This is a genomic window from Sphingomonas sp. DC1600-2 (assembly GCF_049897605.1).
Classification (GTDB): Bacteria; Pseudomonadota; Alphaproteobacteria; order Sphingomonadales; family Sphingomonadaceae; genus Sphingomonas.
The window spans coordinates 1-54,643 of the sequence record NZ_JAFCWO010000001.1 but is presented as its reverse complement, the minus strand read 5'-3'; the positions used below and the strand labels follow the sequence as shown (position 1 = coordinate 54,643).

57 protein-coding genes, 1 tRNA gene and 2 pseudogenes (1 of these 60 cut by a window edge) are annotated in these 54,643 nt (G+C 65.2%); 17 read left to right on the top strand and 43 right to left on the bottom strand.

What is annotated here, in order from left to right:
• Both ppc and ACP7BL_RS00295 read left to right on the top strand, forming a co-directional pair.
• Positions 1–1,611 carry the 3' portion of a phosphoenolpyruvate carboxylase gene (ppc, locus tag ACP7BL_RS00300; RefSeq protein ID WP_426257316.1) on the top strand. Its footprint begins 1,089 nt before the window's first position, so only the last 1,611 of its 2,700 coding nucleotides appear in the window; the start codon falls outside the window, past its left edge; the stop codon is at positions 1,609–1,611.
• Between the two features lie 58 nt (positions 1,612–1,669).
• Complete coding sequence (locus tag ACP7BL_RS00295) at positions 1,670–2,506, top strand: alpha/beta fold hydrolase (RefSeq protein WP_052192461.1); 837 nt, start codon at positions 1,670–1,672, stop codon at positions 2,504–2,506.
• A 3-nt stretch (positions 2,507–2,509) separates the two neighbouring features.
• Here the strand turns inward: ACP7BL_RS00295 and ACP7BL_RS00290 are convergent, their stop codons facing one another.
• The 4 genes from ACP7BL_RS00290 to ACP7BL_RS00275 form a co-directional block, all read right to left on the bottom strand.
• Positions 2,510–3,121, bottom strand: coding sequence for a YbhB/YbcL family Raf kinase inhibitor-like protein (locus ACP7BL_RS00290; RefSeq protein ID WP_033966189.1), 612 nt, complete (start codon positions 3,119–3,121; stop codon positions 2,510–2,512).
• A 104-nt stretch (positions 3,122–3,225) separates the two neighbouring features.
• Positions 3,226–3,801: a DedA family protein gene (locus tag ACP7BL_RS00285; protein WP_126846678.1), complete on the bottom strand. Its 576-nt coding sequence runs from the start codon at positions 3,799–3,801 to the stop codon at positions 3,226–3,228.
• 127 nt (positions 3,802–3,928) lie between these two features.
• Positions 3,929–6,004 carry a S9 family peptidase gene (locus tag ACP7BL_RS00280; RefSeq protein WP_126846677.1) on the bottom strand — a complete coding sequence of 692 codons (2,076 nt, stop codon included), beginning with the start codon at positions 6,002–6,004 and terminating at the stop codon, positions 3,929–3,931.
• Between the two features lie 45 nt (positions 6,005–6,049).
• Positions 6,050–7,876: a methyl-accepting chemotaxis protein gene (locus tag ACP7BL_RS00275; protein ID WP_426257315.1), complete on the bottom strand. Its 1,827-nt coding sequence runs from the start codon at positions 7,874–7,876 to the stop codon at positions 6,050–6,052.
• Between the two features lie 306 nt (positions 7,877–8,182).
• Here ACP7BL_RS00275 and ACP7BL_RS00270 point away from each other — a divergent pair, with 306 nt between their 5' ends.
• Positions 8,183–9,976 (top strand): aminopeptidase P family protein, encoded by a 1,794-nt coding sequence (locus ACP7BL_RS00270; protein WP_426257314.1) that lies wholly within the window; start codon positions 8,183–8,185, stop codon positions 9,974–9,976.
• Here the strand turns inward: ACP7BL_RS00270 and ACP7BL_RS00265 are convergent.
• Entirely contained in the window at positions 9,966–10,100 is a 135-nt protein-coding gene (locus ACP7BL_RS00265; RefSeq protein ID WP_260591516.1) for a hypothetical protein, read from the bottom strand. The two genes, ACP7BL_RS00270 and ACP7BL_RS00265, sit on opposite strands and share 11 nt — an antisense overlap.
• Positions 10,101–10,180: 80 nt before the next feature.
• Here ACP7BL_RS00265 and ACP7BL_RS00260 point away from each other — a divergent pair.
• Positions 10,181–10,255: transfer RNA gene (locus ACP7BL_RS00260), tRNA-Thr, on the top strand.
• A gap of 317 nt (positions 10,256–10,572) precedes the next feature.
• Here the strand turns inward: ACP7BL_RS00260 and ACP7BL_RS00255 are convergent.
• The 15 genes from ACP7BL_RS00255 to ACP7BL_RS00185 form a co-directional block, all read right to left on the bottom strand.
• Positions 10,573–10,812, bottom strand: coding sequence for a DUF2274 domain-containing protein (locus ACP7BL_RS00255; RefSeq protein ID WP_426257313.1), 240 nt, complete (start codon positions 10,810–10,812; stop codon positions 10,573–10,575).
• 3 nt (positions 10,813–10,815) lie between these two features.
• Positions 10,816–12,075 (bottom strand): TrbI/VirB10 family protein, encoded by a 1,260-nt coding sequence (locus ACP7BL_RS00250; RefSeq protein ID WP_426257312.1) that lies wholly within the window; start codon positions 12,073–12,075, stop codon positions 10,816–10,818.
• Positions 12,072–13,118, bottom strand: coding sequence for a P-type conjugative transfer protein TrbG (gene trbG / locus ACP7BL_RS00245; RefSeq protein ID WP_426257311.1), 1,047 nt, complete (start codon positions 13,116–13,118; stop codon positions 12,072–12,074). Before trbG ends, ACP7BL_RS00250 begins: the two co-directional genes overlap by 4 nt.
• Positions 13,118–13,801, bottom strand: coding sequence for a conjugal transfer protein TrbF (trbF, locus tag ACP7BL_RS00240; protein ID WP_426257310.1), 684 nt, complete (start codon positions 13,799–13,801; stop codon positions 13,118–13,120). The genes trbG and trbF overlap by 1 nt, the downstream gene beginning before the upstream one ends.
• A 2-nt stretch (positions 13,802–13,803) precedes the next feature.
• On the bottom strand, positions 13,804–15,102 hold the full coding sequence (gene trbL / locus ACP7BL_RS00235; protein WP_426257309.1) for a P-type conjugative transfer protein TrbL: 1,299 nt from the start codon (positions 15,100–15,102) through the stop codon (positions 13,804–13,806).
• Positions 15,103–15,104: 2 nt separating this feature from the next.
• On the bottom strand, positions 15,105–15,440 hold the full coding sequence (trbK-alt, locus tag ACP7BL_RS00230; protein WP_426257308.1) for a putative entry exclusion protein TrbK-alt: 336 nt from the start codon (positions 15,438–15,440) through the stop codon (positions 15,105–15,107).
• Positions 15,441–15,452: 12 nt separating this feature from the next.
• Positions 15,453–16,190, bottom strand: coding sequence for a P-type conjugative transfer protein TrbJ (gene trbJ, locus ACP7BL_RS00225; RefSeq protein ID WP_426257307.1), 738 nt, complete (start codon positions 16,188–16,190; stop codon positions 15,453–15,455).
• On the bottom strand, positions 16,187–18,622 hold the full coding sequence (trbE, locus tag ACP7BL_RS00220) for a conjugal transfer protein TrbE (protein ID WP_426257306.1): 2,436 nt from the start codon (positions 18,620–18,622) through the stop codon (positions 16,187–16,189). The genes trbJ and trbE overlap by 4 nt, the downstream gene beginning before the upstream one ends.
• Before the next feature lie 7 nt (positions 18,623–18,629).
• Complete coding sequence (locus ACP7BL_RS00215) at positions 18,630–18,896, bottom strand: VirB3 family type IV secretion system protein (RefSeq protein ID WP_426257305.1); 267 nt, start codon at positions 18,894–18,896, stop codon at positions 18,630–18,632.
• Complete coding sequence (locus ACP7BL_RS00210) at positions 18,896–19,213, bottom strand: TrbC/VirB2 family protein (RefSeq protein ID WP_426257304.1); 318 nt, start codon at positions 19,211–19,213, stop codon at positions 18,896–18,898. Before ACP7BL_RS00210 ends, ACP7BL_RS00215 begins: the two co-directional genes overlap by 1 nt.
• Positions 19,210–20,145, bottom strand: a complete 936-nt coding sequence (trbB, locus tag ACP7BL_RS00205; protein WP_426257624.1) for a P-type conjugative transfer ATPase TrbB — start codon at positions 20,143–20,145, stop codon at positions 19,210–19,212. The genes ACP7BL_RS00210 and trbB overlap by 4 nt, the downstream gene beginning before the upstream one ends.
• Before the next feature lie 434 nt (positions 20,146–20,579).
• Positions 20,580–21,044: a response regulator gene (locus ACP7BL_RS00200; RefSeq protein ID WP_426257303.1), complete on the bottom strand. Its 465-nt coding sequence runs from the start codon at positions 21,042–21,044 to the stop codon at positions 20,580–20,582.
• A gap of 140 nt (positions 21,045–21,184) precedes the next feature.
• Entirely contained in the window at positions 21,185–22,399 is a 1,215-nt protein-coding gene (locus tag ACP7BL_RS00195) for a hypothetical protein (RefSeq protein WP_426257302.1), read from the bottom strand.
• A gap of 42 nt (positions 22,400–22,441) precedes the next feature.
• Entirely contained in the window at positions 22,442–23,731 is a 1,290-nt protein-coding gene (locus tag ACP7BL_RS00190; RefSeq protein WP_426257301.1) for a cation:proton antiporter, read from the bottom strand.
• Positions 23,728–25,275 (bottom strand): DUF389 domain-containing protein, encoded by a 1,548-nt coding sequence (locus ACP7BL_RS00185; RefSeq protein ID WP_426257300.1) that lies wholly within the window; start codon positions 25,273–25,275, stop codon positions 23,728–23,730. Before ACP7BL_RS00185 ends, ACP7BL_RS00190 begins: the two co-directional genes overlap by 4 nt.
• A gap of 214 nt (positions 25,276–25,489) precedes the next feature.
• Between ACP7BL_RS00185 and ACP7BL_RS00180 the strand changes: the two genes are divergently transcribed.
• Positions 25,490–26,710 (top strand): chloride channel protein, encoded by a 1,221-nt coding sequence (locus ACP7BL_RS00180; protein WP_426257299.1) that lies wholly within the window; start codon positions 25,490–25,492, stop codon positions 26,708–26,710.
• 61 nt (positions 26,711–26,771) lie between these two features.
• Here ACP7BL_RS00180 and ACP7BL_RS00175 read toward each other — a convergent pair whose 3' ends face one another.
• The 13 genes from ACP7BL_RS00175 to ACP7BL_RS00115 form a co-directional block, all read right to left on the bottom strand.
• Entirely contained in the window at positions 26,772–27,215 is a 444-nt protein-coding gene (locus ACP7BL_RS00175; protein ID WP_426257298.1) for a CopG family transcriptional regulator, read from the bottom strand.
• Positions 27,212–29,200: a conjugal transfer protein TraG gene (locus ACP7BL_RS00170; protein ID WP_426257297.1), complete on the bottom strand. Its 1,989-nt coding sequence runs from the start codon at positions 29,198–29,200 to the stop codon at positions 27,212–27,214. Before ACP7BL_RS00170 ends, ACP7BL_RS00175 begins: the two co-directional genes overlap by 4 nt.
• 118 nt (positions 29,201–29,318) lie before the next feature.
• Positions 29,319–31,061: a relaxase/mobilization nuclease domain-containing protein gene (locus ACP7BL_RS00165; protein ID WP_426257296.1), complete on the bottom strand. Its 1,743-nt coding sequence runs from the start codon at positions 31,059–31,061 to the stop codon at positions 29,319–29,321.
• Between the two features lie 259 nt (positions 31,062–31,320).
• Entirely contained in the window at positions 31,321–32,139 is an 819-nt protein-coding gene (locus ACP7BL_RS00160; protein WP_426257295.1) for a lytic transglycosylase domain-containing protein, read from the bottom strand.
• Positions 32,136–32,651 carry a S26 family signal peptidase gene (locus ACP7BL_RS00155; RefSeq protein WP_426257294.1) on the bottom strand — a complete coding sequence of 172 codons (516 nt, stop codon included), beginning with the start codon at positions 32,649–32,651 and terminating at the stop codon, positions 32,136–32,138. The genes ACP7BL_RS00160 and ACP7BL_RS00155 overlap by 4 nt, the downstream gene beginning before the upstream one ends.
• On the bottom strand, positions 32,648–33,121 hold the full coding sequence (locus tag ACP7BL_RS00150; RefSeq protein WP_426257293.1) for a DUF2840 domain-containing protein: 474 nt from the start codon (positions 33,119–33,121) through the stop codon (positions 32,648–32,650). The genes ACP7BL_RS00155 and ACP7BL_RS00150 overlap by 4 nt, the downstream gene beginning before the upstream one ends.
• On the bottom strand, positions 33,118–33,357 hold the full coding sequence (locus ACP7BL_RS00145; RefSeq protein WP_426257292.1) for a ribbon-helix-helix protein: 240 nt from the start codon (positions 33,355–33,357) through the stop codon (positions 33,118–33,120). Before ACP7BL_RS00145 ends, ACP7BL_RS00150 begins: the two co-directional genes overlap by 4 nt.
• A complete protein-coding gene (gene parA, locus ACP7BL_RS00140) occupies positions 33,354–34,004 on the bottom strand; it encodes a ParA family partition ATPase (protein WP_426257291.1) in 651 nt (216 codons plus the stop codon). The genes ACP7BL_RS00145 and parA overlap by 4 nt, the downstream gene beginning before the upstream one ends.
• 211 nt (positions 34,005–34,215) lie before the next feature.
• A complete protein-coding gene (locus tag ACP7BL_RS00135) occupies positions 34,216–35,100 on the bottom strand; it encodes a replication initiator protein A (protein ID WP_426257290.1) in 885 nt (294 codons plus the stop codon).
• A gap of 8 nt (positions 35,101–35,108) precedes the next feature.
• The gene (locus ACP7BL_RS00130) at positions 35,109–35,387 is read right to left on the bottom strand and encodes a helix-turn-helix transcriptional regulator (RefSeq protein ID WP_426257289.1); all 279 of its coding nucleotides are present in this window, start codon (positions 35,385–35,387) and stop codon (positions 35,109–35,111) included.
• A gap of 107 nt (positions 35,388–35,494) precedes the next feature.
• Positions 35,495–35,914, bottom strand: a complete 420-nt coding sequence (locus ACP7BL_RS00125; RefSeq protein WP_426257288.1) for a DUF2285 domain-containing protein — start codon at positions 35,912–35,914, stop codon at positions 35,495–35,497.
• Between the two features lie 136 nt (positions 35,915–36,050).
• Entirely contained in the window at positions 36,051–36,263 is a 213-nt protein-coding gene (locus ACP7BL_RS00120; protein WP_426257287.1) for a transcriptional regulator domain-containing protein, read from the bottom strand.
• A gap of 153 nt (positions 36,264–36,416) precedes the next feature.
• The gene (locus ACP7BL_RS00115) at positions 36,417–36,698 is read right to left on the bottom strand and encodes a DNA -binding domain-containing protein (RefSeq protein ID WP_426257286.1); all 282 of its coding nucleotides are present in this window, start codon (positions 36,696–36,698) and stop codon (positions 36,417–36,419) included.
• 181 nt (positions 36,699–36,879) lie between these two features.
• Here ACP7BL_RS00115 and ACP7BL_RS00110 point away from each other — a divergent pair, with 181 nt between their 5' ends.
• Positions 36,880–37,131 carry a helix-turn-helix domain-containing protein gene (locus tag ACP7BL_RS00110; protein WP_426257623.1) on the top strand — a complete coding sequence of 84 codons (252 nt, stop codon included), beginning with the start codon at positions 36,880–36,882 and terminating at the stop codon, positions 37,129–37,131.
• A gap of 55 nt (positions 37,132–37,186) precedes the next feature.
• Here the strand turns inward: ACP7BL_RS00110 and ACP7BL_RS00105 are convergent.
• Both ACP7BL_RS00105 and ACP7BL_RS00100 read right to left on the bottom strand, forming a co-directional pair.
• Positions 37,187–37,507, bottom strand: a pseudogene (locus tag ACP7BL_RS00105) (DUF736 domain-containing protein); the annotation flags it as partial.
• Between the two features lie 426 nt (positions 37,508–37,933).
• The gene (locus ACP7BL_RS00100; protein WP_426257285.1) at positions 37,934–38,224 is read right to left on the bottom strand and encodes a hypothetical protein; all 291 of its coding nucleotides are present in this window, start codon (positions 38,222–38,224) and stop codon (positions 37,934–37,936) included.
• 71 nt (positions 38,225–38,295) lie between these two features.
• On the opposite strand from ACP7BL_RS00100, the gene ACP7BL_RS00095 reads away from it, so the two are divergent.
• Positions 38,296–41,592: a type ISP restriction/modification enzyme gene (locus ACP7BL_RS00095; RefSeq protein ID WP_426257284.1), complete on the top strand. Its 3,297-nt coding sequence runs from the start codon at positions 38,296–38,298 to the stop codon at positions 41,590–41,592.
• On the opposite strand, the gene ACP7BL_RS00090 is transcribed toward ACP7BL_RS00095, so the two are convergent.
• On the bottom strand, positions 41,582–42,004 hold the full coding sequence (locus ACP7BL_RS00090) for a hypothetical protein (RefSeq protein WP_426257283.1): 423 nt from the start codon (positions 42,002–42,004) through the stop codon (positions 41,582–41,584). The two genes, ACP7BL_RS00095 and ACP7BL_RS00090, sit on opposite strands and share 11 nt — an antisense overlap.
• A gap of 249 nt (positions 42,005–42,253) precedes the next feature.
• Between ACP7BL_RS00090 and ACP7BL_RS00085 the strand changes: the two genes are divergently transcribed.
• Positions 42,254–42,814, top strand: coding sequence for a hypothetical protein (locus tag ACP7BL_RS00085; protein WP_426257282.1), 561 nt, complete (start codon positions 42,254–42,256; stop codon positions 42,812–42,814).
• Positions 42,815–42,909: 95 nt separating this feature from the next.
• On the opposite strand, the gene ACP7BL_RS00080 is transcribed toward ACP7BL_RS00085, so the two are convergent.
• The 4 genes from ACP7BL_RS00080 to ACP7BL_RS00065 all read right to left on the bottom strand — a co-directional run bounded on the left by ACP7BL_RS00080 (position 42,910) and on the right by ACP7BL_RS00065 (position 46,921).
• Positions 42,910–44,775, bottom strand: a complete 1,866-nt coding sequence (locus ACP7BL_RS00080; protein ID WP_426257281.1) for a reverse transcriptase/maturase family protein — start codon at positions 44,773–44,775, stop codon at positions 42,910–42,912.
• A gap of 649 nt (positions 44,776–45,424) precedes the next feature.
• Positions 45,425–46,162 (bottom strand): zeta toxin family protein, encoded by a 738-nt coding sequence (locus ACP7BL_RS00075; protein ID WP_126848926.1) that lies wholly within the window; start codon positions 46,160–46,162, stop codon positions 45,425–45,427.
• On the bottom strand, positions 46,159–46,467 hold the full coding sequence (locus tag ACP7BL_RS00070; RefSeq protein ID WP_426257280.1) for a hypothetical protein: 309 nt from the start codon (positions 46,465–46,467) through the stop codon (positions 46,159–46,161). Before ACP7BL_RS00070 ends, ACP7BL_RS00075 begins: the two co-directional genes overlap by 4 nt.
• A gap of 67 nt (positions 46,468–46,534) precedes the next feature.
• Positions 46,535–46,921 carry a hypothetical protein gene (locus tag ACP7BL_RS00065; protein ID WP_426257279.1) on the bottom strand — a complete coding sequence of 129 codons (387 nt, stop codon included), beginning with the start codon at positions 46,919–46,921 and terminating at the stop codon, positions 46,535–46,537.
• A 241-nt stretch (positions 46,922–47,162) separates the two neighbouring features.
• Here ACP7BL_RS00065 and ACP7BL_RS00060 point away from each other — a divergent pair, with 241 nt between their 5' ends.
• The 9 genes and pseudogenes from ACP7BL_RS00060 to ACP7BL_RS00020 all read left to right on the top strand — a co-directional run bounded on the left by ACP7BL_RS00060 (position 47,163) and on the right by ACP7BL_RS00020 (position 52,328).
• Positions 47,163–47,555, top strand: coding sequence for a DUF3768 domain-containing protein (locus ACP7BL_RS00060; RefSeq protein ID WP_426257278.1), 393 nt, complete (start codon positions 47,163–47,165; stop codon positions 47,553–47,555).
• 176 nt (positions 47,556–47,731) lie between these two features.
• Positions 47,732–47,908, top strand: a pseudogene (locus ACP7BL_RS00055) (DUF7673 family protein); the annotation flags it as partial.
• 154 nt (positions 47,909–48,062) lie between these two features.
• Positions 48,063–48,299 carry a hypothetical protein gene (locus ACP7BL_RS00050; RefSeq protein WP_426257622.1) on the top strand — a complete coding sequence of 79 codons (237 nt, stop codon included), beginning with the start codon at positions 48,063–48,065 and terminating at the stop codon, positions 48,297–48,299.
• Positions 48,292–48,465 (top strand): hypothetical protein, encoded by a 174-nt coding sequence (locus ACP7BL_RS00045; protein ID WP_167535076.1) that lies wholly within the window; start codon positions 48,292–48,294, stop codon positions 48,463–48,465. Before ACP7BL_RS00050 ends, ACP7BL_RS00045 begins: the two co-directional genes overlap by 8 nt.
• A gap of 28 nt (positions 48,466–48,493) precedes the next feature.
• Positions 48,494–49,258 (top strand): ParA family protein, encoded by a 765-nt coding sequence (locus ACP7BL_RS00040; RefSeq protein ID WP_126848931.1) that lies wholly within the window; start codon positions 48,494–48,496, stop codon positions 49,256–49,258.
• Complete coding sequence (locus tag ACP7BL_RS00035; protein ID WP_426257277.1) at positions 49,258–50,151, top strand: ParB/RepB/Spo0J family partition protein; 894 nt, start codon at positions 49,258–49,260, stop codon at positions 50,149–50,151. The genes ACP7BL_RS00040 and ACP7BL_RS00035 overlap by 1 nt, the downstream gene beginning before the upstream one ends.
• A gap of 62 nt (positions 50,152–50,213) precedes the next feature.
• Positions 50,214–50,423, top strand: coding sequence for a hypothetical protein (locus ACP7BL_RS00030; RefSeq protein WP_046194673.1), 210 nt, complete (start codon positions 50,214–50,216; stop codon positions 50,421–50,423).
• A 253-nt stretch (positions 50,424–50,676) separates the two neighbouring features.
• On the top strand, positions 50,677–51,207 hold the full coding sequence (locus ACP7BL_RS00025; RefSeq protein ID WP_426257276.1) for a plasmid mobilization protein: 531 nt from the start codon (positions 50,677–50,679) through the stop codon (positions 51,205–51,207).
• Positions 51,208–51,239: 32 nt separating this feature from the next.
• A complete protein-coding gene (locus tag ACP7BL_RS00020; protein WP_426257621.1) occupies positions 51,240–52,328 on the top strand; it encodes a relaxase/mobilization nuclease domain-containing protein in 1,089 nt (362 codons plus the stop codon).
• A 30-nt stretch (positions 52,329–52,358) separates the two neighbouring features.
• Here ACP7BL_RS00020 and ACP7BL_RS00015 read toward each other — a convergent pair whose 3' ends face one another.
• The 3 genes from ACP7BL_RS00015 to ACP7BL_RS00005 all read right to left on the bottom strand — a co-directional run.
• Positions 52,359–53,009 (bottom strand): SOS response-associated peptidase, encoded by a 651-nt coding sequence (locus ACP7BL_RS00015; protein ID WP_426257275.1) that lies wholly within the window; start codon positions 53,007–53,009, stop codon positions 52,359–52,361.
• A gap of 49 nt (positions 53,010–53,058) precedes the next feature.
• Positions 53,059–53,718 carry an SOS response-associated peptidase family protein gene (locus ACP7BL_RS00010; protein WP_426257274.1) on the bottom strand — a complete coding sequence of 220 codons (660 nt, stop codon included), beginning with the start codon at positions 53,716–53,718 and terminating at the stop codon, positions 53,059–53,061.
• A gap of 591 nt (positions 53,719–54,309) precedes the next feature.
• Positions 54,310–54,643 (bottom strand): hypothetical protein (locus tag ACP7BL_RS00005; protein ID WP_426257273.1); only part of this gene is annotated, 334 nt, incomplete at its 5' end.

Here is a 54,643-nt window from a genome sequence, read left to right as displayed (position 1 = left end):
GGCGGCGGGGCCTTGTCCTCGGGCGGCGCGCTCGGGCGGCTGGTGCGCGCGGTCGAGACCTTCGGCTTCCATCTGGCGACGCTCGATCTGCGCCAGAACAGCGCGGTGCACGAACGCGTCGTCGCCGAACTGCTCAAGGTCGCCGGTGTCGAGGCCGATTATCTCAGCCTTGGCGAATCGCAGCGCGTCTCGCTGCTGCGCCACGAACTGTCCAACGCCCGCCCGCTCGCCAGCCCGTTCGCCGCCTATTCGGACGAGACGCAGTCCGAACTCGCCATCCTGCGTGCCGCCGCGAAAGCGCACGCGACCTATGGCCCGGCCTGCATCGCACAGCATATCGTGTCGATGGCGCAATCGGTATCGGATCTGCTCGAACTCAACATCCTGCTGAAGGAAGTCGGCCTGTATCGCCCCGGCGGTGCCTCGGGCGAGCCGTCGAGCGCCGCGATCATGGCGGTGCCGCTGTTCGAGACGATCGGCGATCTGGAGGCCGCCCCCGCGATCATGACCGAATGGTTCGCGCTGCCCGAAGTGCGCGGCATCACCGCCGCGCGCAGCTTCCAGGAAGTGATGATCGGCTATTCCGACAGCAACAAGGACGGTGGCTATCTCACCTCGACCTGGAGCCTGTCCAAGGCCTCGACCGCGCTGAAAAGCGTGTTCGCGGACGCGGGCGTCGGCATGCAATTGTTCCACGGCCGCGGCGGCGCGGTCGGGCGTGGCGGCGGATCATCCTTCGCCGCGATCCGCGCGCAACCGCCCGGCACGGTGCAGGGCCGCATCCGCATCACCGAACAGGGCGAAGTGATCGCGGGCAAATATGGCACCCGCGACAGCGCGATGACCAACTTGGAAGCGATGGCCTCGGCCACCCTGCTCGCCAGCCTCGAACCCGATGCGCTGTCGGCGGCGGACACCGCGCGCTTCTCGGCGGCGATGGACACGCTCTCCGCCTCCGCCTTCGCGGCGTATCGCGATCTGGTGTACGGCAACAACGGTGACGATCGCGGTTTCCGCACCTTCTTCCGCCAGATGACGCCGCTCGCCGAAATCTCCGGCCTCAAGATCGGCAGCCGCCCGGCCAGCCGCACCAAATCCGACCGGATCGAGGATCTGCGCGCCATCCCCTGGGTGTTCAGTTGGGCGCAGGCGCGCGTGATGCTGCCGGGCTGGTACGGCGTCGGCCATGCGCTGTCGGCATTCGAGGACAAGGGTTTGCTCGCCGAAATGGCGCAGGGCTGGCCGTTCTTCGCCGCCAGCCTCGCCAATATGGAACAGGTGATCGCCAAGTCCGACATGGGCATTGCCGCGCGCTATGCCGGGCTGGTCGAGGATCGCGCGCTTGCCGATGCGATCTTCCCGCGCATCGAAAGCGGCTGGCAGCAAGCGCATGACGGGCTGCTGCAAGTCACCGGCCAATCGCGCCTGCTGGAGGCGCACCCCGCGCTCGACGCCTCGATCCGCCTGCGCCTGCCCTATATCGAGCCGCTCAACCTGCTCCAGATCGAACTGATCAAACGCCGCCGCGCGGGCGACGAGGATCCGCGAATCGGCGAGGGCATCCTGCTGTCGATCAACGCGATCGCGACCGCGCTGCGCAACAGCGGCTAGGGTTGCTCGCTTTCCTCCCTTGTGTATTATATTGATACTACACAAGGGAGGTGCCGCAATGTGGATGGCAACGAGGCTTACGCTGGCTTTGGCCGCGAGCATGACGTTTGCGGCGGCAGCACAGGCAAACTGCTCCGCGACCAAGATCGCGATCGGCCACCAGCGCCTTTTCGTCGATCTCGGCGGCAACGGGCCGGTGACGCTGGTGTTCGAAGCGGGCAATGGCGACGATTCGCGGGTCTGGGCCAATTTGGTGCCGAAAGCGCAGGCGCTTGGGGTGCGGACCTTCGTGTATGATCGCGCCGGGCTGGGCCAGAGCGACCGGCGACAAGGTGCCTATTCGATCGACAAGGACGTGCGCGCGCTACGGGGCGCTCTGGATCGCTGCGCGGTGCAAGGCCCGGTAATCCTGGTCGCGCACTCTTATGGCGGCTTCATCGCCCATCTGCTGGCCGCGCAGGACCGGCGCGTCGCCGGAATGGTGCTGGTGGATGCCAATATCCCCGCCTTTTTCGATCCGGCCGAAACCGAAGCCATCGTCGGGCGCTATCGCCCGCAATATGCTGCCCTTCGCGCCCAAGCTCCGGCGCTGGCTGAACTGCTGATCCCGATCATCGAGGCCTATCCAAAGACGGCGCGACGTGCGCGCGCGGTCGCCCTGCCGCCTGCTTTGCCGGTGATCGACATCGTGGCGGAACGGTCCTGGGCGGAGACGCCGGACGAGGCAGCCCGGATGCGGGCCGCGCACGCGGCCTTCGTCGCAGCGAACCCGCGACGCAGCGCGATGCTCGCCGACGGCAGTTCGCACGCCGTGATGAAAGACCGCCCCGATGTCGTTCTCGCCGCAATCACGCAAATGGTCGCGCAGGTGCGGGGCGAAAAGACAGGACGCTAACGGTCAAGCAGGCGCAACGCCCGGATCGAGCGTCGCGGAGAGCACCTGACCCCGCGCGTACAGCCCGGTCAGCATCCCCGCACCGATCACATGGCCCGCAATCGCGTTGAGCACCGCGCCGCGCCCAGGTGCCTCGCCCAAGTCGGCGGCCGGGCAATCGAGCGCAAACAGTTGGAAGACGTAGCGATGCTCGCCATGCCCCTTGGGCGGATCGGGCGCGAGCCAGCTTTGCGAGAGGAAGGAATTCTTGCCGGTGTCGCCAGTTGCGGCATCGGCAACGATCGCTCCTTCTGCCAGCGCGTGCATTCCCGCCGGCAGGCCCCACACAATTGCGTGGACCAGCGGCGCGGGCGTGGGCGAATCGGCATCCTCGACGATCAGCGCCAGGCTCTGCGTGCCCGGCGGCAGTGCGTCCCATACGAGCGGCGGCGATACGCCCGCGCCGTCGGCGGTGAAGCGCACCGGCATCTCCGTCCAGTCGGCAAAGGCAGGGCTGCTGAGCGCAATCGGTGCGAAACCGCTGCCCAGGGCCGGGTTGACGATGACCAGATGCTCCGCGCCCGCACGCACCCCGCTGAGCGAAGCGCCAAGCCATTCGGGAAGATGTTCGAGCATCGCTGCGACCTTTTTGTGGGTTTACGCCTTGAAGCCCTGGACGAGGCAACAGGTTCCGCGCGACCCTGATAAAAGCCGCGCCGCGCCGAAATACGTATCACTCCTCATGCGTCCGCGCGCGTGCGCGTGCGCCACCAATGCCACCCCCCGACCAGTGCGGCGAGCGCGACCCCGCCCGCCGCTAAGATCAGAATGGCATGCCGATCGGGCAGCAAGCGCTCGATCGCTTTTTCAAAGCCGTGGCCGAACAGATAGCCGACGCCGGTAAACACCACGCCCCACACAATGGCCGAGACCCCGTTCACCAGCACGAACAGCCGCGCCGACACCCTGGTCGTGCCGATCGCCACCGGGCTGATCGTGCGGAAGCCATACAGAAAGCGAAAGGCGAAGATGAAGCCGATCGGATAGCGTTCGAGCAACCCCAGCGCGCGTTCGAACAGCGCGCGCTGGCGCACGCGCCTCACCCACGGCCGATCGCGGAAATAGCGGCCGAGCGCAAAGAAGATCTGGTCGGCCAGGAACGACCCCGCCGCCGCCGCCGCCATCGCGCCCGGCAAGGAAAACAGCCCCTTATGCGCCAGCAACCCGCCGGCGATCACCACCGTCTCGCCCTCGATGCCAGCACCCGCGAACAAGGCAAGCAGGCCGTATTTGGCGATGAGGGCTTCGATGCTCAACCGCGCGCCCTTCCATCGTCACCCCGGGCTCGTCCCGGGGTCCACCGGGATGCGCATCCTGCGGCGAAGGGATATCCGGCACGGTGGACCCCGGGACAAGCCCGGGGTGACGACATGCTATAGCGCCTCACCCCTCAATGCCGAGCTGCCACAGCACGAAGGCATGCTCCTCCGCACCCTCGCGCAAACTTTCGAAGCGGCCCGATTTGCCGCCATGCCCAGCGCCCATATTGGTCTTGAGCAGCAGCACATTGTCGTCGGTCTTGGTGGCGCGCAGCTTGGCCGCCCATTTGGCCGGCTCCCAATAGGTCACGCGCGGATCGTTGAGGCCGCCCGAAATGAACAGCGGCGGATAGGCCTGCGCCTTCACCTGGTCATAGGGCGAATAGCTGCGGATCAGCTCGAACGCGGCCTTGTCCTCGATCGGATTGCCCCATTCGGGCCATTCGCCCGGCGTCAGCGGCAAGTCGGCATCGAGCATGGTGTTGAGCACGTCGACGAACGGCACATCGGCAATCACCGCGCCCCACAATTCGGGGTCGGAATTGACCACCGCGCCCATCAATTCGCCCCCGGCCGAACGCCCGGCAATTGCGATCCGCCCCGCCGACGTCCAGCCATCCGCGATCAGCCCCTTCGCGACATCGACGAAATCGTTGAAGGTGTTGGTGCGCTTCTCCAGCTTGCCGTCGAGATACCATTGCTGGCCCAGATCATCGCCGCCGCGAATATGCGCAATGGCATAGGCAAAGCCGCGATCGAGCAGCGACAGCCGCCCGGTCGAAAAGCCCGGCGGAATGGCATAGCCATAAGCGCCATACGCATAGAGGAACAAAGGACGCGACCCGTCGCGCGGGAAGTCCGCCGGATAGACGATCGACACCGGCACCTGCGTGCCGTCGCGCGCGGTGATCTTAAGCCGCTCGGTGCGGTATTTCGCCGCCTGATAGCCGCTCGGGATTTCCTGCACCTTGAGCGTGGTCAGCTCGCCCGTCGCCACGTCATAATCATATTCGGTGCCCGGCGTGACCATCGACTCATAACCGACGCGCAGCACCTGCATCGCATATTCGGGATTGTTGCCGAGCCCCGCATCATAGCTCGCCTCGGGGAAGCGGATGCGCTGCGGCGCGATGCCCTCCTCATAGCGGTGAATCTCGATCTGATCCAAGCCATCCTCGCGCCCGTCGACGATGAAGAAGTCGCGGAAGCAATCCACCCCGGTCATGTAGAAATGCGGCGACGGCGCGATCTTCTCGACCCATTCGCCCGGCGCCGAGATATGCGCGGTGCACAGCCGAAAATTGGGGTCGGTGTCGTTGGTGTGGATGAACAGCGTGTCGCCATGCATGTCGACATCATATTCACGCCCGACCTGGCGCGGCGATACGCAGAGCGGCGTCGCCAGCGGGTCGGTCGCGGGCAGCAGATAGATTTCGCTGGTCACATGGTCGCCGCTCGACAGCACGATCCACTTGCGGTCGCTCGTCTCGCTGACGCCAACGCGGAAACCCTCATCGGCTTCCTTGAACAGTTCGATATCGTCAGCGATCGGCGTGCCCAGCCAGTGCAGCCGCGCATTGTCGGTGCGCCATTGGTCGTTGGCGAGGCCATAGAGAAAGCCCGTGTCGTCGGCGGTCCACACGATTTCGGACAGCATCCCCGGAATGACATCGGGCAAATGCTCGCCCGTGATCAGATCCTTGACGCGCACCTCGAAGCGTTCCGAGCCATTGTCGTCGATCGCATAAGCCAACAGCCGCCCATCATTGCTGACCGAAAACGCGCCCAGCCGGAAATATTCCTTGCCCTCGGCCAAAGCCGGTTCGTCGAGGATCAAAACGTCCTGGCTCTTATCCTCGCCCGCGGCGACCGGCCTGCGCCACCATTTGCGATACTGCCCGCCGGTTTCGAACGCGGTCCAATAGACCCAGTCGCCATCCTTTTGCGGCACCGAGCTATCGTCTTCCTTGATGCGGCCCTTCATCTCTTCATACAGCCGGTCGATCAACGGCCGGTGCGGTTCCATCACGCTCTCGAAATAGGCGTTTTCGGCCGCGAGATAGGCGAGCACATCCGCGTCATCGACCTCGGGATAGTTCGGGTCCCTCAGCCAGGCATAGGGATCCTCGATCGTGTGCCCATGCAGGGTGAAGCTGTGCGGGCGCGTGGCGGCGACGGGGGGCGAGAGCGGTTCGGTCATCCCCTCTCCTACCCGCTTGCCGCAGGTCAAGTCGAGGTGTCGCGGTCAGGTGCGCTGGAGCGTCCGCGACGGTGCCAGCCGGACCGTGCGTCCGGTCGGTGCCCGACGCGGAGCCGGTTCCGTCACACGCCCCGGCTCGATCGCAACCGGGGCATCGCCATCACGGCTGTCATACCGAAACGCCGCCGCGCGCGCCGCCAGCGTGGCGATATCCTGCGCCAGCGTCGCCGCCGTGGCGGAGGTTTCGGTCACCATCCCGGCATTCTGTTGCGCGATCCGGTCGAGTTGCGTCACGGCACTGGTGATTTCGCCGATTGCTTCGGCCTGTGCGGCATTGTCGCTGGCGATCGCCTGGGTCAGCGCCACCGCTTCGGTGCAGCGCGCCACGATCGTTTCCAGCGCGCCATGCACCAGCCCGACCGCGTCGACGGCAACCGCAACCTCCTGCTGTGTGGCGCTGAGCTGGGTGCGGGCGCGCTTGGCCTCCTCCTCGGCGCGCATCGCCAGCGTCGAGACAAGGTCGGCGACGACCGCAAAACCGCGCCCGGCGTCCCCGGCCCGCCCCGCCTCTACCGCCGCGTTCATCGCCAGAACGCGCGTCTGAAAGGCAATCTTGTCGAGACCTCCGATCACGTCGTCGATCCCGGCGGCACTGCTGGACACGCGGTTCATCGCTTCCATCGCACCATCGGCACGCACGCGCACCTCCCCCGCCGCCGCCAGCGTCGCTTGCGATCCGTCGGAGGATTTGTGCGCCGCCTGTACCGTGCTGCGCAAGCGCGCGTCCATCCGCCCGACAGCAGCCGAAGTCTGCTCGATCACCGCCGCGCTGCTCTCGGTGCGCTGCGCCAAATCTCCGGTCGCGCGCGCGATCGAATCGGAAGCCCCGCCAATCTCGGCGGTGGTCTCCACCACCGCCTGCACCATCGCGCGGAGGGTATCGACGGCATCGTTGAGATCGCGATTGACCGCAGCATAACTTTCCGGGAAGCGCAGCGCCGCACCACCGCGCAAATCGCCCGCCGCCATCGTCCGCAACACCTGGCCCAGCGCGTCGGCCACCTCCTTCTGCTCGGCACTGGTCCGCGCCTCCTGCGCCGCACGCTCAGCGGCGGCGCGACGGAAGGTATCAACCGCGCGCGCCATATGGCCAAGTTCATCCACGCGATCGAGGTGCGGCACGCTGCGCTCCGCGCCTCCGGCAAGCGCATCGGTCGCCTCGACCAACTGCCCGAGCGGGCCCATGACGCGGTGCGTAAGATACAAACGCGACCCGATCGCCAGCGCGAGGATCGTGACGGCCAGCGCCAGCAAGGCGATCGCGGTGATCGTCAGCGTGGTCTCCGCATGCGCCTTGAGCTCGGCCTGTTGCTTGCCCGCGAGCGTTACGGCGGTATCGATCCGCGTGCGATGCGCGGCATAAGCCTGCGACACGCTGGCATAGCTGCGCGCGAGCTGCGCCGCGTCGTGCGCGCGTGCGGCGGCGATCATCTGGTCGACCTCTGCCCAGAAGCGCTGGGCAGGCGCATCGGCATCGCGCGTCAAGGCGGTCACCAACGCCGGATCGAGCGTCGAACTGTTCCAATAGGCGTGGCGCTCATCATAGGCCTTGCGCAGCGCCGCCAGCCGCGTCGCGCGCATGTCGACCTCGTCGGGATGGCTGGCGAGCAAGGTCGCCTCCAGAAACGGCTCGAGCACATATTCGGGCGGCGGCAGAATGTCGGCGACATAATCGGATTGCGCCTGGATCTGTTCACCGATCGGGCCACCAATCCGGACCAGATTGATGCCGTATGCGGCGATCACGATGGCCAGCAACATGGTGACCGTGATCAAGGCAGAGCCGATGCGAAGGCGCTTGGCAATGGACATGCGGGGACGACTTTCCAGCGAAGAGGCGGTGCGGGATCATTATAGACGACCCGCAGGCTGACCGTGGGGTCGGTGCCTGTCCTACATCCCCATATTCTGCCACACTCCCTGCATGCCGCCCGCCGTCCACCGCCCGTGCCGCCGCGCCGTCCGGACCCGCGCCACCCGTGCGGGAGGGCAAAACCGGGGGGACGTAGTGTGGACTTTGTGGACTTCCGCGCGCGACTCGCCAACGCTGCCGGGCCATGACAAACGCAGCGCCTTTCGCCTAACATCAGCCTGACCGTCCCTTCCCGAAAGCCACCCATGTCCGCTTACACCGCCCGCCTCGCCGCCCTCCGCGCTCAGCTCGCGCACGACCAGCTCGATGGCTTTGTCGTCCCGCTGACCGATGAATATATGTCCGAATATGTGGGCGCTTATGCCCAGCGCCTGGCCTGGCTGACCGGCTTCCAGGGCTCGGCCGGCAGCGCGGTGGTGCTGGCCGAGAGCGCCGCGATCTTCACCGATGGCCGCTATACGCTGCAATTGCGCGAGCAAGTGTCGGCGGACGACTGGCAGTATGTCGCGGTGCCCGCGAGCAATGTCGCACGCTGGCTGGGCGAGCATGCCCCGGCGGGCGGGCGGATCGGCTATGATCCGTGGCTGCACACCAGCGCCTGGGTCGCCGATGCCCGCGCCGCACTCGCCGCGCGCGGGGCCGAATTGGTCGCGGTCGCGCGCAACCCGCTCGATGCGGTGTGGAGCGACCGCCCTGCCCCCTCGACTGCCGTGCTGACGGTGCAGGATGATGTGCATGCCGGGCTCGGCTCGGCTGCCAAGCGCGCGCAGATCGCCGATTGGCTCTCCGAGACCAAGGCCGATGCGGTGGTGCTGACCGCGCTCGATTCGATCGCTTGGACGCTCAACCTGCGCGGCAGCGACGTGGCCCACACCCCCGTCGCTCTGGCCTATGCGATCGTCGATGCCGATGGCACCGCCGACCTGTTCGTCGCGCCCGAAAAGGTGACCGATGCGGTGCGCCAGCATCTCGGCAATGCGATTCGCCTGCATCCGCGCGACGCCTTTGCCGATGCTTTGCACGCCTTTGCCGGCAAGCGCATCGCCGCCGACCCCGAGCGCGCCGTGTCCGCCATTTTCGATTCGCTGAGCGCAGGCGGCGCCACTGTGCTGCCGCTGCGCGACCCGGTGGTGCTGGCCAAGGCGATCAAGAACCCGGTCGAGATTGGCGGCCACCGCTCGGCCTCCGCGCGCGACGGGGCGGCGGTTGCGCGCTTCCTGCGCTGGGTCGAGGCGGAAGCGCCCAAAGGCGGCCTCACCGAACTCTCCTGCGTCGACCGCTTGCAGGCCTTTCGCGAAGAAACCGGCGTGTTGCTCGATACCTCGTTCGACACGATCTCGGCGACCGGCGCGCATGGCGCGAGCCCGCATTACCATTCGACCCCCGAATCGAACGCACCGCTCGAACTGGGCCAGCTCTATCTGGTCGATTCGGGCGGCCAATATGCCGATGGCACGACCGACCTGACGCGCGTGCTGCCGATCGGCACGCCGACCGACGAGATGCGCGACCGCTTCACGCGCGTGCTGCAGGGCCATATCGCGCTCGCCACTGCGGTCTTCCCGGTCGGCACCACCGGCGGGCAACTCGATTCGTTCGCGCGCGCGCCTTTGTGGCAGATCGGGCTCGATTATGCGCATGGCACCGGTCACGGCGTCGGTGCCTATCTGTCGGTGCATGAAGGCCCGCAGCGCATCGCGCCGCCGACCTATCCCGGCGGTGGCGCGGCCGAGCCGCTGCGCGCCGGCATGATCCTGTCGAACGAGCCGGGCTATTACAAAGCCGGGGAATACGGCATCCGCATCGAAAATCTGCTGCTGGTCGAGGAACGCCCCTTTGCGCACGGCGTGACGATGCTCGGCTTCGAGACGCTGACTTTCTGCCCGATCGAACGCTCGCTGATCGTCGCCGAGATGCTGAGCCCGCGCGAACGCGCCTGGCTCGACGCATATCACGCGCGAGTCGTTGACGTGATCGGGTCGTATCTGGATGCGGACGAGCGCGCCTGGCTGGCGGCGAAATGCGCGCCTATTGCTTAGGCGCGTCGGGGGCGGTGACGGTGTCAACCGCGTCCAACGCGCGGGCGCGGCCCTTGCGGCGCTTCAGGTTCTCGCGCAGCGCCGCCGCCAGCCGCTCGGCTTTTTCCGCATCTTTCGTCGCCACTTCGCCACACGCTCCTTGACAATGTCCGCTCCAGCGGCTCTTAGGCCGCTTCCGCTCGCGCCGTAAGGCGCTTCGGACATGCTGCCGTAGCTCAGTGGTAGAGCGCATCCTTGGTAAGGCTGAGGTCGTGAGTTCAATCCTCACCGGCAGCACCATTATATCCTTGATAAATAACGATATTATTTTCCCCGTTGGGGGCGGATGTCATCGTTTTTGGCATTCGGAAACGCATAGGAAACAAGTGGTGCGGTTCGGCTCGCCGCATTTTTCTTACGCTGCTGGCGCGGTTCGATCGTTCAGGATAGCTTAGGCGACGTTACGACCCGCCCGATTCTATGAATTGCGAGACCGGTCAGGGGCAACGCCCTGCGCCACCTTTTCGCCGGGGGATTGCATGTGTGGGAAGACACAAGCCGGGATGTTGTCACCGCCTCACTGTGACTTGGTCACGGCGTCGTATGACCGAGCGCGGCTATTTCGAAACTTGGTGGCGCTCGGGCAACGCGCGTCGTGCCTTAGCGAAGGCGCGGTCCGAAGCGATGAACCTCGCGATCATCGGTGCGATCAACTTCACTGGATCGGTCCGATGGCCGGTTTCGTGCGCGAGCACCTCGGCATAGGCCGCTAGCTCGCGGTGGAGTGCGGCGGGCATATCGATGGTCAATCGTACCGGTCGTTCGTCGGCGATAGCGCCAAGCTTCAATTTCGTCATGGCTTAGCCTCGATAGGGTTCGAGGATCAGGTCGCGGGTTACAACTACCCGCACCGGAAAGCCCGGTCGCACCGTGATCGTCGGCTGGATGTTGAGTGACCGACCGACTACCTGACGGCCGGTCTGGCTGATGCTGTCGGAGGCGCCGCGGCGTAGCGCCTGGACGAGATCGTTCTCGTCTGACGACGTGCCGGCCTCGGTTCCTACGCTGAGTAGCGTCGAAAGCACCGCGGCCCTAAAGAGCTGACCCCAATGATTGTCGACGCGGTCCTCGAGGCCGGCGTAGCCCTCAGTGTCAGCGCCCGGCTGGCGTTCGAGGACGATCGATCGGCCGTTGGGAAGTATGAGGCGCGTCCAGACGAGCAGGGCGCGGCTCTGCCCGAACACAACCTGCGCATCGTACTGGCCGACGAGCCGCGAACCCTGGGGAATGAGAAGAGTTCGGCCAGTCGGCCCATCATACACATTCTCGGTCACCTGGGCGGTGATCAGGCCGGGCAGATCGGAGCGCAGGCCGGTGACCATTGCCGCGGCGATTACGGCGCCGGCCTGCAGCACGAAGGGGCTGGCGGGTCCGGCCAAGCGCTCGCTGCTGATCGTCCGTCGATCGGCTGGACCGTTCAGGAAAGCGAGCTTGCGGTCGCCTTCGGTCGGCTGCGGCGTTGGTTGGCTTAACGTCGTTGCGGGTGTTTGGCTGCCTAGGCCGGCGAGATCGACCCCAGGGTTCGGCTGGCTTGCGCCTTGCGTGACCGAGTGGGCTTCGCTCGCAAACAGCCGACTGGTGCGTGCCGCGTCGAGTTCCTGCGCCCGGCGTTGCCGTTGCTGCTCGGCGCGCTGCTGGGCTGGATCGGACGCTGACCCGGGTCCGGTCGCGATCGGTGGCGGCGCTACTCCCGTCTTGAGCATCGGGCGGCCGAGGTCGCCGGGCAGCGGCGGGCCAAGCTGCGGGACCGTGCGCGCTACGCCCGTATAATCACCCGGCAACCGCGCTAAACCATCAGCGGTCGTTCGGTGGTCTGTGTTGTACAGTTCATTGCTCTGGGGCTTGGGATGCGAGGATTGCAGGGCGAACACGAGGGCCCCGCCCAGCGCCAGCGCCGACGCGCCGGCCAGCGCGCCCAGCGCGCGGCGCGACAAGCGCAGAACGCCGGGCCGTTCCGGCCGCAGCCGAAACGCTGCCGACTTGTCGCGCGTCGGCTCGGGGAGGTCCTTCCGGGCTGATGGCGCGCTCGGCTCCCGGTCTTCGTCGCGATCGTCGGTCACGACGCTGGCCCTTCGGTTTCGGTCCCGGCGCTCATCCGCTGCAGCTGACCGCTTCTCACCCCGTCAGTTCGAACGATCCGCACGCGCTGCTGACGCGAGCTGCCGAGGCGAAGCTCGGCGGCCGCGAACAGCCGATCGACGATCATGTGGTGGCCGCGGACGCGGTAGTTGACGAGTTCGGCATTACCCTCGGCGCCGATGATCCAGAGCGGCGGCATCTCGCCCTGTCCGATCCCGGCCGGGAACTCGATAAACACCTGGCGGCCGTCGTCGAAGGCGCGGACCGGGCGCCATGACGCGGCATCACCTTCGATGCGGTAGCGGAACTGGAGGTTTTCGATGGCCGCCGCGCTGCTCTCGCCGACCGGCTGCGCGGCTTCGGCCGCCGCGTTCTGGCGACGCAGCGCGATCAGCTGATCGGCGGCGTAGGACCAGGACACCGACGCCATGTAGGTCCGCTCAGCGGACCGCATCTCGAGGTGATAGGTTCGGCGATCGGTGTTGATTACGAGGTTCGTGACGAGATCGGCGCGCGACGGCTTCACGAGGATGTGGACGCGCCGCCTGGGGCCGGCGCCGCTTTCGGTGTCGCCGATGATCCAGCGCACCGTGTCGCCGGCTGCGACCGGGCCGGTGCCGACGAGTTGCTCGCCGGGTTCCAGCGCGATGTCGGTGACCTGGCCGGGTGCGGCATAGAGCTGATAGAGCGCGCCGTCGGCGAAGGGATAGACCTGCACGGCGTTGACGTAGCCGCTGCGCGAGGGCTGGACCCGGGCGGCGCCGTTGGCCGCCTCGACCCGGGCCCGTGGATCGGCGGGTTCGCTTGGGGGCGAAGGGATAGCGCCGGGCATCGGCATCAGCTGACCCGGCAGGGGCAGCGGCTGCGGGACCGTCACGATCTGTACCGGCCGGGGCGGCTCGGGCGCCAAGACGGCCGGTGTCGGTGGCGCATCGTAGCTGATGGTTGGCGGCGTGTATTTGTGGGCGCAGGCGGCGAGCGCGGTCGTGGCAGCGAGCGCGCTCCCGAGTTGAACGAGGCGCATCAGCCGAGCTCCTTGGACCAGTTGAGGGCGTGGACGTAGATGCCGAGCGGGTTCTTCTTCAGCCGTTCGGCGTCGAGGGGCGTCTGGATCACCAGGGTGAGGATCGCCGACCAGCGCTCCGTCGCGGCGAGCGCACCGTCGACGTAGCGCCGCTCGACCCAGGCGATGCGGAAGCTGTCGGCAGAGGCGCGGATCACCGAGGACACCTCGACCGCGACCTGCTCCTTGCCCGCCCGGGCGAACGGGTCGTTGACGCGCGCATAGTCGTTGAGCGCGGCGGCGCCCTTGTCGGTCGTGAAGTCGTAGGCCTTCAGCCAGTTCTGACGCAGCACGATCGGGTCGGCCGGGATCGAGCGGACCTCTTCGACGAAGCGGGCAAGGTGCCAAGCGATCTGCGGATCGTTCGGGCGGTAGGCGGCGTCCGCCGGCGCGATCGCCTGGGCTTGTCCCAGCTTGTCGACCTGAACGACCCAGGGCACGATGGTGCCGGATGCTGACTGCCAGATTAGCCCAGCGCCGAGGCCGGCCGACAGAATGAGGTTGCCGAAAGCGATGAGCCGCCAATTGCGCGCCTGCACGCGGGCCGAGCCGATGCGGTCATCCCACGCCTGGGCGGCGCGCTGGTACGGCGTTTCGGGTTCAGGAGTTCGTCCATAGCGGACGGAAGGTCGTTTGAAGTTCATGATCAGTCCTCGGAGACGCTGACGGAAGAACCCGAGCCGCCACCGTCTCCGGACTTCACGGCGTGCGCGGTCGTCTGCACGGCATGGGCGGCCGCCTGGCGGCGACGCATGTTGGCGGCCCATGCGGGCTCGCCCGAACTGCCGCCGCCTGCCGCGCCGGCGTCGTTGGCGGCAGGTGCTCCACCGCCCGATGCGAACTCCGCGCCGCGTGCGAAGCTTTCCTTGAGGCCGTCAGCCGCGCGACGCAGCGGGCTGGCGGCGGCTTCCGCGCCCGTCTTGACGACGTTGCCGAGACCGCCGGCGACCGAGGCCGCGCCGGTCTGTCCCGCGGCGCCCATGCTGTAGGCGGTTGAGGCTGCGCCCGCGACCGAGGCCCCGCCGCTGGCGAGGCCGGCGACCGCGCCGCCGGCGAGTGATGCACCGCCCGTCGCCAGGGCAGCGCCGCCGGCCAGTACGCCGCCTGCGGCCAGGCCAGTGCCGATCGCGGCGCCCGAACCGAGTTGCGGACCGCCCGAGACGATGCCGTTGGCGATGCCGGGTCCGAAGATGCCGAGGCCGAGCAGGGTCAGCGAAGCGAGCATGATGCCCATCGCGTCCTCGATCGTCGGTGTGACCGGAAAGCCGGTCTTGAACTCGTCGAACAGGGTCGAGCCGATGCCGATGATGACGGCGAGCACGAGCACCTTGATGCCGGACGACATAACGTTGCCGAGCACGCGCTCGGCGGCAAACGCGGTCTTGTTGAACAGGCCGAACGGGATGAGCACGAAGCCGGCGAGCGTAGTCAGCTTGAATTCGATGAGCGTGACGAAGAGCTGGATGGCGAGGATGAAGAACGACAGCAGCACGATCACCCAAGCGAACAGCAGCACCGCGATCTGGATGAAGTTCTCGAAGAACGAGACGTAGCCCATCAGGCCGGAGATCGAATCGAGGATGGGCTTGCCGGCGTCGAGCCCGACCTGGGCGACGCGGCCGGGCCGCAGGAAGTCGGCGGTCGCGAGCGATGTGCCCGAAGCTTTCAGGCCAAGGCCGGCGAAGCTCTCGAAGACGATGCGGGCGAGGTTGCCCCAATTGTTGATGATGAAAGCGAAGGCGCCGACGAACAGCACCTTCTTGACGAGGCGCGCCGGTACGTTCTCGTCGGGCGCCCACGCCCAGAACAAGGCGGCGAGCACGAGATCGATGACGATCAAGGTCGCTGCCAGCCACTTCACCTCGCCTTGCAGGAGGCCGAACCCGCTATCGATGTAGCGGGTGAAGACCTCGAGAAAGCGATCGACGACGCCGGTTCCGCCCATGATCAGCGCCCTTCGGTCGGCATGGGGACGGCGGCCGGGTTGGGCGCTGCTGGACGGCGATCGGGCGCGAGGAACCGGCGACGGTTCTCCGCCCATGCCGCGAGGCAAGCGGGGTCGTGCGCGCCGGCCTCGCCGAAACCCTGGCACCGCGCGAACTCCGCCTGTAGCGGGTCGGCCGTGCCGATGCTGTCCGCACTCGGTCGGTCGGCCGGCGTCGGTTGATCGGTCGTGGCCATCCACGCGGCGGCGCCAGCGAGGATGACGCCGATCAGGATCAGCGCGATCAGCTTTTTGGCGGCCGGACCTTCCATCGTGCGAAACCCACGCAATCGTCGCATCGCCTGGTCCCGTCAGTTGTGGAACATGGTGACGGTGGTCGGCTGGTAGCCGGTCCCGGGCGTCAGAAAGCGGCGGAGCTGCTCGCGCGCCTGGTCTTGAGCGGTGGCACGCTGGGCCGCTTCGAGGCTTTGCGCGCGGCCCTGGGCGGCGACCGCGGCAGTCAGGTCGGCGAGTTGCTGCGCCTGAAGCGCGAGTAGCTGATTGCCGGCTTGGGCGGCCTGCAGCGCGCCGGTCGCGCCCTGACTGGAAGAGACGAGCGCCGACATCTGGCTGCGGTTGGTGTCGAGGTTGCCGACCACGGTCGCCTGTACCCGCATGGCGTCCTGGAGCGACTGGACCGACTGCTGCCAGCGCGCCTGCGCGCCCGAGACCAGTTGCTGGCTCGACATCGACGCGGTCGCCGCGCCGTAGGTGGTGCGGAACGCCTGATCGATGTTCTGGACGTCGTAGGCGATCCCCTGCGCCTGCTGGAGGAGCGCCTGGGTCCGCGCGATCGACTGTTGGAGCTGTTGCAGCGAGGAGAACGGCAGGCTCGTGAGGTTGCGCGTTTGGTTGATCAGCGACTGCGCCTGGTTTTGCAGCGCGGTGATCTGGTTGTTGATCTGCTGCAGCGAGCGCGCGGCGGTGAGGACGTTCTGCGCATAGTTGGACGGGTCGAACACCGTGAACTGCGCGTGCGCCGGTGCGGTCGCGGTCATCAGCGTCAGCGCCGCGATGCCGGCGGCGAGCATTGAACGCAAGGTCTTCATGGGAAGGTCTCCAGATCGAGGGTGGGGATGAGGTCGATTGCCCAGCCGGCCCCGCGCGCCGCGAGCCAGGCGCGGGCGAAGCCGGTGCGGCCATGCTCGGCCAGCAGTTTGGCGATCAGGGTCTGGTCGGTCTTGGCCGAGGCGGCGGTGAAGGCGAGCGCGACTTCGCCGAGACCGAGCTCGAACAGGCGGTTGCCGCGCCGCGACTGGCAGTAATAGTCGCGTTTGGGGGTCGCCCGGCTGAGGATCTCGATCTGCCGGTCGTTGAGGCCGAACCGGCGATAGATCGCGGCGATCTGCGGCTCGAGCGCGCGCTCGTTGGCGAGCAGGATGCGGGTCGGGCAGCTCTCGATGATCGCCGGGGCGATGGTCGAGCCGTCGATGTCTGCGAGGCTCTGCGTCGCGAAGATCACGCTCGCGTTCTTCTTGCGGAGCGTCTTGAGCCATTCGCGCAGCTGTGCCGCGAACCCGGGATCGTCGAGCGCGAGCCAACCCTCGTCGACGATGAGTAGGGTCGGCCGGCCATCGAGACGGCCCTCGATGCGGTGGAACAGGTAGGCGAGCACGGCCGCCGCGGCCGAGGTCCCGATCAGCCCCTCGGTCTCGAACGCCTGTACGGACGCCTCGCCGAGGCGCTCGGCCTCGGCGTCGAGCAGCCGACCCCAGGGCCCTTCGACGCAATAGGGCTGCAGCGCGCGCTTCAGCGGCTGCGCCTGGAGCAGCACCGAGAGCCCGGTGAGCGTCCGTTCCGACGGCGGCGCCGACGCCAGCGACGACAGCGCCGACCAGAGATGATCCTTCACCTCGGGCGTCACCTCGACCTTTTCCCGGCCAAGAATGGCGGCGACCCACTCGGCCGCCCAGGCGCGCTCCGCGGCATCGTCGATCCGCGCGAGCGGTTGCAGCGCGACGGGTTCGGCGACGTCGTCGCCGAGCGAGCCGCCGAGATCGTGCCAGTCCCCGCCCATGGCGAGCGCCGCCGCGCGGATCGACCCGCCGAAGTCGAACGCGAACACCTGACTGCGCGCGTAGCGGCGGAACTGCAGCGCCATGAGCGCGAGCAGCACGGATTTGCCCGAACCGGTCGGACCGACGACCAGCGTATGGCCGACGTCGCCGACGTGCAGCGACAGCCGAAACGGCGTCGAGCCTTCGGTGCGGCCGAAGAACAGAGGCGGCGCGTCCAGATGCGCGTCGGTCTGGGGACCCGCCCAGACCGCCGAGAAGGGCATCATGTGCGCGAGGTTGAGCGTCGAGATCGGCGGTTGGCGGACGTTAGCGTAGACGTGGCCGGGAAGGCTCCCCATCCATGCCTCCACTGCGTTGATGGTCTCGCGCATGACAGTGAAGTCGCGGCCCTGAACCGTCTTCTCGACCAGGCGCAGCCGTTCGTCGGCGACGCGCGGATCGGCGTCCCACACCGTGACGGTCGCGGTGACATAGGCCGCGCCGACCAGGTCGGTGCCGAGTTCCTGCAGCGCCAGGTCGGCGTCGAGCGCCTTGTTGGCGGCATCCGAATCCATCAAGGCCGAAGCCTCGTTGGTCATCACCTCCTTGAGGATCGCCGCGATCGACTTGCGCTTGGAGAACCACTGCCGCCGGATGCGGCCGAGCACCTTGGTGGCGTCGGTCTTGTCGAGGCAGATCGCACGCGTGACCCAGCGATACGGGAAAGCGAGCCGGTTCAGATCGTCGAGCAGGCCTGGCCAGGTCTGGCTGGGGAACCCCATGACGGTGAGCGTGCGAAGGTGCGCGTCGCCGAGGCGCGGCTCCAGCCCGCCGCTCAGCACTTCGTCTGCGACGATCGCGTCGAGGTGCATCGGCGTCTCGGGGACACGGACCCCGTGGCGCCGCGTCGAGACGGTCGAATGGAGGTAGGTCAGCGTCTCGGCGTCGTCGAGCCAGGCGGTCTCGGGCATGAAGCCTTCGGCCATCGCCAGCACGCGTTCGGCGCGGTCGACGAACCCGGCGAGCGCCTCCTGGCCGGAGGCGGTGCGGTCGCTGCGGCCCTCGTAGAGCCAGGATTCGGCGCGCGCCGCGTCTTCGGCGGGCGGAAGCCAGACCAGCGTCAGGTAATAGCTGGACTCGTAATGCGCGCCCGCCTCGTCGAACTGCGCACGGCGCTCCGCATCGACCAGCGCCGAGGCCATGTCGGGAAACCGGCTGGCGGGATAGCCGCCGGCGGGATGGCGCTGCGCCTCGACGAAGATCGCCCATCCCGAGCCGAGACGCCGCAGCGCGTTGTTCAGCCGCGCCGTCGTCGCCACCAGCTCGGCGGGGGTGGCCGAGTCGAGATCGGGCCCACGGAACTGGGCGGTGCGCTGGAAACTGCCGTCCTTGTTGAGAACGACGCCGGGCGCGACCAGGGCCGCCCACGGCAGGAAGTCCGAGAGCAGTTGCGGCTTGGCGCGATATTCGGTGAGGTTCAGCATTTCGAGCTCACCCCAAGTGCGCGGGGTAGCGCAGGTGGCGACGGCCGGTTTCGACGAAGGCGGGATCGCGCCGGGCGGCCCAGACCGCCGCCATGTGGCCGATCAGCCAGAGCGCTGCGCCGACGAGCCACAGCCGCAATCCGAGGCCGAGCGCGGCGGCGAGCGTCCCGTTGAGGATCGCGACCGATCGCGGTGCGCCGCCGAGCAGGATCGGCTCGGTGAGCGACCGGCGGACCGGTGCGTAGAAGCCGGCGATCGGTTCTTCCGGGCTCATCAGACGAGCGCCCCGCCCGAGAAGGAGAAGAAGCTCAGGAAGAAGGAGCTGGCGGCGAACGCGATCGACAGGCCGAACACGATCTGTACGAGGCGACGGAAGCCGCCCGAGGTGTCGCCGAACGCGAGCGTCAGGCCGGTCATGATGATGACCATGACGGCGATGATCTTGGCGACCGGGCCTTGGATCGAGTCGAGGATCGATTGCAGCGGGGCTTCCCATGGCATCGACGATCCGGCGGCATAGGCCGGTGCGGTCAGCACCATCAGGGCGGTGAACGTGACGGCGCCGGTCAACCGGCTGCGGAGCGAGGTCATGCGGGGTCTCCTTCTGGGGGCAGGATTGCGGGAGTGAGGCGGTAGTCGCCGTCGGGACCGAGCCCTTCGACGGCCGCGAGTTCGGACAGGCGGCGCGCGGCGCCCCGGCCCGACAGCACGGCGACGACGTCGATCGTCTCGGCGATGAGCGCGCGTGGGACGGTGATCACCGCTTCCTGGACGAGTTGCTCGAGGCGGCGGAGCGCGCCGAGCGCCGAGCCGGCATGGAGCGTGCCGACGCCGCCGGGGTGGCCGGTCCCCCACGCCTTGATCAGATCGAGCGCTTCTCCACCCCGCACCTCGCCGATCGGGATGCGGTCGGGCCGCAGGCGAAGGGCGGAGCGGACGAGATCGGTCAGGCTGGCGGCGCTGTCCTTGGTGCGCAGCGCCACCAGATTGGGTGCGGCGCACTGCAGTTCGCGCGTGTCCTCGATCAGCACCACGCGGTCGCCGGTGAGCGCGACCTCGGCCAGCAGGGCGTTGACCAGGGTCGTCTTGCCGGTCGAGGTGCCGCCGGCGACCAGGACGTTGCGACGCTCGTGAACGGCGGCGCGCAGGATCACGGCCTGCGGCTCGGTCATGATCCCGGCCGCGACATAGTCAGCGAGCGAGAACACGGCGACGGCCGGTTTGCGGATCGCGAAGCTCGGCGCGGTCACGACGGGCGGCAACAGCCCCTCGAACCGCTCGCCCGTCTCGGGCAACTCCGCCGAGACGCGGGGGGCATCGGCATGGACTTCCGCGCCGACATGGTGGGCGACGAGGCGAACGATCCGCTCCCCGTCCGCCGCGCTCAACCTCGCACCGGTATCCTCCAGGCCGCCGGTCAGCCGATCGATCCAGAGCCGCCCGTCGGGGTTGAGCATCACCTCGACCACGCTGGCGTCGTCGAGGAACCCGGCGATCGCCGGCCCCAGGGCGGTGCGCAGCATCCGCGCGCCGCGGGCGTAGCTCTCAGACCTAAAAGTTTGGGTGGTCACCGATATCGATCCCGTGCGCGTCGCCAGCTCGCGCGGGCGATAGTTCGGGGTCGATCAAGAAGCGGCGGGATCGATCGAGTTCAACAAGAGACTGGCGGGCGTAGGGCTCTGGCGTGCAAAGACGTGCGAGCGACGGCACGGCTGCAATTGCGGCGGTTTCGGACTGGCAGGTTTGGCCGGCAATTCGATATAGCCGTCGTTCGTTCAGCCAGCCTGGGAGCTCAAAAAGACCCAGAGTCGGCCCTGCAGGACCCAAACTGCAGCGCCCAACTCCGGACATTCGCTCATCTACAATTTTGGCCTGACGATCTAGTCGGCGCGAATCCGCATAGCTTTGATGTGTGCGCCGCCTGGCAGTTCGAACTTCTTGAAAAAGGTAGACCGATTTATCGCCCTTGCTGCATGCGTTGCTGTCCCATGGAACCCGGCGCGGATTTGTTGGAAGCAGCGAGTAACGACGCCATGCGTTGCGCCAGCGATTTCGCGTCATACGGCTTCGCTTCTAGCGGACCGATCTCACATAGATCTTCGCCCAGTTCTGCGGTGCGCACATTGCCCGATGTCAGGATCACGGGGAGCCCCGGTCGATTGCATCTCACCCAACGGGCGAGGCCGAACCCATCCATCTCGCCAGGCATCTGGACGTCGGAGAAAACCAGATCGACCAGGCCGGGCTGGGATTCGAGAAGTTCGAGCGCTTCTGCCGCATCAGCCGCCTCGATCACATGATAGCCGCATTCCCGCAGGTAATCGGCGATGGCAAAACGGATGAGCACTTCGTCATCCACGACCAAAATGCAGCGCGGCACCTCTTCAAGCTTGGATACAGGGCTGACATTTATCGAATCCATAGGACGCGAAATTCCGCTTTGATCAGTTCGTTCCGGGCAGAGGCGCTTTGTGCAATTGTGTGCCCAATACGCAACAGAGCATCTGTCAGCCCACTACAGCTATTCCGACGCTTCAAACATTCTACGATGGTAGCGGCATTTCACCCCTCAGCGGGCGCACCCGCCGCCGCAGCTACTAAGCAGACCAGCCCGATCGCAGCGAACGCGGAGCGCATCGCCCAACCCCCACTTCCAGTCCGCCAGGACACCAGAACAGCCAGCCCGCACTGCATCGCATAGAACAAGGCGAATGCGCGCGAAGCAACGGCGACAACCTGAAACGGGTCGGTCAGCCAGGCGACCGCGATGGCCAGCGCGCTGGCGACGGCATAGGCGGCGGGCACGCTCAGTTTGCGCCGTGACACCTCATTCATCAGCCCGCCCGACCCGACCGAATCCGCGACAGCGGCACTCAACTGACTGGCCAGCGCGCCGACCAGGACGAATATACCGAGCGGAGCCGCGACCATCCGCATGATGTCGAGAATGCCGGCTACGCCTTCAGCTTTTGCGGCAGCACCCAACAGCGGGGTCAGCAGTGCGATAAATGCCAGATAGATGGCTGCGGCAATCCACTGTGCGTGGCGCATCGTGCGCACGCGCACTGCCTGACTGTAGGCATGTCCAAGATACCGCGATGTCTCGAACCCCTGCACAGTGATCAGCAGCCCGAGCAGCATCGGCACGCTCTGCCAGGAGACCTTGGCCGCCGGGATGTCCGCAGTGGTGCCCAGGTTCACCACCCACCAACTCGCCAGGCCGACCAGCAAGCCCGCAATGATCCCGATCTTGATCGAGACCGTGCCATGCGCGACATGCTCGACCCGCCTTAGGCCCCCGCCGAACGCAAGCAGCATCAAGACGATAATGATTGCCGTAACGCCGATGTTCGAGACGATCCCATGCCACGCTTCCGGCACCGCCAACGACTTCATGGCAAACTCGGCGAGCAGCTTCAGATAATAGGCCACCGAGACGGCATAGGCGCCTGCCAGCACGAACTGAGTGATCCGTGCCGACCATAAGACCGGGTCATTGAACGGCTTGTCGGCAAGGTAATTTTCGACATGAACGATGTTCCAGCGGATCACCGCGCCGACCGCGTAGGCGAGGAGCAATAGCACCGCCATCGCCCAAAACGCCGCTCCCCCGAACTCGCGCGCGAGCAATGGGCCGGAGATCAGAAAGCCGCTGCCGATGATCGATGCCAGCGGCGTGACCGTCGCCGCCCAACCCTCCGATCGCGCGAACCGGCCGAAGCTCAAACCGGTCGTCACGACGATAGTGGCAATGATGGCAGCAATCGTAATCAGCAAAACGGCTTCCTTTTTGGGACGCCGTTGCGCCAACCTTCATCTTCAACTCACGGAAGCTGATCCGGTTTCGCCGCTCCGCGAGGTGAGCCATTCCAGCAGGCGCGCAATCGTGCCACCCTGGATGATGACCGAAAACAGCACCACGACGTAGGTCGCCGCAAGCGCGATCGATTTTGCCGGACCGTCGGGAAGGCCGAGCGCAAGCGCGACAGAAATGCCGCCGCGCAAGCCGCCCCAGATCAAAGTCGGCAGGGCCAGCGGTCCCAGCGACAGGATCGGTCGCATCAACACAAGAGGGCCGGTGACGGAGATGATCCGCGCTGCCAGAACCAGTGGAATCGCCATCACGCCGAGCAGGACCAGCCTTAGGTCCCACGGCACCGCCACGACCTCAAGACCGATCAAGACGAACAGCACGGCGTTCAAGATATCGTCGATTAGTGACCAGAAGCCGAGCAGATAGGTGCGCGTCGTCTCGCTCATGGCTGAGCGAACGCCTTCGTTGCCGATCAGCAATCCCGCCACCGCCATTGCTACCGGGCCACTTACATGAATGCGACTGGCGAGCGTATAACCGCCCATCACCATGGCGATGCTGATCAGAACTTCCAGTTTATAGTCATCGATCGAGCGTATCGCACGGTAGCCGATCCAGCCCACCAGCAGACCCAGCAAAACGCCGCCTCCCGCCTCGAACGCGAACAATTGCGCGGCGTGGGCAATCGAAAACGCCTCAGTGCCAAGCGCCGTCGCCAGAATGATGGCAAAGACGACGACGCCGACACCGTCGTTGAACAAACTTTCGCCGGCGACCGTCGCTTCGAGTGTTGGCGAGACTCTCGCCCGTTGGAGCACGCCCATGACAGCGACCGGATCAGTTGGGCTGATCAGGGCACCGAAGACTAGACACCACACGATCGGAACCGTCAGGCCAATCGCCTGGGCGAGCAGGAAAAAGCCCCCGCCGATCAACGCGGTCGACATCAGGACGCCGACGGTACTCAGGATCAGGATCGGCCAGCGCCCTTTCTTCATGTCGCTCCAATCGACGTGAAGCGCGCCAGCGAACAACAGGAACGACAGCATGCCGTTCATCAGCGTTTCGTGGAAATCGATTGCTGCGATGAAGCGCACAATCTCGGTGCCCATCTCGCCGCCGGGGAGCACCAGATCGATCCCGACCACGATCAGCGAAGCCACTGCGCCCATTACCGTGAGAGCGACCGATTGAGGCAGCTTGAATACGCGATAGTTGATGTAGCCAAGCGCCGCGGCCAGCACGATCAATACCGCAGCGGCATCGAACGGGGTCAGCACAGGATCATGGTTCATGGCGTGGCCCCCGGTTGCAAGGCGGTCAGGGTGAAGGTCTGCCCTTTTGCCGGGAGCGAGGTTGCCTGAACCTTCTGCGACCGCAACAAGGCGGCGATGGCAAGAGCCCGACGTTCGGCGAGGCTAGGCTTTGCGGGCGGTTCACCCACCGGCAGTCCCGGTACACCGAGCGCCGGGACATTCCATCTCTGTGCATCCCACGCCGACAGCAGCACAGCGTCGCGGGCCGTCTCGTCCAGCACGTCACTATCGTTGGCGAAGCGGATTTCGGGGAAGACGCCGAAGGGTGGCACGATCGCGATCTGCCAGCCCTCGACAGCTGCGTTCAGTCGGCGCTCAAGCGCGCGGTAGGTCGCCGATGTCGCGCCGGGCAAGGGCTTGGCGGTGGCAGACGCACGGTGGTGATCGCGATCGATCGTGACATCATCCGGTGCGACACCGGCGCTTAGGGCTACCAACCGCATGACCGTCGCGATTTCGGCATTCTCTGCGGCCGTCGCTTCCGATGCCTGCTGCAATTCAGCCCGCTGTGCATCGATTGCGCCCGTGCCAGCGCTCATCAGCACCTGATCGACCTGAAGCTTCACCGGGCGCTTCAATTGGGCAGCGAGCGCCTTTTGCAGCGCCGCGTTGTCGGCAGCCGCCGAGCGCGGCGCGATGACGACCGACCGGATCGAGATCGGGTCACGATCGAAATTGATATCGAGCTGGGTGACGCGGGATGAAGCGCCGAACCGGTCGGACAGGAAAGATCGCACCTTGGTCGCCGTCACCGTCTCGCTCGCGATCCTTGTGAGCGAAAATCCAAGTGGGACTGACATGGCTGCAAAGACCAGGATGAGGATGACCGTCTGGAGCCAACTCTGCTGACTGGAGAGATGATGGCCAAAGCCATAGAACCGGGCGACAACAGTGGCCGCGAGCGCAATGGTCATAAGATTGGTGACAAACAGCGCGAACGAGCCGCCGAGCACCGGCATGTTCCAGGTCGCAAGCCCATAGCCGACTACCGCCAGCGGCGGCATCAATGCGGTGGCGATGGCAACACCGACGATGGTTTCGCCACGGCCGCGAATGATCGCGAATGTCCCGGCAAGTGCGGCAAACAGCGCGACCAGAAGGTCGAACAGGTTCGGTCGCGTTCTGGCCAGGATTTCTGCTGTCGGTGCCTTGAGCGGCGACACGAGCACGATGATGGCGGTAAAGGCGATCGCGACAATCGCCCCTGCCGCGAGTGCCGTCAGCGACCGCCGGGTTTCGGAAAAGTCGAACAGCGCCAGACTGAACCCGAGGCCGAGGATCGGATTCATGAGAGGAGAGATGAGCATCGCGCCGATCACGACGGCTGGCGATGACAGCAAGAGACCGAGTACCGCGATGCCGGCCGACATCATTGTCATGAAGACGTACCGCCCGCTCCAGCCACTTTCGTCCTCAATCCGCGCGACGACGCTTTCGTGATCCACGGAGGAGACGATCGCGCTACGCCACCAGCGATAGAACCGATTGTGCTGCCACCGCCTATCGGGTGGCGTGGCCATCATGTTTGTGGCGATGACGCCCTCCCGACGCTTGGACCATGATCTGAACGGCCTTAGCCTCTGACCGTAGCCATTCGCAAATACGCCAATTCACAATCCTTGGGTGGTGCGCGCACGGAGCCGGGGCTAGTCAGCCCTCATGAATCTTCCTGTGAACAGGCGCTGGCGAGTCCTGCTTCGGCGGCACGGTCCGGCATCGGTGGTTTGGCGTCGCCGGATGGCAATGGGTCTTGGCGCGATTACCATCGGCCTTGCTGCCTTGTTGTTTGCCAGGTTCGCCGACAGTGCCAGCGGCATTTTCGACGGCATTGTTCATCGGCTGTGGTGGGCGCCGCTCGTCGTGACGCCATCGGCGTTCGCCGCCATCGCGTGGATGACGAGACGGTTTGCGCCGGAGGCTGCTGGCTCGGGGATTCCCCAGGTCATCGCCGCAGCCGATGATCCCAAGCGTGCGCTGGATCGCCTCATCTCCCCCAAAACCGCGATTTTCAAAGGTATATTCACGGTCATAGCGCTACTAAGCGGCGCGTCCGTCGGGCGCGAGGGACCAACGGTACAAATCTCCGCGGCTATTCTTGGCTGGTTTACGCGGGTGTTCCGGGCGCCGATGCGCGCTTCCATGATCATCGCCGGCGGCGCGGCTGGCGTGGCGGCGGCGTTTAATACGCCGCTGGCTGGGGTGACCTTTGCGATCGAGGAACTAGCTGACGCCTATGAGCAGCGGGTCGCGCTGCTTGTCATGACGACAATCCTGATCGCTGGCATCGTCAGCCTCGGGCTGGCGGGCGATTACGTCTATTTTGGTGCCGTCGGACAGACGTTGAAGGCGGGCGCTGTACTGCGGATCGCGCCGGTGGCAGGCGTGCTCGGCGGCCTGACCGGCGGGCTGTTCGCGCGCGCAATGCTCAACATCGGCGCAGCACGCGACCGCTGGTTTCCATTTTTGAGGGATCGGCCCGTACTCTGGGCGCTGATGTGCGGCGCTGCCGTCGCAGTGCTGGGGGTCGCGACCGGCCTGACCTGGGGCACGGGATATTCCGCCGCCCATGCGATCATCGACGGTACTAACGCGCCCTATTGGTTCGGACCAGCCAAATTCGCCACAACGTTGGCGACGGCCTCATCCGGTTTGCCGGGAGGCATTTTCGCGCCATCATTGGCGACGGGGGCCGGGCTTGGTGCCGTTCTGCGGCCTCTATTTCCGAACGATCCGGGCGGCGCCGTAGTCCTGCTCGGCATGGTCGCCTATTTCACCGGCGTCGTTCGCGCGCCGTTGACTGCCGTCATCATCATCGTCGAGGCAACTGCCAGCAGGGGGTTGATCCTGCCGCTGTTTCTCGCTGCCCTAATCGCGCACGCGGTGTCGTCATTGGTCTGCAAGGAACGGCTATATCACGGGCTGGCCCGCCCTTGGAGAGCAGGCCAGCGTCCTGAATGAACGGCAACTTTCGGGACTTTAGATGGCCAGGCCGAATGACAGTTTATGGGGCGCAAATCGGTCATGGCCTTTCATCGGGATTTCCAAGGTCTGGCATCTGTACGTCCTCCAACACCTCCTTGGCGAGGCTGCGCCCTTGCTGCACGCGGCGCCCCAGGGTTTCGATGAAGCTCTCATATCGTTCGCGGCCCTTCGCTTGGGCGGAGGCCTGCGCGCTGTCGGCGAGCGGCGGCGTCGCGGTTAGCCAGGCACGGATGAAGAGGCCAAGGGCCTCCAGCGCAATGGTCTGATCCCGTTCGAGCCGTTCGACCTGCCGGGTCAGCCGGTCGAGCCGACGCGTGTAGGCAGCTTCGCGGCGATCCGCGCCGTCTGGCGACAGGAAGGATGCGACCGCGGCATCGACGATCGCCGATTTGGAGACGCGCCGCCGGATCGCGAGCTCCTCCAACGCCTTGGCGGTCGCCGGCTCGAAATAGACGTTCAGGCGGTCCCGGCGTCCGCTCACAGGGCGATGCCGTCGTCGGGATCCATCGACGCTTGCCGAGCATTGGCGCCCACCCGGCCCTGCAGCGTTCTGGTGCGGACCGCGTCCTGGTCATCGGACTCCGCGTCTTCGAACTCGGGCACGGGTTCGCGAGGTGGCGGATCGACCGCCTCATGCACGGGCAACTCGGGCTCCTGCCGGATGCCGGCGTTAGCGGAGTCGGTCACCTCGTCGTCTGACGGGACCACAGCGCTCGCGATCGGCGTGACGGCGGCCGGCATCGCCAGGCCGCTCCAATCGTCTCGCGGAACCGATCGATCTCCGGAGGTCCGCGCTTTAGGTGGGGGCAGGACGCGGCGTTGCAGCTGCGCATCCTCGTAGTAGCGCGCCTTCTTCGCCCGGATCGGGAAGATGCCCGACACCAGCACCAGCGCGTCGGCGGGCGGGAGCTGCATGATTTCGCCTGGCGTGAGCAGCGGCCGCGCCGTCTCCTGACGTGAGACCATCAGATGTCCGAGCCAGGGAGACAGGCGATGGCCGGCATAGTTCTTGGCATCTCGGATCTCGGTCGCAGTACCGAGCGAGTCGCTCACGCGCTTGGCGGTTCGTTCGTCGTTGGTCGCGAAGCTGACCCGCACATGGCAGTTATCGAGGATCGCGTTGTTCTGGCCGTAGGCCTTTTCGATCTGGTTGAGCGACTGTGCGATGAGGAAGCTTTTCAGGCCGTAGCCGGCCATGAACGCCAGGGCGCTCTCGAAAAAGTCGAGGCGACCAAGTGCGGGGAACTCGTCGAGCATCAGCAACAGCCGGTGGCGCTTGCGCCGCGCATCGAGCTCCTCGGTAAGGCGGCGACCGACCTGGTTCAGGATCAAGCGCACGAGCGGTTTGGTGCGGCTGATGTCGGAAGGCGGGACGACGAGGTAGAGCGAGACGGGGTCCGCACCTTCGACGAGGTCGCCGATCCGCCAGTCGCAACGCGAGGTAACCGCGGCGACGACGGGATCGCGGTACAGACCCAGGAACGACATGGCGGTCGAAAGCACGCCCGAGCGCTCGTTGTCGGACTTGTTGAGCAGCTCTCGCGCGGCGCTGGCGACGACTGGATGGGGCATGTCGCCGAGGTGGCGGGTGACCAGCATTGCCTGCAGCGTGGTCTCGATTGTACGGCGCGGATCGGACAGGAAGGCGGCGACCCCGGCGAGCGTCTTGTCGGTCTCGGCGTAGAGGACGTGAAGGATCGCGCCGACGAGCAATGCGTGGCTGGTCTTCTCCCAGTGGTTGCGCTTTTCGAGCGCGCCTTCGGGGTCGACCAGGATGTCGGCGATGTTCTGGACGTCGCGCACTTCGGATGGTCCGCGCCGCACTTCGAGCAGCGGATTGTAGGCGTCCGAGCGGGCGTCGGTCGGATCGAAGCGCAGCACGCGGCCGTGCCGTGCCCGCCATCCGGCGGTCAGGGTGAAGTTCTCACCCTTGATGTCGTGGACGATCACCGAGCCCGGCCATGTCAGGAGCGTGGGCACCACCAGTCCGACGCCCTTGCCGGAACGCGTCGGTGCAAAACACAGTACGTGCTCGGGTCCGTCGTGGCGCAGATAGTCCCGGGCGAACCGACCGAGGACCACTCCGTCCTCGCCGATCAGCCCAGCGTCGCGGATCTCGCGCGGACGCGCCCACCGTGCCGAGCCGAAGGTCGTGACCTCGCGTGCTTCGCGAGCGCGCCAGACCGACATGGCTATGGCGACGGCGATCGAGACGAACCCGCCCGACGCGGCGATGTAGGCACCTTCGTAGAAGATCTTCGGCGCGTAGGCATCGAACCCGTACCACCACCAGAAGAAGGCGGGCGGCGGATAGACGGGAAAGCCCAGGAACCTGACCCAGGGAGCGCCGAGTTCGGGTTGGAACGCCAGTCGCCACGCGACCCATTCGGTCGCGCCCCAAGTGGTGGCCAGCACGATCGCCAGCACGACGAGCACCTGGCCCCAGAGAATGCGCGTCGCGGGCATCGGCTCGTCCCCTCGTCTGATCGGTCGGGGCGGATCGTTGGGCGGGGCGAACCGCTCTCTTCAAGTCCTCAGCTGTAGTCGTCGCGCTCTAGCGCGGGCTGGCGCGCACAACGGCGGGTCACAGGCCCAGGCCGCGCTTGCGGCCGAAGCTCCAGTCGATCCCGCCGCTTGGCGCCACCACCCCCGAGACGTGCTGCCCGAGCTTCGGCTCGATCGCCGGGGTCCAAGGGACCAGCTGGAACCCGAGGCCGTTGTCGATCATGGCGAAGCGCCCGGATGCGAGCGTCACCCGCTGCCGATACACGCCGGCGACGTTCTCGCCGGCCGCGGCCGGCTGATGCGGCGATCCAGTCTCGGCCGCCAAGCGGGACCCGGCCGCCGTAACGTCGCGGCCGCGCAAGGTCTCGATCAGGTCGCGCGCGAACACGGTGCGCTCACCCTGCCGACGGGCGAGCCCTTCTTTGGCTAAGTGGTTCGTCCTCGCCTCCAGCGCCGCTTCGACTTCCTGGCCAAATCCAGCGCTCGACAGGTCGCTGACGTTCTTGGCGACCAAGCGACGGTCGAGCCAGGTCGCGCCCGGGGCAGTGACCTGCTCGGCAAGCGGCAGATCGGAACGCACGGCGAGGGACGTTCGCGTCACGCCCTGCCGGTCCTCGAACCTACGCAGTTCGACGATCGCGCCGGGGGCGGCGTCGCTCGTGGCCTCGAGATCGCGTAACCGGATATGGTGGGCGCGCCCGTCCACCCCGTCGACGATGGCGTAGGCGGAGCCCGACAGTTCGTCGTGAAGGCCGCGTTCGACCAGGCGTCCGACGATCGCCGGCGCTTCGTCGTCGCGGTGCAACGCGACGTCGGCGCCGCGTTCGATCCCGCCGTGCGCCATGGCGCGGTGCAGGGTCTTGATGATGTCGCCGCGCATGCCGAGGTCGCGCAGGCGGTCTTCGATCCCCGGGCCGAGCGTCCAAGACGCCGGGCCCGTCGGGTCGGCCAGCCCGAGACGCTCCAGGTGCTGCGCCCGGCCGAGCATCAATCGCCGCATATCCGGGTCACGGTCGGCGGGGCCGCCTGGGCGGAGATCGACGACACCGCCGCTCTCGTCGGCCATAGCGCGCAGCGCGCGATCGAGCCCCGTGAACCGATCGGCGGTCACCTCGCGCTTCAGGCCGGCCGCGATCTCCAGCTTCGTGCGGGGACCGAGCTCCTGCTCGATCAGCGCCTCGGCCCGGGCCCGCAGACCCTTGGTCAGATAGTCGCGCGAGATGACGAGATCGGCGCCGTCCTCGGCACGCCCGCGCACCAGGATGTGGACGTGCGGATTGTCGGTGTTCCAGTGATCGACCGCGATCCATTCGAGCCGACTGCCGAGATCGGTTTCCATGCTCGCCATGAGGGTCCGGGTCGTGGCGCGAAGATCGGCGAGGTCGGTCGCGTCCTCGGGCGAAACGATCAGCCGGAAGTGATGGCGGTCGTCCTCACAGGCCTCGGCGAAGGCGCGCTCGTCGGCGGCATCGGACCTGGCGTCGAACATCCGGGCTGGCTCGCCCGCGCGGGTGACGCCGTCGCGTTTGAGATAGGCGGTGTGGGTCGCGAGCGACGCCGAGCGGAAGCGCGCGCCGCGATGACGGACGATCCGCGTCTTGACCAGGACGCGGCGCGAGACGCTGCGCAGGCCGGCGGCGGTCGCCGCGGCGCGACCCCGGCCGAAGGTCGAGCGGCCAGAATGGGCGCCGAGCCGTGGGCCGGTATGCCCGGCCTTCTGGGCGGCGCGGAGCACCTGATTGACGAAGGTCTTGGTATTGCCGCGGCCGCCGTCGCGGGACCGCCCGGGCCGAAGCCGCAACTCGTCGTCGCGCAGGCTCATGACCCACCCGAGAAGGGCCTGGTGCCGCCAAAAACGAGGCAGGCGTTGAACTTACGGCTGGCTACGGCACGCGCCCACGTCCCGTGGCACGCAAAAACTCTTGCTAAACCAACCGCATAGACGCCCGCAGGGCCGTCGCTTTCATCTTGCCCTCTCGTCTGACTTCCAAAGATCGATGCCCGCCACCCTGACCAAACATGCGCGACCCTATCCGACGGCACGCCAGCATGCGCCATGATGCGACGATCGCCGATCGAGGTCATCGCGGCGCTCGCGACGCAGTGCGCGGGACGAACAACGCATCACCGGACGATGGTTGGGTGACGCGGTCGGCCGTGTTGCCAGTGTCGTTCAACTGCGGCGTATCGGCGGCCGTTTCGACCGGAAAGAGAAGGTCGGGAGGACGCACGACGGTCGTGTTCGAAGCGAGCAGCGCGGCGATCCGATCGCGTTCTCCCGGGGGATTCGGCGCTCGTCGTTCGACGTTTCGAGCGACGAACAGCGGGGCCGTGAAGGGGGAAGGAGGAAGCGATGGCGGCGTGTATCTTGGGTCGGCGAAGGTGGTCGGCCCGGTGATCGCCGCGAGCCTTTCGACATAACCGATGGTCTCGGCCGGCAAGGGTCGAACGCCGCTGAGATGCGCCTCCCAGCGACCAGGCCCGGCGTTGTAGGCAGCGAGAAATCCGGGTGACCCATAGCGGTCGTACATACGCCGCAGATACGCCGTACCCGCCAGGACGTTGTCCCGAACCGCGAACGGATCGGGGCCGAGGCCGAGATCCCGGCGAAGCTCGGCATAGGTTGCGGGCATGATCTGCATGAGCCCGATCGCGCCCGCTCGCGACACGGCATGGGCGTCTCCAGCGCTCTCGACACGCATCACTGCGAGGATCCAGTCGGCCGGGATGCCGAAGCGCCTGGACGCTTCCGCCACCGCCGTCGCGAGGTCATCGCGCGTCGATCGGACCGGTCCGGCGACGACCGTCTGGGCGCGGACCGAACCGACGTTCGCCACACCGGAGGCGAGGACGACAGCGGCCAAAAGCGCGCGGCAAGTTGCGATCGGACGCACCGTCACGCGCCCTTCTTGGTCCAGATCGGACGCGCCTGACCGACGATCGTGCTGGTCGGCAGCGGCCCGAAATATCGGCCATCCAGCGAATCCGGGACGTCGCGATTGAGCAGCAGCACTTGGTCAGGCGTCAGCGTGAGGCATCCGCTCCACTGCGGCAGCAGACGGCCACGGCGGTCCCTGTCGAGCGCGGTCGCGATCGTCGCGCCATCGACCGTCACGACGCGCCCGGTGCGGCAGACGCGCTGTCCGCCGACCGCAGCGATCCGCTTCAGGAGCGGGACGCCGCGCGGCAGATACCCTCCCTCGGCCAGGAAGTCGGCGAGCGGCGGCGGCGGCGCCACGACGACGAGGTCGTTCGGTTTTCGCGCGGTCGCGGAACGCACCGCGTAGAGGCCGACAGGCACGCTGGCGCTCGCGTTCCAGATCAGTCGCGGCATGGGATGAACCCAGCTGCCGAACGCCACCAGCATGGCGGCCGCCTGCATGGTAACGAGCGTCTTCAGATGCTTGGTCATGCGCCGATCCTCCTTCGAGAAAGCCAGGCCGCATGGCGCTGGCGCGTATAGGCGCGCGGCGCTTCGGCAACGGCGAGGCGGTTGTGGATGTGTCGCCAATGGTCGGGACAAGCGTCTTCCGGCAGTACGCCGAGGCTCTCGACCTGGTCGATCGCGGCGAGCACGCGCTCGACCTTGGGCCAACCCTGAACCCGCAGCAGCACTTCGCCACCCGGCGTCACGCCGGGGATGGTGGTGACGGGCTCGCGCTCGTCGCAGGCGCGCAGGATGTCGATTCGCGAGACGAGCGTGCCGTGGTCGCCCGCTGCCCAACGGACGAAGGCGAAGACGCTGCCTACTGCGAACCAGAGGGCGCGGCGTCGGCGATCGAGGACCTCCTCGTGCGCGACGCGACCGAACCGGATCCAGCGCTCGATCTTGCGTTCGAGGTGAAGCAGCTCGACGCGGGTGCGAACGTCGGCGGCGATCATGACGCGCTCCCGTCGTCGGGAAATTCGCGGTCGAGCAGTGCGCGAATCATGTCGGCGACGGTCTGGCCGCGCCGGAAGGCGGTGATTTTGAGCCGGCCCCGCATCGCTGGCGTGACGTCGATCGTCAGACGTGCGGTGAAAGCGGCGGGCTCCGGCGCTGGTTTCTCCGCAGCCCGCACCCAGGCTTCCGGGTCGCCGGGCCGGCGCGCGAAGCCGGACTTGCGGGGATCGCTCATCGCGCGAATCCCTCGATCAGCCGTTCGATCTCGGCGGCGAGCGCGACGATCTCCCGTTCGGCGATCTGTCCGCCGTCGACTTCGCCAGCGAGCCGCCCGCTGCGCGCGGCGTCGGCGAACGCGACGCGCTGGCCGATCCGGCTGGCGAGCACCGGCGGATCGTGATCTTCGAGCGCTGCGGCCGTCTCGCGCGCGATGACCGTGCGCGCCGCACAGCGATTGAGCAGCATTACCGCCCGTAATTCGGGGCGGTAGATGCGCGCCTCGTCAAGCATCCGCAGCATCTCGGCCGAAGCCCAGCCGTCGAACGGCGAAGGCTGCGCCGGGATGACCACCAAGTCGGCGGCGAGCAACGCCGATCGCGCGATCCCGGCGACGCGCGGCGGCCCGTCGATGACGACGTGGTCATAGCCTTGGGCGATCGCCGGCAACTCGCGATGGAGCATGTCGCGGGCAAGGCCGACGACCGGGAAGAGGAGGTCGAGGCCCTCCCGGCCGCGTTGTTCCGACCAGTCGAGCGCCGACCCTTGGGGGTCCGCATCGACCACCAGAACCCGCATCCCCTTCACGGCCCAGGCACCCGCAAGGTGCAACGCGAGCGTCGTCTTTCCGACGCCGCCCTTCTGATTAAGGAGGGCCGCGATCATGGCCGCACCTGCCCGTCGGGCGTTGCCGAAGCCGACCCCCCCGTCCGCGCCATCTGCGTTAGAAAGAATCCGAAGGATTCTAAGTTAGAGACGTTAAGGGGCGGGCAAGTCGTTGAATCAACCCGACGAATCGGCGTTTTCAGTCCCCGATAGCACGAGGATCGGGTCCCCGATGGCACGATAGTGCCGGTCCTCGATAGCACGAGGGGATTCACAGCTTATCCCCTGCAAGCGCGGCACGCATGCGGCGCGGAATGCTCAGCTCCAGCGGGTCGGTGACGAGCGGCCGAAAGTCGAGCCGGTCGCGCCCGAAAGCGCGTTCGAGCGTCAGGACGTAGCCGGGTAGCGCCTGCCGTTTGACGATGTCGCGCAGGTCGTAGGCGAAGTGCTTGAGCGGACTGAGCGAGCCGGACTTCAAATGAAGATGGGCGACGTCGAAGCTCCAGCCGCCGACCTGACGGCCGCCGTGCTTGCGCACGAGCCGGTAGAGCCAGCGTTCGAGCCCGCCGGTGAGATCGAAATAGGCGCGGTCGATGGTAAGGACGAGCGCATCGTCGAGGACGCCGGCATAGAACCAGTCGGGGACGATCAGCTCGACGCCGGTCGGTCGCCCGTGCGCGTCGGCGGTTTCCTTCCACTCGTTGATCCAGCTGAAACGGTGACGACGGCGCTCGCTGGGCTGGCGAATGCTGGTGGCGACGCTGGTCGCCTGCAGCCGGTCGAGACCGGCTTTCAGCCGCTCATAGTCGCGTGCGGACGTGCCGCGCCCAACGAAGGTCAGGATTTCATACGGCGTCGCCGCCATTAGGCGCGACGTGCGTAGGCCGTGATCGCGCGCCTCGACGATCTGGCTGGCCGCCCAGATCAGGACGTCGGCGTCCCAGATGGTTGCCATGCCGTGCTCGGGCACGGCCTCGACGCGGATCGCGACCGCGCCCGCCTTGAAGTCGATCGGCGCCAGGCGCTTGGACTTGGCGAGCGAGAAGAACGGATAGGCCATGAGGTCCTGCGCGTCGCGGGGCGCGAGATCGCCGGGCAGCGCCCGGAAGAGGTCGAGCTGCTCGCGTTCCCTCGAAGGGCGGTGGCGGGCGGACATCGGGCGGGTCAGCGTCGCGGTGCGCCGGCATAGGGCGCGAGCCCATGGCGCTTGGCGGGTAGGACGACGTCGCCGGTATCGTCCGAAGTCGACGCCTTTGCGCCGCGATCGACCCAGGCTTGAAGGTCCTCGACGCGGTAGACGACGCGCCCGCCGATCTTCGAATATCTCGGTCCAGTCCCATAGGTACGATGCTTTTCCAAAGTGCGCCCGGACAGGCCGAGAAAGCGGGCTGCTTCGGGCGTGCGCAAATAGCGCTGCGGGATAGTGGCGACGGGCAAGGACATCGGGGACCTCCGGATAGGATCGGCGGTCGGATCGAGCCGCCGTCGTTCGAAGGCAAAGATGGCGAAGGGGTATCGGCGATGGGCGGGTCGGAATCGACCACGGCGATTTACGACCCGTCAGGCCGGGAGCGGTCGCCCAGAAGTCGGCGATAGCCGCCCGCGACGATCGCGGCACCTTCGCGCAAGAGCCGAGCGATCCGGCTGCGGAGATGGTGGTCGTCGAACACCACACCGGGTGGGACGGCCTCGTCCCCAAAAAGCGCTTGCGCGATCTCGCGCCGGTCTGCCCCCTCCGTCCTGGCGTCGAGCGCGCGCAGCATCATTGTCAGCCGTTGGCGACGATTGGGCGTTAGATGGTCGCGCGATTGTCCGGGCAGTTTGCCGGAAAGACAACGCCATAAGCGGAGGGTTGCGTCTATGCGGCGCGGTGCATGTTGATCGAGCGGCAATATCGCCGCGACCGGACCGTTCAGTTCATCCAAGGCTGGTGCAAGGGCTAGCACAGGATCTGCCGAAGAGCCGAACATCAGGTGATGTCCGTCCGGTCCCTCGCGGATGACGGTTGGATTTGGGCGATGGAGGCTGTCTGAGCTTCGAAGGTCGCCACCTTTCAACAGCCGGACGACGCGAGGGTCGATGTCGGGGTGCCAGAAGACATCGACTTCATGGGCAGGGAGTGAAGGATCGATCGCGAAATCGCAGGCCCCAGCGTGCCGCCACCCGATCGGCGAGTGCCCGCGAGCGTCTAATCGTGGCACGATATGTCTGTTGATATTGCTCGTTACGCCGCAAGAACTCCCAAGCAACGTTGGCGGAAACCTGCGACTGAATTTGTCGGTACGGCGCGGGGTCGCGCCAATCTGGCCGGTCCTTCATGGGGCTCGCTCCTTTCAGGCCCGCTGACGAAAATCACGGCGTGACGATTGGGACACAGTGTCTTCATTTCAATGGGTTGCACTGGACTGCGAAAAGCTTTCAACGACGAGTCGAGCCAGTGCCGCGACTATTTGCCAAGCCATTTAAAATGCATCAAATAAGGCGGTTGGTACGACTGGTTGAGTGCCAGACTAGGTTGGCAAAGCCCTGCGCGCTGATCCAGCGGGCGCGAGCCAGATGCGAATCATACATCCGTTTGCACCGCTTCGGATCGTTCTGCGGATCGACCCCGAGGACCACATGTGCGACCTCTTTCCAGTCTGCGCCACATGCCTCGGCATCCAGCAGACGCAGGTAATTTCCCAGCCGTTCGCGGTCATAGGCCGTGAGGTGGCTGTCGGTCGGTGCCTGTTCCAAAAATGAGATGTCATCCATAGGCTGGTTGGCGGTCTGCTTTTGTGACGCTTTTATGGCTAATGACGTTCGTCGCGGCCAATTGACAAGCATTTCTTGACCATGGTCGGCAAGCGTCGGAGCGACCGACGATGTAGGACGCGTGGGCGTTGTAGAGAATACTCCGTGGTTAAATACTCGACAAGACGGTGCTGTCTCGTGGATGGATATTCGCGAGGTCTTGGCGCACAATCTGAAGGCGTATCGGTTGGCGCAGAACCTATCGCAAGAGGAACTGGCGCACCGCGCCGACATCGACCGGACTTATGTCAGCGCGTTGGAGCGCTCTGTTTATGCGGCGAGTGTCGACGTAGTTGACCGGATAGCGAAGGTGCTCGGGATAGAGGCGGCAGAATTGCTCCGTCCCCCGCCAGAGGGAACGGTTCCGTTGGGCACAGGATCGACCCTGCCATAAACAGGGAATCAAGAACCCCGCCCGGATCGCGCCGGGCGGGGCATTGATTGGCTGAGTCGCCGTTGCGCTTGGCGGGCCGCGACCAGATTAGGCTGAAGGTGTCTTCGCCCTCATCGTCGAAAAGGTTGGCGTAGATCGGGGCGGTAAAGCTCGGATCGTCCAGCTTGAGGCCAAGATAATCGCGACCTTCGTTCGAGGTCTTGCTCCAGGCGGCGCCGATCTCGGCGCGGCCGACATAGACGCGGTGGCTGGGTGCGTTGTCGCCGGAGCGGTTGGTGTCGGGGACGATGCGGACGCCTTTTGCCTGCACGCTCAGAGTGACGATGTCGCCGGTATACTCGTTGCCCGACTTCTTGAAGGTGCCGATGGTTGCCATGGTGAGTCTCCTTTAGTGTCTCGAGCACCGCGCCCATCGCGGTCTCGATGGCGATCGAACGGCCGGAGGCGACGCCGCCGCATCCCTTGGGACCGCAGCGCAGCAAAGGATGCCGGTCGGAAGACTTTCTTGATCCGCGAGGAATGCGTGGTTCCACGCAGGGGAAGGAAGTCGCGCCGACCGGCGTTGCGGCTTAGGCAGTCGAGGCACAGCCGACCTTCGGCCAGATCAGGCCATCACAGAGACCGCATTGGGCGCGGGTGCCGTCACCAGCATGAGAAAGCCTTGCATGACCAAGGAGGAGAATTCAATTGCAGGCGCTCAACCGGCGAGGAATCGGTTACCGGTTCGTGCAATCGGCAAGCTCGGGATCGCCCCCCCCGATTCAACCAGGCGGACGTTGCATGCTGGCGCCGCATTGTCGCGCTACGCGGCGAGTAGCTGCTCGAGCCGCGCCACCTCGCGCGCGAAGTCGAAACAGAGTTGGTCGCGCTGGTCATCGGGCAGCCACCGCGCCATCTGCGGAAAGACAACCTTGTGATAGCGGAAAGTGCGCACATCCCATGGCAGCGTGTCGGTCGCGGCCTGCGCAGCGGCGAGAATCTCATCGAGCTCCGCTCGGATCAAGTCCCGGTCGGGTTCCAGCGCCCGCACTGGCGTGCTGTCGCCCATGTCGAAACCCAGTTGTTTCGGTCCGGAATCAAACAGATCGTCCATATGCCGCCGCGTAATCCACCTGTTGCCGGGGCAATCGCCCTCGTGCAGGGTGACAGTAACGGAGGGGGTGGATGACGCAAGCCGACCAAGTCAAAAAAGCTGTGGGCGAGTTCGGCGCGTCGGCCAAGGCCAAGCTCAATCAGGGCGGCCAGCCCGAAGATCAGCTGCGCAACCCGATCGAGCAATTGTTCGCCGGCCTATCCGCCGCCTGCGGTCATGCGAACGGCGCGGTGACGCTGATCGGCGAGCAATCGCTTGCCGAGTTGCGGACGCGGCCCGACTTCGCCGTCCAGTTCAACAAGGCGCTGATCGGATTCATCGAAGTGAAGGCACCGGGCAAAGGTGCCGACCCGCGCAAGTTCAAGGACAAGCATGACAAGGAGCAATGGGACAAGCTGAAGGCGCTGCCCAATCTGCTTTATACCGATGGCAACGCGCTGTCGCTGTGGCGCAACGGGCACCTGATCGGCGAGATCGCGAAGTTCAACGGCGATATCGAGACATCCGGCGCCAAACTCGGCGCGCCCGCAACGCTCTTGCCGTTGATCGCGGATTTCCTCAGCTGGCAGCCGATCCCGCCCAGGGGCGCGAAGGAACTGGCAGCGGTCGCGGCGCGGCTGTGTCGCTATCTGCGCGATGAGGTGGTCGAGCAGCTTAGTATCAAGAACGCGAAGCTCGCCGATCTGAAGGAAGACTGGAAGGCGCTGCTCTTTCCCGATGCCGACGATGCGCGATTTGCCGACGGCTATGCGCAGGCGGTGACGTTCGGCCTGCTGATGGCGAAGTCGCGCAAATTGTCGCTGGTTGGCGGGCTCGACCAGGTCGCCCGTGATCTTGGCCGCACCAACACGCTGATCGGCACCGCCCTGCGTTTGCTGACCGAGCAGGAATTGTCGCTCGGGCCGTCGCTCGACACGATGGTGCGGGTGCTGGACGTGGTCGAGTGGGATCAGATCGCCAAGGGTGACCCCGAGGCGTGGCTCTATTTCTACGAGGACTTCCTCGATATCTATGACCGGCGCCTGCGCAAGCAGACCGGGTCTTATTACACGCCGCCTGCCGTTGTGCAGACGATGGTGCGGCTGTGCGATGAGGCGCTGCGGTCATCGGCTCGGTTTGGCGTGGCGCAGGGGCTGGCGGGCGACCAGGTGCATATCGCCGATCCGGCGACAGGCTCGGGCACGTTCCTGCTAGCGATTCTGCGCGCGATTGCGGCGCGGGTCGAGCAGGACCAGGGCGGTGGCGCGGTTGCGGGGGCAATCACCGAAGCGGCAAAGCGGCTTTACGGTTTTGAGTTGCAGTTCGGAGCGTTCGCCGTCGCGCAGCTGCGGCTGCTCGCCGAGATGATCGAGCTGGAGGCGGACGGCAGCCCCGGCCTCTTCGTTACCGATACGCTGAGCGACCCGGACGCAGCGTTCGAACGCGCACCGGGCATTTACGGCATCCTCTCCAAGCTTCAGGCCGAAGCCAACGAGATCAAGCGCCGCCAGCCGATCACCGTCGTCATCGGCAATCCGCCCTACAAGGAAAAGGCCAAGGGCAAGGGCAGCTGGGTCGAGAATGGCCGCTTCAAGGACGGCAAGGATGCACCCTTGCGCGATTGGCAGCCGCCCGCCGCTTGGAAGGTCGGCGCGCATGCCAAGCACCTGCGCAACCTCTATGTCTATTTCTGGCGCTGGGCGGCGTGGAAAGTGTTCGAACAGGGCGGCGGCGGGCGCGAGCTGACGCCGCCGGTCGCCGAACATCTCTCGGGCATGGTCTGTTACATCACCGTATCGGGCTTCCTGAACGGACCCGGCTTCCAGAAGATGCGCAGCGACTTGCGCCGCGACTGCGACGAAATCTGGGTGATCGACTGTTCGCCGGAAGGGCACCAGCCCGAGGTCGCGACGCGCATCTTTCAGGGCGTGCAGCATCCGGTGTGCATCGTGCTTGCCTCGCGGTCGCCCGCCAATGATCCGGCGATCCCGGCGCGGGTGCGGTTCCGCGCGCTCGCCAAGGGGCGGCGCGAGGCGAAGTTCGACGAGCTGGCTGCGATCAGCCTCGATAGCGCGGGCTGGCGCGATGGCGCGACCGATTGGCGCGCGCCCTTCCTGCCCGATTTCGGCGGCGGCTGGGGCGATTACGTGCCGCTCGACGCGATGATTGGCGATTGCGGATCGGGCGTGATGCCTGGGCGGACCTGGATCATTGCGCCGGATGCCAAGTCGCTGGAAGATCGCTGGGCGAAGCTGGTTGGCGAGCCCTCAAAGGATCAACGGGCATCGTTGTTTCATCCGCATGAGGGTGGCGACAAAACTGTGGCGAAGGCGAGCACCAAAGGGCTGGCAGGTCATCATGGACCGCTCAAGGCGATCGAAACGCTCGTTGAAGAACTGAGCCACAATGCGAGCCGCGCCAACGCCGAGCAAGAGCTGAAGATGATCAAGCCGGTGCGGTATGGGTTCCGTTCGTTCGACCGCCAATGGATCGTGCCCGACAATCGGCTGATCAATCGACCCAATCCCGGCTTTTGGGAAAGCTACGGCAAGGGCCAAGTCTATCTGACCGCGTTGAACCGAACGAGCCCACGCGACGGTCCAGCGATCACTGCAACGGCCAATATCCCGGACCACGACCATTTCAAAGGATCAGCCGCAGGCCGTGTCTTCGCTCTCTGGAAAGATGCCGCTGCGACGGAGCCGAACATCTCTCTCGAAGTCGTCGCCGAACTCACCAAGGTGTATGGCAGTCCGGTCGATCCGGTCGATGTATTCGCCTATGTCGCCGCCCTTCTCGCGCACCCGGCCTATGTCGATCGCTTCCGCGATGATCTCATCCGCCCAGGCTTGCGCGTGCCGCTGACCGCCGATGCCGCGCTGTTCGCCGAAGCAGCCACGATCGGGCGCGAAGTCATCTGGCTGCATAGCTTCGGCGAGCGCTTCACCGAAGGCCGCCCCGCGGGCGTGCCGCGCGTCGCGAGCAAACCGCCGACCAATCCGAAGGAGGGCCGCATCCCCTCCACGCCGGATGGCTTCCCTGACAGCCTCGATTATGACGCCGCGAAGCAGCGGTTGCTGGTCGGCACCGGCTATATCGACAATGTCTCGCCTGCCGTCTGGGCCTATGAAGTGTCGGGAAAGAACGTGCTGCGGCAATGGTTCAGCTATCGCAAGCGCGACCGCGAACGCCCCCAGATCGGCGACAAGCGACCGCCCTCGCCGCTCGGCGATATCCAGCCCGATCACTGGCTGCCCGAATATACCGCCGAACTGATCAACGTCCTGAACGTGCTGACGCTGCTCGTCGCGCTTGAGCCGAAGCAGGCCGATCTGCTCGCGCGGATTTGCGAGGGACCATTGATCCCCAGCGCGCGCGTTACGACCTGACGGCGCGCGCCGCCGGCAGTGTCATCCGCATCAGCGCGGTGGCCCCGATGGCGGCTGAACCTGCGATGGCGACGAGCACCGGGACGATGCTACCGCCGATCGTCAGCGCCGCGATGCCGTGGGTCGCGTGATACCCGGCAAAGGCGGCAGGAATGGCAAACGCTGCCGCCGCAACACCGCGCACAATCGGCGCGCGCGAGAAGGTGAAGATCGATTGTCCGGCGATAAGGACCAGAACACCAGTCGCAAGGCCGATCAGGATGGCGCCGATCGGTCCGATGCCCGAGCGCATTGCCGCCAGCCCGGTGGCGACACCTGCAAAGAGCGGCAGCGCGAAAACGGCGAGATTCAACAGCAACCAGCACAATGCGCCGATGCCGAGTATACAGGCGAATATTCCAAGAATGATCATGGCGATGGCTCCGCTACGGGTTCGAACGGTCGCGCCTCCACCACCACCACGGCGCGTACTCCCGTATAGCAGCAAAGCCGACTATCCGGGAGCACGGTTTTCATTGTCGAACAGCGGGTTACCGCAAATTCAGCTCCACGGATCATATTCGTTCTTATGCAGATATCCGCATAACAACGAATATGATCCCTACGCGTGACCCTCAGGCGGGGGCTGTGCCCCCGCCCCTTCTCTCTCGCGAGATCGCCCTTGGATGACCTGACCGAGCAAGCCAGCCCGCACTGTATCAACTCGACGCTGCGCGAACGTATCGTCGAGCATGTCTTCGTGGGCGAAGCGCTGCGCCGGCTCTGGCAGCTGGGTGTGACGGACGTCGAGGTGCTGCGATCCGAGTTCGATGCCGGCGGCTATGATCTGGTGATGAGCTATCACCGCGTCACCCGCCATATCCAGTTCAAGACCAAGACGCTCGGCGGCAAGACCGATGAGGTGAAGATCAACCTCAAGCTGATGGACAAGCCGAGCGGGTGCATATTGTGGATCGTGGTGACGCCGGATCTGCTGTTCGACCACTATCTCTGGTTTGGGGGCAAGCCGGGTGAGCCCTTGCCCGATATCAGCCGGAACATGATCGCCAAACATGCCAAGGGAAATGCGCAGGGCGAGAAGGCTGAACGGCCAAACCATCGGACGATCAGGATCAGCAAGTTCGAGAAATTGGTGAGCCTGGACATGGTGCTGGAGCGACTTTTTGGTGCGCTGGAGCAGAGTCAGGCGGCTCCGGTTGCACCGGACCGGGCTCTAGGCTGACGCCCCGAGCCCCGTTCCGGGTCTCGGTAGGGTAGACGCGAGACGCCTCTTGCGAGGACGCCCCAGCGCCTCCCCCCGAACCGTGCTTGCACCTTTCAATGCACACGGCTCTCCATTCCGCTGGGCATCCGGCCACGGTGATGAGCAACATGGCACTTTCGGCACAGGACTATGGTCCTACGCCGCCGTGCTGATTGCACCCATGGCGTCAGTTGGTCGTCCCGCTTGTCCTTTAGGCGGTGAGGATGATGCATCTCGAACGGCCCGTCCGTATCGCCGCACGCCTCGCATTCTTCGGCGCTAAGGCGGGTGACGAGATCGTTCGCACTCTGCGCAATGCGCGAGCCGACCGTAATGGCATCAATGACGGGATTGCCCCATGCCTGTACGATCAGATGCTTCAGTTTCCATACCTTATGGACGCGCGGTTCACCCCGGACCAAGGTTGTTACGCCGTGATCCGACCCCATTTTCAGATATTCCTCAGCCTGCCTTCTCGTCGAGCGTCGCCGGCATGCTACAGTCGCAAAGAGGCTCCTGAGCATTACCAGTTCGAGCTTGTCGAGCGACGCTTTCACGCCGTCGGCGATCGCATAATAGTTCGCGAAGCCCCGGAACTCTGAGTTATATGCCACGATAATCTCCGCCACACTGGATTCCATGAGTTGCGGACGCACCCGGCCATTCCTCATGTCGAGGTTGCCGAGCTTTTTGCGCCTGCAAAACGCATAGACCCGATCCCTCGGCACCCACAGCTTGATATTCCCCCGCGTTGGCCGACGAAGGATGCGTCGCATCCCACCGCCGACCTTCTGACGCCCCGCCATTGTACCGGGAGAGCGCAACGTGAAGGCGCATACATGGAAGCCAAGGAACGGCGATCCCTTCGACGCATCGCGAACCCCGGTTTTCTCCGGTGATACCGCCAGATTGAGCCGCTCAGCGAGGAAGTGCTGTATGTCGGCCATGATCTGAACGGCATCCGCCTTGCTGCCGATCACACCGACAAGGAAGTCATCGGCATAGCGGCAATAGCGCAGGCGGCGGAAGTTGGGGTCCATTTGATCGACGGACGATATCTTCCGTCGATCCCGATTGATGGCTTCGATCCGAGCTAAACATGTTCGGACCTCTGCCTCATCCGCACCATCGGCACGGATTGCATCGATCTTCTTACGAAGTGCGGCGATCTGCTGGCTCTGGGCAACATATGCAGGATTGGCCCGCCGTTTGACGCCCTTGTCGAAGCCCGCCCGCATTTCCTCCATGAACAAGTCCAGTTCATGAAGGTAGATGTTGGCGAGCAAGGGCGAGATAACCCCGCCCTGTGGAGTGCCGCTATAGGTCCGCTCGAACTTCCATTCATCCATGCATCCTGCCTTGAGCATCGTCCCGATCAGATCGATGAACACAGGATCATCGATCCGGCGGGCCAAGAGGCCGAGCAGGATGTCATGGTCGATGTTGTCGAAGAACCCGCGAACATCCACTTCGATCAGCCATTTCGCACCCGTCCAGGTTTTGCGGATCTCTTCGAGAGCCGTGTGGCAGGAGCGACCCGCGCGGAACCCATGGCTGTGCTGCGAGAACACAGGCTCATAAATCGCCGCGAGGATCATTCTCGCCGCCTCCTGAACGATGCGATCATCCGCCGTAGGGATGCCCAAGGCGCGCATTTTACCATTGCCCTTGGGGATATAGACCCGCCGCACTGGACGAGGGCGGTAACGGCCTTCCGCCACGAGTTGGACCAGACGATCAAGCCTCGCCAGCGTCATGCCGTCGAAGGTCTGCCCGTCTACTCCCGGCGTCATCGCACCCCGGTTCCGGGATACTCTGTCATAGGCCCGCTCATATAAGCAGCGGGACCGCATGAGGCGGTTGAGACCGTTGATCCGCTTGCCCGCCCGCGACAGGGCCGGAAGCTTCTCGATCCGTCTCAGGATAGTAGCGGTTTGCATCAGCAATCCCTTTCCTTTGATCTATCGAGGTTACAGAACTGCCGTCCTTCGCCCGGATGTTGCGGATTTCGACAAGGATTGCTCCCGCTTATACCGCTGACCCGTCCGCCTCGCGGCGGCTGTCCCGGCCATTACACCGGGCGTTTGACTACTATGACGGCTCCGTCGCCATGCAGGTCCGTACAAGCCGTCCTGTTTAGGCGATCCCGCAGTTGCGCGAGTGAGGAGTCGCGGCGCATTTAGGTGCCCCGTTCGTTTCCTTGATCCCCTTACCGGGGCCACGCCGGGCGGACTGGCAGCGATTCACTGGGACGTGCTCCTCGCTCCGCTCGAAACGGTGTGTCAGCCGCGTTCACCGTCACCTACCTAGTGGTCGTTGGAAACTGGGATTCAAACAATCAAGTCTTCACCATGCGCGCCTTGCCTGCTGGTCAACCGTCAGGCCGCGACGCCCGACTTCGATCCATCCACCGACATGCTATGGTCCCGTTTCCCTTTCGGAATTTCAGCCGGTTCGTCACCGGCACCGGTAAGTCGGTCAGGCATGAGCTATGCCAATAAGCTCAGTTCATTCGAACACTCCTTTCTTCTCCGCGCCACAACGGCGCACGCCCATGCGGGTCGCGATCCCTGCCGCGAGGGCTATCGCTCAGCCGACGCGGGGGCTGACGATCTCGAGCCAGCGCGAGATCACGCTCGGGGCGGTCCTCTCGCCGGCCCTTAGGTCAAAGATCTCGCGCCCCTCGATCTGGACCCGGCAGACGGTGAAGGCCTGTGCCGACGTCCGGCTGTTATCCGCGAGCAAGGAGGCGTCGGCGACCTTTATCGCTTCGGCGATCGCCATCTGGGTCCGCGGAAACCGCTCGCGCAATTTATTCTCGGGCACCGCATGGCCATTTTCCTGAACCCGCGTCTGGACGCGGCCGATTGAGAGCTCGACGCTCGCCAGGCCCACAAAGATCAGGAGAACGAAATACCCCGCCGTCTGCATCTGGCGAATCTGGTCGATCTTGGATTCGAAGGTGCCGTCGCCCAGCGCCTGCCAGTGGGAAAACACCGTTTCCATTGCGAATGGTACCTTCGCGTTCATCGCATGACCGACAAAGGCTTGTACGCCCTGCTGCGACACCTTCATCCAGCTCTGATCGGTATCGCGCAGTGTCGCCGCCCAGGACGGGAGCGCGCCGTCGCTCGCCTGCTCGGGCAGGATCGACAGCATCATGCGGTCGGCATTGACCAACGGCATCTGCAATTCATCGGCGAGGCTACGGCGCCACAATGTCGATTTGCCCGAACCGTTATGGCCAGCGAGCACGATCGCGAGCGGTTTCTTACGCTTTTCCTGTGTCTGGCGAACCTGTCGGATCGCCTCGATCGCAGAGGTCAATCGATCGCCTTGAAGCTACCGTCAACCAGCTGGCCGCGTTCGGTCTTGCCGTTCAGCTTACGGATCATCACGTCGGGATTATCGCTATCGAGCGAGTAGAGCGGCACGTCCTTTTTCGCACGGAGCGTCACGCCCGGCTTGGCCAGGCGCTTCGCGACACGCTCAAGGGCCTGCGTGCTGAGTTTGATGTTGTGCTGGACGAGCGCCGACGACGGCGCCGGGGCGGTCACCGTTACGCTGCCGAAGCGGACCCGACGCGACTTGATCTTGCCCGTCGTGGGCTGAATAACTGCGTTTGTCGCCATATACTGCCCTCCTTCAGGCCTGATGCGATTCTGCTGATACCAAGATAGCGTTTATAAGGGCTGATCGCTAGGGGCTGGCGTCCAAAACCGTCGCTTGTCCGCAAACCTGCAGGCTCCGGCCCGTAACGGCCGCAGGCCGACCCTCAAGACCCTCTTTCAACACCGGATCGTCGAGCAGGACGCGCCACGGCGCGCCATAGGTTCGGGCCGCGAGATAATAGGCCGCGCCGTCGCAGGCGACCATTCGGCAGCGTTCCTGGGTGTCGATGATCGAATGCCCTGCTCCGTATCGCGCGACCAGATCGACCGGATCGACCCGCATCAGCGCGCCGCAGCGCCGACACTGGCTGCGCACGAGGATATTGCGCTTGCTCATGGCACCGACGGTCCTCGTCCAAATCGGCCAGAGAATGTGGAGCGCGGCGGTCATCTTTTCGACGATAGTCCGCTTCATCGCGACTGGTCCAGCATCCAGATCGAGAGCGTGACGGCCTGGTGTTCGCAGCCGCCGAGACGACGGGATCATCACCATGTCCGGTCCTTGCCGGGGCGCAGGCGCGCGCAAGCCCGTAGCCGGGCTTCTCCTCTGCCGTTTCGACCCTGCGGGTGCGCAAGCCTGCTGTGCCCCGGCGCGCCGGTCCCTGTTGAAAGACCCCGATCGGCGGGGTTTGTCGAAAAACACAGGATCGTACGTCATGCCCGATCAAAACGCCTCCCCTGCCCCAGCGTCGGATCGCATCGCGACCATCGCCCGCCTCAACGATGCCCTCCGGCAGAACCTCACCCAGCCCGGCCACAATCGTGTGGTGATGACCATCGGTGTCCAGGAGCTCATCGGCGACGTCAGCCTGTTCCGCAACTTCCATGCCCAGGCCGAATTGCTGCGCACCATCCGCGACTATGACGATTTTGGTCCCGACGTTGATCCGCACGGCGAGCGCGATTTTGGGCGGTTCGAATTCCGGGGTGCCGCGCTGTACTGGAAGATCGATTATTATGATCGCACGCTCGATTTTGGCTCGCCCGATCCTGCCGACAGTCAGGTCACCACGCGCGTGCTGACGATCCTTCTAACGAACGAATATTGAGATATATTGGCCCCGACCAATGTCGGGGCCAACAGCTTTTTCGAGGAGTCGCATATGACCCAACCGCCCGTTTTTGAGGCGCTCGAACGCCTGTTCAAACTCGCCGAGTCCTACTCGGACAGTCCCGCCGGGCCGCCAACTTCCTACTCGCCTGGTGGAACGCTACCGACAATGGCGGCTTCGACCTTGCCGATCTGTTCGGCGTCGACCACGCGGTCGCCGCCGACATGGGGCTGGTCTTCCTGTATCTTGGAGGCCGCGAAGGGGCGATCTACCCCGATCAATTGGGCTATGAGGACCGGATCACCGCGCTGGTAGAACGCTGGCGTTTGGCCGCGCCCGCCGAGGACTGAAGCCAGCTGCGGGTGGGAAAGTCTGCTTGAGCAGACTCCGGCCTCTGACGATGATCGCGAAAAACCATCCGTCCGCCGATGATGTATTGAATTCAATACATCAGAAGCATAGCCCGATGTCCTTGTCGTGATGGAGGAGAGGACGCCTGTGGCGATGGAGGGGCAGGGGAGCGAAGACCGGCGCTCAGCCTTTTTGCAGCTTCGCGTGACCCCGAAGATGCACGCCACGATCGCGCGCCTCGCCTTGGATCAGGGCAATATCACGCTGCGAGCGCTGATCATGAACGCGCTCAAGCAAACCTATGGTCTCGATGTCCCCGATGAGGAGCTTCGTGATCGGCGCGGCCGCCAGCCACGGCCCGCGCTTCACAAGGAGACAGATGATGGCTGAGTATTTTTCGCGCCATCCCGATCATGCGATCCTGTTTGCGTTCGCCTGCTTCGCGCTGACCGTCTATCTGTTCCGCTACGTCGGACCCAGATTCGGCGCGCGCGGCGACTGGTCGGCGCGGGACCATTATGAGCGCAACCTTCGCAACGGCGGCGACGACTATTGAGCGCGGTTGCCCAGGACGGAAGATCTTCGTGAAAACCATCGTGATCAGCCTCCTGAAAGGCGGCGTCGGCAAAACCTTCTTCGCGACCCATCTCGCTTGGTATCTCGCCGAGCAGGCAGGCCGCCGCGTCGCGTATATCGACCTCGATCCGCAGGGCAGCTCGACGCGCCGGCTTGCCAAAGAGCGCAATGGCTGGTTCTCGGCCGACCTGTTCGATCCCGAGGCCAAGCTCGTGCTTGAAGATGCACCCGGCATCACCGTGTTCGGCGCCGACCCGCGCCTGCAAATGGTCAAGGCGGCCGAGGACGTACACGACTTCATCGGGCGCTTCCGGGGGCTGCCCAAGCATTTCGATTATTGCGTCATCGACACCGGACCCAAGTGGGATGAACTGACCTTGAGCGCGATGGCGGTTGCCGACGAGGTGATCGCGCCGGTCCAGGTTGCCGAGGATTCGATCGAGTGCGCCAAGATGCTGCTGACCGCGCTCAAGAAGGCCGAAGCCGCGCGCGGCGGCCGCAAGGTCAATTTCCTTGGGCTGCTGCCGTCGATGGTCAACGCCTTCGACAAGCGCGAGATGGAAAATGCGGTGAAGCTCGCGCACGCCGTCGGCCCGACGATGATGTTCCCGGCCTTCGTGAAGGCGCGGCCGACCTACAAACATTCGGCCGAGAACCATCATGCGGTCTGGCACGAGAAGGGGAGCGGCGCCAAGGCGGCCTCCGAGGAGATCCGCACGATCCTCGCCGAGGTGGAACGTCGGGTTGATACCAGGACCAAGGAGCCGGCCTGATGGGAAAATTCGACCAACGGGCCGAGGAATTCGGGATGCTGGTTGGCGCGCACGAAAGTGCGCGCCGCGTCGAGGAGCTGCCGCTCGACTGGCTGACGCCCGATCCCGGCAATCCCCGCACGCATTTCGATGAAGCCGAGATGGCGGAGCTTGCGGCTTCGATCGAGGCGCGCGGTGTGCTGCAGCCGATTATCGTCCGTCCCAAGAATGGAGATGGCAAGCATGTCATCCGGATGGGTGAGCGGCGTTACCGCGCCTCGCTCGCAGCGGGGAAGAAAACGATCCCGGCCATTGTCAGTGATGCGGGGGAGGGGGCCGATGTCCTTGCCGACCAGATCGTCGAGAATGACCAGCGCGCCGGCCTCTCGTCGCGCGAGCTGGCACTCGGCGTCGAGCGCATGCTGGCCGATGGAAAGAACCAGGCCGAGATCGCCAAGGCGCTCGGCCGTTCGAAGCAGTTCGTCTCGCTCTACGCTGCTTATGGCGAGATGGAGCCATATCTGCGCGAGGCAATCGACAAGGCCCCGATCCGGGTTCTGTACGATCTGCATCGGGCTGCACGAAAGCATCCGCTGGAGGTTCGCGACTTCGTCAGGGGATTCGGCGAGCGGGGCATGACGCTTGCGGAGGGCACGAAGTTCGTCACCTCGCTCAAGGTGCCGGCTGAAACTGTGGCGCCTGCAAAGGCCGCGCCCGCCGCCGCGCCAGTCGAACCAACGCCTGGAAAGCGGGTGGGCAGGGCAGGGCGGTCATCGGCATCGTTCCAGCCGAGCCCGTTCAAGGTCATGGTTGGCACCAGATCTGCGCGACTGGTGCTGCCTGATCGGGTCCGTGTCGTGTTCGACGACGGCGACGAAGACGAGGTGGCATCCTCCGACCTGTCGTTCGATTGACGCGATTAGGGTAGAGTGGCGAACTGAGGTTGATGAGTCGCTTTGGAAAGTCAGGATTACCGATGGCCGGTGAGTTGGACGATATCTGTGCGCAAGTGGATTGCCCAAAATGCGGGGCAATTCTCAACGTGCCATTCAGCCAGATACGGTTGCAGAAGGCCGCGGCCTGTTCGTGCGGTGCGATGATCCGTCTTGAGGACGACACCCCGATCGCGGCCATTCAACGCCTGATCGACGAGGCGAACCCGCCAACGTCGGCCAATGATGCCTAGCGCGAGACCAACCACCAGAACCCCTCACTCCGCGTGAAGATTTTGATCTTTTCAGATAGAATGATGGCGGCATCCCTTCTTCAGGGATGCCGCCATTTTCATTTCGCAGGGCATTTTCGGCTTGCGTACGCAGCCGGGGAGGCGATGGTTCGAGGGAAGGCTCCGAGTCTGCTTGAGCAGACTGAAGAAGCTTCAAATTAGGTGAGGGCCGGATAGGCTTGACGCCGGGGATGTATGACAATAGCCTTTTCGAGTGGCTGTCTTCAACGTGCGACTGCCCGATGAACTCGCGGCGCGCTTCGATGCGATGGCGGCTTCCCACGGAGGCCGTTCGGCCCACCTGCGCGGCCTGATCGATCAGGCGCTTCGCAATCCCCAAGATGAAGTCCTTGTCCCATCGCCGCGCGAGCGGACGACGGCCCGGGTTGAGATTCGCCTGACCGCGACCGACATCGACCGGCTCGACGCCGCGGCAAGCGAACGCGGTCTCAAGCGCACCGAATGGATCGTCGCGCTGTTGCGCCGCCGACTCTTCGGCAAATCGCCGCCGCCACAACCCGACCGCGCGCTGATCTCGCAATCCTGGCGCGAGCTCAATCGGATCGGGATCAACCTCAACCAGGCGGTGCGCGCGCTCAATGCAGCGACGATGGTGGACTCGGGCCTCGATCTCGCGCGCGAAGCGGCGCGGGTCGCCTCGTTCCAGGAAGAAATCGACGGTCAGCTTCGCGCGCTGGGTCGCGCACTCGCCGGTGACGTCGCCTATTGGGATACGCCGGCGTGAAGGATGATGACGTCCTTCCGCTGCCGAGCCTGATGGAGGCCTGGCGCCCGCCGACCGGGGGTCAGCGGACGTTGAAGGGCGGCACGCTACGAATTCGATCCGGCGGCAAGGGCAGGGGAGGGGCGGAGGGCGCGCCCGCCTTGTCGCAGGCCGAGGCTAGAGCGAAACTCGAACGGATCGTGCGCAAGGCGCCGGAGGTCATGGTCAAGATCTCGGGCAAGCAGCGTGGTGCTGCCCATCTCGCCGAGCATTTCGGCTATATTTCGCGGCACGGAAAGCTCGAGGTTCGCAGCAGCGAAGGTGAGATCATCACCGACGAGAAGCGGCTCAAGGTGATCGCGGCCGATTGGGACATGCTCGATCAGGCCATGAACCCCTATGGCAAGGATCGACCGACCTCGATGTCGATGGTGCTCTCGATGCCGGGCGGCACCACTGATGCGGTGACGATCCACGACGCGGTCCAGGCCTTTGCGCGCGTCGAGTTCGAAGGGCAGTTCGCCTATATGGTCGCGCTGCATACCGATACCGATCATCCGCATGTCCACCTGACCGTTGCGACCCAGGGCGAAGACGGAACACGCTTCAATCCCCGCAAGGCGGATCTGCATCACTGGCGCGAGAGCTTTGCGCACGAATTGCGGCAACGCGGCGTGGCGGCGGAGGCGACGCCGCGCCGGGCGCGCGGTCACGTCCAGAAGCGGGTTCGCTCGCCGGCGCTGCATCTCGAAGCGCGGACGGTGGAGCAGGGCAGGGGGCTCGACATCCATCGGCTGACCGAGGAACGCGCGGCCGAGTTCGCGCGCTCGGCCGAGCCGGAGCGGCGGCCCGAGGATGTGGCAGCGCTCGGCCGGCAGAAGTTCATCCGCGGTGCCTATGCGCAGGCGGCCGCAGCGCTGGCCGCGACAGGCAAGGAGGATGACCTCGCTCTGGCTGAAGACGTGACGAGCTTCGTCGCGGCGATGCCGCCGGCCGTATCGCGACGCCTGGAGCGCGCGCGCGAAATCATGATGGCCGAACGGGCCGCCGGTGGCGGTGTCGAGCGTAGCCCAGAAGCTGGAAACGAAAGCGGCAAGACACCCGATCGCGAACGGCCCAAGCCGCGCGATCGCGATCGATAGGGCAGGGGCCAGGCCGCGAGGCCGCCGCGGTCAGAGTTGATCCAGGCTTACCTGTGCGGGTCGCCGGCGCGACCACAGCTCGTCCGTCCGATTCATCACAATCAACTCGTCCGGAAAGCATCGGTCGCGGAAGGCGATCACATCATCCAGAGTGCCGTGGAGCCACTGGTCATATTCGTCCGGGTGCAACAGGACCGGCATTCGGTCGTGCACCGGACGGATCGCCTCATTGCAGTCGGTCATCATCCCCGAATAAACGGCTCCCCATTCGTCGCTGATCCGCCACATGCCCGCCCAGGCGAAGATCGGTTGATCCTTCACCGCGAACCAGGTCCGCGTCATCGAGCCTTTTTCGCCCTCCGCTTCGGCGAAGCCGGTCACCGGGATCAGGCAGCGCCACTGCGGTTTCGGCGCGATCCCGCGCCACATGAAGTTGGTCAGGTCGGCGATGTTGTTGACGGGCTTCGGCTTGATCGGGAGGCCGGTCTTCTTGCTCTTCATCGGCCGCGGGAAACCCCACACCATCGACTGAAGCACGCGCGCGCCCTCGGCTTCGCGAACGACCATGCCGGGATAACCCGGCAGTGTTTCTTCGGGCGTGTTGAATTCGGTCGGCACGTCGACACCGAAATGCGCCGCGACTTCTGCCGCGCTTTTCCTGACTGTGTAGAGATTACACATGGACGGTCCTGGCTCGTGCTTCAGGGTCGATCATCGCCGATGATCGCGATCATAGCAAAGCCATTTGCGGTTGCAGCGCGGCCGGAAGATCACCGCTCCGCCAGAGATCGTCACTGTGCAACACCGTCATCCGCGCAGCCGCGATCGGGGGACGAATCTGAAAACCGATGACGTCCCTGATCGAGCAGCCAAGCCACCGCGCATAATCTTGCGGTTCGAGCAGCACGGGCATGCGATCGTTATAGGGCTCGACAGCCGCATTGGCCGCCATCGTCATGCCGGCATAGACCGGTCCATAGTCCGGGACATTGCGGCAGAAGCCCGCCCAGGCGAGCATTGGCCGATCGGAGACCGAGAACCAGCTGCGCGTCATCGATCCGGGATCGCCATTCGGGTTGGCGAAGTGAGTGAGTGGGATCAGGCAGCGATAATGCGGCTGCACGACGAGCTTGTCCCATAGCGGATTGGTGAGATCGGCGACGAGGCCGATCCGTCCGGGGAGATCGCCGCGCTCGCGCATTTCACGGGTCAAACGCGGAAAGCCCCAGTCCATCTGCCGCATCAGCCGGCGGCCGTTCTTCTCGAACACCACCAGGCCCGGCAGGGCCTCGACGGTCTCCGCCGGCACAGTCAGCTCGGCACTCGCTTCTGCGCCGAAATGCGCGGCGATCTCGGGGACAGTGCTGACAACGGTATAGAGCCTCGACATGGCTCACCTCACGCAAGACGACTCGACGAGTGCCCGATATAGCATGGAACAAAGAACGAACAAATGCCACGTCTAGGAGTTCAGCCTAAGCCGATCGCTGCGCTGCGCTCGCTATGCGGCTGACTGTATTTGAGACCGCCAAACTCATCTTTCGTTCACCCCGAAGCGCGGCGCTTTGCTACCCGTGCCCGGACGCTAGGAACGACCAGAGTCGGTCGTTCCGCTTGTCGCCAGGGAACTGCCGCTTTGGAGAAATCCTGCAATTTGGACTTTCGAAAGCCGCCCGACAGCAAAGCGCCCAATTCCAGCCGTTCGTGGTATCGCATTGGCCGCCTGAAAGCCGCCGCCCGATCGAGCTATGATCTTGCCGCAGCTTATAGATGGACAGACACCCGTGATCACGATTGCGAACATAACGACGATCTGCCTTATGAGAAGTTTCGGGGTCATCAGGCGCTCCGTCCAAGGGCAAACAGCCCCTCGAGTTCATGACCTGGAGATCGGCCTGAATTGGTTCTGTGAAAATTACGGCTTCGGAGCGCCTCCCGGCGCCTCAGTGAGTCTCGACGAATCCCCTACAGGGTGAAAGCGCTAGAACTCGATCTGATAATGCCAGGCTCGCGCAAGGCCCGTAGAAGTCTCCGGCGCATATTCGGAGCTGAACGGGAAAATAATCGATGCGGGCAGACCATTGCACTCGTGAATGAAGAAGAGCGTGAAGCCGAGCACCTGAGCCTTCGTACCGAGCGGGGTCAGAATTACATTGCCGGATGCGCCCGTTGACAACCGCCGCGAAACGAGCTCGCTGTAGATTTCCGCTGAGAAGTGACCCGGTATTTCCATCGAGAATTGACCCGGGTGAAGGTATGTCCCGCAGAGCGGGTTTTGGGTCAAGCTGGTGATTTTTCCTTTCGTGGTTTTGGTG

What these genes read in the sequence shown, in the direction of transcription:
- ACP7BL_RS00295 (WP_052192461.1), top strand. Translation starts at nt 1,670, where the DNA reads ATGTGGATGGCAACGAGGCTTACGCTGGCTTTGGCCGCGAGCATGACG.
- ACP7BL_RS00290 (WP_033966189.1), bottom strand. Translation starts at nt 3,121, where the DNA reads ATGCTCGAACATCTTCCCGAATGGCTTGGCGCTTCGCTCAGCGGGGTG.
- ACP7BL_RS00280 (WP_126846677.1), bottom strand. Translation starts at nt 6,004, where the DNA reads ATGACCGAACCGCTCTCGCCCCCCGTCGCCGCCACGCGCCCGCACAGC.
- ACP7BL_RS00275 (WP_426257315.1), bottom strand. Translation starts at nt 7,876, where the DNA reads ATGTCCATTGCCAAGCGCCTTCGCATCGGCTCTGCCTTGATCACGGTC.
- ACP7BL_RS00270 (WP_426257314.1), top strand. Translation starts at nt 8,183, where the DNA reads ATGTCCGCTTACACCGCCCGCCTCGCCGCCCTCCGCGCTCAGCTCGCG.
- ACP7BL_RS00255 (WP_426257313.1), bottom strand. Translation starts at nt 10,812, where the DNA reads ATGACGAAATTGAAGCTTGGCGCTATCGCCGACGAACGACCGGTACGA.
- trbG (WP_426257311.1), bottom strand. Translation starts at nt 13,118, where the DNA reads ATGCGCCTCGTTCAACTCGGGAGCGCGCTCGCTGCCACGACCGCGCTC.
- trbF (WP_426257310.1), bottom strand. Translation starts at nt 13,801, where the DNA reads ATGAACTTCAAACGACCTTCCGTCCGCTATGGACGAACTCCTGAACCC.
- trbL (WP_426257309.1), bottom strand. Translation starts at nt 15,102, where the DNA reads ATGGGCGGAACCGGCGTCGTCGATCGCTTTCTCGAGGTCTTCACCCGC.
- trbK-alt (WP_426257308.1), bottom strand. Translation starts at nt 15,440, where the DNA reads ATGCGACGATTGCGTGGGTTTCGCACGATGGAAGGTCCGGCCGCCAAA.
- trbJ (WP_426257307.1), bottom strand. Translation starts at nt 16,190, where the DNA reads ATGAAGACCTTGCGTTCAATGCTCGCCGCCGGCATCGCGGCGCTGACG.
- trbE (WP_426257306.1), bottom strand. Translation starts at nt 18,622, where the DNA reads ATGCTGAACCTCACCGAATATCGCGCCAAGCCGCAACTGCTCTCGGAC.
- ACP7BL_RS00215 (WP_426257305.1), bottom strand. Translation starts at nt 18,896, where the DNA reads ATGAGCCCGGAAGAACCGATCGCCGGCTTCTACGCACCGGTCCGCCGG.
- ACP7BL_RS00210 (WP_426257304.1), bottom strand. Translation starts at nt 19,213, where the DNA reads ATGACCTCGCTCCGCAGCCGGTTGACCGGCGCCGTCACGTTCACCGCC.
- trbB (WP_426257624.1), bottom strand. Translation starts at nt 20,145, where the DNA reads ATGCTGCGCACCGCCCTGGGGCCGGCGATCGCCGGGTTCCTCGACGAC.
- ACP7BL_RS00200 (WP_426257303.1), bottom strand. Translation starts at nt 21,044, where the DNA reads ATGGATTCGATAAATGTCAGCCCTGTATCCAAGCTTGAAGAGGTGCCG.
- ACP7BL_RS00190 (WP_426257301.1), bottom strand. Translation starts at nt 23,731, where the DNA reads ATGAACCATGATCCTGTGCTGACCCCGTTCGATGCCGCTGCGGTATTG.
- ACP7BL_RS00185 (WP_426257300.1), bottom strand. Translation starts at nt 25,275, where the DNA reads ATGATGGCCACGCCACCCGATAGGCGGTGGCAGCACAATCGGTTCTAT.
- ACP7BL_RS00180 (WP_426257299.1), top strand. Translation starts at nt 25,490, where the DNA reads ATGGCAATGGGTCTTGGCGCGATTACCATCGGCCTTGCTGCCTTGTTG.
- ACP7BL_RS00170 (WP_426257297.1), bottom strand. Translation starts at nt 29,200, where the DNA reads ATGCCCGCGACGCGCATTCTCTGGGGCCAGGTGCTCGTCGTGCTGGCG.
- ACP7BL_RS00165 (WP_426257296.1), bottom strand. Translation starts at nt 31,061, where the DNA reads ATGAGCCTGCGCGACGACGAGTTGCGGCTTCGGCCCGGGCGGTCCCGC.
- ACP7BL_RS00155 (WP_426257294.1), bottom strand. Translation starts at nt 32,651, where the DNA reads ATGACCAAGCATCTGAAGACGCTCGTTACCATGCAGGCGGCCGCCATG.
- ACP7BL_RS00150 (WP_426257293.1), bottom strand. Translation starts at nt 33,121, where the DNA reads ATGATCGCCGCCGACGTTCGCACCCGCGTCGAGCTGCTTCACCTCGAA.
- ACP7BL_RS00145 (WP_426257292.1), bottom strand. Translation starts at nt 33,357, where the DNA reads ATGAGCGATCCCCGCAAGTCCGGCTTCGCGCGCCGGCCCGGCGACCCG.
- parA (WP_426257291.1), bottom strand. Translation starts at nt 34,004, where the DNA reads ATGATCGCGGCCCTCCTTAATCAGAAGGGCGGCGTCGGAAAGACGACG.
- ACP7BL_RS00135 (WP_426257290.1), bottom strand. Translation starts at nt 35,100, where the DNA reads ATGTCCGCCCGCCACCGCCCTTCGAGGGAACGCGAGCAGCTCGACCTC.
- ACP7BL_RS00130 (WP_426257289.1), bottom strand. Translation starts at nt 35,387, where the DNA reads ATGTCCTTGCCCGTCGCCACTATCCCGCAGCGCTATTTGCGCACGCCC.
- ACP7BL_RS00125 (WP_426257288.1), bottom strand. Translation starts at nt 35,914, where the DNA reads ATGTTCGGCTCTTCGGCAGATCCTGTGCTAGCCCTTGCACCAGCCTTG.
- ACP7BL_RS00120 (WP_426257287.1), bottom strand. Translation starts at nt 36,263, where the DNA reads ATGAAGGACCGGCCAGATTGGCGCGACCCCGCGCCGTACCGACAAATT.
- ACP7BL_RS00115 (WP_426257286.1), bottom strand. Translation starts at nt 36,698, where the DNA reads ATGGATGACATCTCATTTTTGGAACAGGCACCGACCGACAGCCACCTC.
- ACP7BL_RS00110 (WP_426257623.1), top strand. Translation starts at nt 36,880, where the DNA reads ATGGATATTCGCGAGGTCTTGGCGCACAATCTGAAGGCGTATCGGTTG.
- ACP7BL_RS00100 (WP_426257285.1), bottom strand. Translation starts at nt 38,224, where the DNA reads ATGGACGATCTGTTTGATTCCGGACCGAAACAACTGGGTTTCGACATG.
- ACP7BL_RS00095 (WP_426257284.1), top strand. Translation starts at nt 38,296, where the DNA reads ATGACGCAAGCCGACCAAGTCAAAAAAGCTGTGGGCGAGTTCGGCGCG.
- ACP7BL_RS00090 (WP_426257283.1), bottom strand. Translation starts at nt 42,004, where the DNA reads ATGATCATTCTTGGAATATTCGCCTGTATACTCGGCATCGGCGCATTG.
- ACP7BL_RS00080 (WP_426257281.1), bottom strand. Translation starts at nt 44,775, where the DNA reads ATGCAAACCGCTACTATCCTGAGACGGATCGAGAAGCTTCCGGCCCTG.
- ACP7BL_RS00070 (WP_426257280.1), bottom strand. Translation starts at nt 46,467, where the DNA reads ATGGCGACAAACGCAGTTATTCAGCCCACGACGGGCAAGATCAAGTCG.
- ACP7BL_RS00065 (WP_426257279.1), bottom strand. Translation starts at nt 46,921, where the DNA reads ATGAAGCGGACTATCGTCGAAAAGATGACCGCCGCGCTCCACATTCTC.
- ACP7BL_RS00060 (WP_426257278.1), top strand. Translation starts at nt 47,163, where the DNA reads ATGCCCGATCAAAACGCCTCCCCTGCCCCAGCGTCGGATCGCATCGCG.
- ACP7BL_RS00050 (WP_426257622.1), top strand. Translation starts at nt 48,063, where the DNA reads ATGGAGGGGCAGGGGAGCGAAGACCGGCGCTCAGCCTTTTTGCAGCTT.
- ACP7BL_RS00045 (WP_167535076.1), top strand. Translation starts at nt 48,292, where the DNA reads ATGGCTGAGTATTTTTCGCGCCATCCCGATCATGCGATCCTGTTTGCG.
- ACP7BL_RS00035 (WP_426257277.1), top strand. Translation starts at nt 49,258, where the DNA reads ATGGGAAAATTCGACCAACGGGCCGAGGAATTCGGGATGCTGGTTGGC.
- ACP7BL_RS00030 (WP_046194673.1), top strand. Translation starts at nt 50,214, where the DNA reads ATGGCCGGTGAGTTGGACGATATCTGTGCGCAAGTGGATTGCCCAAAA.
- ACP7BL_RS00020 (WP_426257621.1), top strand. Translation starts at nt 51,240, where the DNA reads ATGGAGGCCTGGCGCCCGCCGACCGGGGGTCAGCGGACGTTGAAGGGC.
- ACP7BL_RS00015 (WP_426257275.1), bottom strand. Translation starts at nt 53,009, where the DNA reads ATGTGTAATCTCTACACAGTCAGGAAAAGCGCGGCAGAAGTCGCGGCG.
- ACP7BL_RS00010 (WP_426257274.1), bottom strand. Translation starts at nt 53,718, where the DNA reads ATGTCGAGGCTCTATACCGTTGTCAGCACTGTCCCCGAGATCGCCGCG.